50 protein-coding genes and 1 pseudogene (1 of these 51 running past the window's edge) are annotated in these 57,671 nt (G+C 48.6%); 32 read left to right on the top strand and 19 right to left on the bottom strand.

Features of this window, described 5'->3' with window-relative positions; genetic code table 11:
* The 4 genes in view from ytpR to pseC are tightly spaced (at most 19 nt apart) and all read left to right on the top strand, a layout consistent with a single transcriptional unit that may run on beyond the window.
* A protein-coding gene (gene ytpR, locus EAO38_RS02730) for a YtpR family tRNA-binding protein (protein WP_205588328.1) crosses the window boundary here: on the top strand, positions 1–1,655 show its 3' portion. It extends 646 nt beyond the left edge of the window; 1,655 of the gene's 2,301 nt are visible here — the last part of the coding sequence; its start codon lies off the left edge, out of view; it ends in the stop codon at positions 1,653–1,655.
* Positions 1,655–2,977: a 3-phosphoshikimate 1-carboxyvinyltransferase gene (aroA, locus tag EAO38_RS02725; protein WP_121020877.1), complete on the top strand. Its 1,323-nt coding sequence runs from the start codon at positions 1,655–1,657 to the stop codon at positions 2,975–2,977. The genes ytpR and aroA overlap by 1 nt, the downstream gene beginning before the upstream one ends.
* Complete coding sequence (locus EAO38_RS02720) at positions 2,958–3,782, top strand: 4-hydroxy-3-methylbut-2-enyl diphosphate reductase (RefSeq protein WP_121020875.1); 825 nt, start codon at positions 2,958–2,960, stop codon at positions 3,780–3,782. The genes aroA and EAO38_RS02720 overlap by 20 nt, the downstream gene beginning before the upstream one ends.
* Before the next feature lie 19 nt (positions 3,783–3,801).
* Positions 3,802–4,929 (top strand): UDP-4-amino-4,6-dideoxy-N-acetyl-beta-L-altrosamine transaminase, encoded by a 1,128-nt coding sequence (gene pseC, locus EAO38_RS02715; RefSeq protein ID WP_121020873.1) that lies wholly within the window; start codon positions 3,802–3,804, stop codon positions 4,927–4,929.
* A gap of 1 nt (position 4,930) precedes the next feature.
* On the opposite strand, the gene EAO38_RS02710 is transcribed toward pseC, so the two are convergent.
* The 7 genes from EAO38_RS02710 to EAO38_RS02685 form a co-directional block, all read right to left on the bottom strand.
* Entirely contained in the window at positions 4,931–5,437 is a 507-nt protein-coding gene (locus EAO38_RS02710; protein WP_121020871.1) for an isochorismatase family protein, read from the bottom strand.
* Positions 5,438–5,461: 24 nt separating this feature from the next.
* On the bottom strand, positions 5,462–7,189 hold the full coding sequence (locus EAO38_RS02705; protein ID WP_407927409.1) for an OmpP1/FadL family transporter: 1,728 nt from the start codon (positions 7,187–7,189) through the stop codon (positions 5,462–5,464).
* A 7-nt stretch (positions 7,190–7,196) separates the two neighbouring features.
* Positions 7,197–7,766: an HP0838 family lipoprotein gene (locus EAO38_RS02700; RefSeq protein ID WP_121020932.1), complete on the bottom strand. Its 570-nt coding sequence runs from the start codon at positions 7,764–7,766 to the stop codon at positions 7,197–7,199.
* A gap of 66 nt (positions 7,767–7,832) precedes the next feature.
* Positions 7,833–8,492, bottom strand: a complete 660-nt coding sequence (locus EAO38_RS02695) for an LPP20 family lipoprotein (RefSeq protein ID WP_121020869.1) — start codon at positions 8,490–8,492, stop codon at positions 7,833–7,835.
* A gap of 52 nt (positions 8,493–8,544) precedes the next feature.
* A complete protein-coding gene (locus EAO38_RS02690; RefSeq protein WP_121020867.1) occupies positions 8,545–9,912 on the bottom strand; it encodes a Na+/H+ antiporter NhaC family protein in 1,368 nt (455 codons plus the stop codon).
* 215 nt (positions 9,913–10,127) lie between these two features.
* On the bottom strand, positions 10,128–10,265 hold the full coding sequence (locus tag EAO38_RS08850; RefSeq protein WP_162982661.1) for a hypothetical protein: 138 nt from the start codon (positions 10,263–10,265) through the stop codon (positions 10,128–10,130).
* Between the two features lie 64 nt (positions 10,266–10,329).
* A complete protein-coding gene (locus EAO38_RS02685) occupies positions 10,330–10,878 on the bottom strand; it encodes a phosphorylase family protein (RefSeq protein ID WP_121020865.1) in 549 nt (182 codons plus the stop codon).
* A gap of 76 nt (positions 10,879–10,954) precedes the next feature.
* Between EAO38_RS02685 and EAO38_RS02680 the strand changes: the two genes are divergently transcribed.
* The 8 genes from EAO38_RS02680 to EAO38_RS02645 all read left to right on the top strand — a co-directional run bounded on the left by EAO38_RS02680 (position 10,955) and on the right by EAO38_RS02645 (position 19,586).
* Positions 10,955–12,568: an inorganic phosphate transporter gene (locus tag EAO38_RS02680; RefSeq protein ID WP_121020863.1), complete on the top strand. Its 1,614-nt coding sequence runs from the start codon at positions 10,955–10,957 to the stop codon at positions 12,566–12,568.
* Positions 12,569–12,636: 68 nt separating this feature from the next.
* Positions 12,637–13,926: a hemolysin family protein gene (locus EAO38_RS02675; RefSeq protein WP_121020861.1), complete on the top strand. Its 1,290-nt coding sequence runs from the start codon at positions 12,637–12,639 to the stop codon at positions 13,924–13,926.
* 11 nt (positions 13,927–13,937) lie between these two features.
* Positions 13,938–15,419 carry a TolC family protein gene (locus tag EAO38_RS02670; protein WP_121020859.1) on the top strand — a complete coding sequence of 494 codons (1,482 nt, stop codon included), beginning with the start codon at positions 13,938–13,940 and terminating at the stop codon, positions 15,417–15,419.
* 8 nt (positions 15,420–15,427) lie between these two features.
* Entirely contained in the window at positions 15,428–16,420 is a 993-nt protein-coding gene (locus tag EAO38_RS02665; RefSeq protein ID WP_121020857.1) for an HlyD family secretion protein, read from the top strand.
* Positions 16,420–17,478 carry an ABC transporter permease gene (locus EAO38_RS02660; protein WP_121020855.1) on the top strand — a complete coding sequence of 353 codons (1,059 nt, stop codon included), beginning with the start codon at positions 16,420–16,422 and terminating at the stop codon, positions 17,476–17,478. Before EAO38_RS02665 ends, EAO38_RS02660 begins: the two co-directional genes overlap by 1 nt.
* Complete coding sequence (locus EAO38_RS02655) at positions 17,475–18,578, top strand: ABC transporter permease (protein WP_121020853.1); 1,104 nt, start codon at positions 17,475–17,477, stop codon at positions 18,576–18,578. Before EAO38_RS02660 ends, EAO38_RS02655 begins: the two co-directional genes overlap by 4 nt.
* On the top strand, positions 18,571–19,248 hold the full coding sequence (locus EAO38_RS02650) for an AzlC family ABC transporter permease (protein WP_121020851.1): 678 nt from the start codon (positions 18,571–18,573) through the stop codon (positions 19,246–19,248). Before EAO38_RS02655 ends, EAO38_RS02650 begins: the two co-directional genes overlap by 8 nt.
* A complete protein-coding gene (locus EAO38_RS02645; protein ID WP_121020849.1) occupies positions 19,245–19,586 on the top strand; it encodes a branched-chain amino acid transporter permease in 342 nt (113 codons plus the stop codon). The genes EAO38_RS02650 and EAO38_RS02645 overlap by 4 nt, the downstream gene beginning before the upstream one ends.
* Here the strand turns inward: EAO38_RS02645 and EAO38_RS02640 are convergent.
* Positions 19,583–20,245: an outer membrane beta-barrel protein gene (locus EAO38_RS02640; RefSeq protein ID WP_235852479.1), complete on the bottom strand. Its 663-nt coding sequence runs from the start codon at positions 20,243–20,245 to the stop codon at positions 19,583–19,585. The two genes, EAO38_RS02645 and EAO38_RS02640, sit on opposite strands and share 4 nt — an antisense overlap.
* A gap of 89 nt (positions 20,246–20,334) precedes the next feature.
* On the opposite strand from EAO38_RS02640, the gene EAO38_RS02635 reads away from it, so the two are divergent.
* From EAO38_RS02635 to EAO38_RS02615, 6 genes are read left to right on the top strand one after another with little or no spacing between them, the layout of a single operon-like run.
* The gene (locus EAO38_RS02635) at positions 20,335–21,450 is read left to right on the top strand and encodes an MlaE family lipid ABC transporter permease subunit (protein ID WP_121020847.1); all 1,116 of its coding nucleotides are present in this window, start codon (positions 20,335–20,337) and stop codon (positions 21,448–21,450) included.
* 7 nt (positions 21,451–21,457) lie between these two features.
* The gene (locus EAO38_RS02630; RefSeq protein WP_121020845.1) at positions 21,458–22,240 is read left to right on the top strand and encodes an ABC transporter ATP-binding protein; all 783 of its coding nucleotides are present in this window, start codon (positions 21,458–21,460) and stop codon (positions 22,238–22,240) included.
* A complete protein-coding gene (locus tag EAO38_RS09450) occupies positions 22,225–22,641 on the top strand; it encodes an MlaD family protein (RefSeq protein ID WP_407927408.1) in 417 nt (138 codons plus the stop codon). Before EAO38_RS02630 ends, EAO38_RS09450 begins: the two co-directional genes overlap by 16 nt.
* Complete coding sequence (locus tag EAO38_RS09445) at positions 22,617–23,099, top strand: MlaD family protein (RefSeq protein ID WP_407927407.1); 483 nt, start codon at positions 22,617–22,619, stop codon at positions 23,097–23,099. Before EAO38_RS09450 ends, EAO38_RS09445 begins: the two co-directional genes overlap by 25 nt.
* Positions 23,096–23,674, top strand: coding sequence for a hypothetical protein (locus EAO38_RS02620; RefSeq protein WP_121020843.1), 579 nt, complete (start codon positions 23,096–23,098; stop codon positions 23,672–23,674). The genes EAO38_RS09445 and EAO38_RS02620 overlap by 4 nt, the downstream gene beginning before the upstream one ends.
* A gap of 8 nt (positions 23,675–23,682) precedes the next feature.
* Positions 23,683–25,374 carry an SEL1-like repeat protein gene (locus tag EAO38_RS02615; protein WP_121020841.1) on the top strand — a complete coding sequence of 564 codons (1,692 nt, stop codon included), beginning with the start codon at positions 23,683–23,685 and terminating at the stop codon, positions 25,372–25,374.
* Here the strand turns inward: EAO38_RS02615 and waaF are convergent.
* The gene (gene waaF / locus EAO38_RS02610; RefSeq protein ID WP_121020839.1) at positions 25,363–26,358 is read right to left on the bottom strand and encodes a lipopolysaccharide heptosyltransferase II; all 996 of its coding nucleotides are present in this window, start codon (positions 26,356–26,358) and stop codon (positions 25,363–25,365) included. The two genes, EAO38_RS02615 and waaF, sit on opposite strands and share 12 nt — an antisense overlap.
* Positions 26,359–26,513: 155 nt before the next feature.
* Between waaF and EAO38_RS02605 the strand changes: the two genes are divergently transcribed.
* The 13 genes from EAO38_RS02605 to EAO38_RS02545 all read left to right on the top strand — a co-directional run bounded on the left by EAO38_RS02605 (position 26,514) and on the right by EAO38_RS02545 (position 42,849).
* Positions 26,514–28,049, top strand: coding sequence for a methyl-accepting chemotaxis protein (locus EAO38_RS02605; protein WP_235852486.1), 1,536 nt, complete (start codon positions 26,514–26,516; stop codon positions 28,047–28,049).
* Between the two features lie 54 nt (positions 28,050–28,103).
* The gene (gene dnaE / locus EAO38_RS02600) at positions 28,104–31,676 is read left to right on the top strand and encodes a DNA polymerase III subunit alpha (RefSeq protein ID WP_121020835.1); all 3,573 of its coding nucleotides are present in this window, start codon (positions 28,104–28,106) and stop codon (positions 31,674–31,676) included.
* Positions 31,676–32,428, top strand: coding sequence for a pseudouridine synthase (locus EAO38_RS02595; RefSeq protein ID WP_121020833.1), 753 nt, complete (start codon positions 31,676–31,678; stop codon positions 32,426–32,428). The genes dnaE and EAO38_RS02595 overlap by 1 nt, the downstream gene beginning before the upstream one ends.
* A gap of 11 nt (positions 32,429–32,439) precedes the next feature.
* Positions 32,440–33,660 carry a restriction endonuclease subunit S gene (locus EAO38_RS02590; RefSeq protein WP_121020831.1) on the top strand — a complete coding sequence of 407 codons (1,221 nt, stop codon included), beginning with the start codon at positions 32,440–32,442 and terminating at the stop codon, positions 33,658–33,660.
* 117 nt (positions 33,661–33,777) lie between these two features.
* Entirely contained in the window at positions 33,778–34,851 is a 1,074-nt protein-coding gene (locus tag EAO38_RS02585) for a DNA-methyltransferase (protein WP_121020829.1), read from the top strand.
* Positions 34,852–34,910: 59 nt separating this feature from the next.
* Positions 34,911–36,515 (top strand): SLC13 family permease, encoded by a 1,605-nt coding sequence (locus EAO38_RS02580; protein WP_121020827.1) that lies wholly within the window; start codon positions 34,911–34,913, stop codon positions 36,513–36,515.
* A gap of 2 nt (positions 36,516–36,517) precedes the next feature.
* Entirely contained in the window at positions 36,518–37,303 is a 786-nt protein-coding gene (locus EAO38_RS02575; RefSeq protein WP_121020825.1) for a phosphatidate cytidylyltransferase, read from the top strand.
* A 4-nt stretch (positions 37,304–37,307) separates the two neighbouring features.
* Complete coding sequence (gene dxr / locus EAO38_RS02570; RefSeq protein WP_205588329.1) at positions 37,308–38,459, top strand: 1-deoxy-D-xylulose-5-phosphate reductoisomerase; 1,152 nt, start codon at positions 37,308–37,310, stop codon at positions 38,457–38,459.
* A 12-nt stretch (positions 38,460–38,471) separates the two neighbouring features.
* The gene (locus tag EAO38_RS02565) at positions 38,472–38,972 is read left to right on the top strand and encodes a ferritin (protein WP_121020823.1); all 501 of its coding nucleotides are present in this window, start codon (positions 38,472–38,474) and stop codon (positions 38,970–38,972) included.
* A 106-nt stretch (positions 38,973–39,078) separates the two neighbouring features.
* On the top strand, positions 39,079–41,046 hold the full coding sequence (locus EAO38_RS02560; RefSeq protein ID WP_328588086.1) for a methyl-accepting chemotaxis protein: 1,968 nt from the start codon (positions 39,079–39,081) through the stop codon (positions 41,044–41,046).
* 69 nt (positions 41,047–41,115) lie between these two features.
* The gene (locus EAO38_RS02555) at positions 41,116–41,568 is read left to right on the top strand and encodes a hypothetical protein (protein ID WP_121020821.1); all 453 of its coding nucleotides are present in this window, start codon (positions 41,116–41,118) and stop codon (positions 41,566–41,568) included.
* A gap of 220 nt (positions 41,569–41,788) precedes the next feature.
* Positions 41,789–42,394: a nitrate reductase cytochrome c-type subunit gene (locus EAO38_RS02550; RefSeq protein ID WP_121020819.1), complete on the top strand. Its 606-nt coding sequence runs from the start codon at positions 41,789–41,791 to the stop codon at positions 42,392–42,394.
* Entirely contained in the window at positions 42,391–42,849 is a 459-nt protein-coding gene (locus EAO38_RS02545; RefSeq protein ID WP_121020817.1) for a U1 small nuclear ribonucleoprotein, read from the top strand. The genes EAO38_RS02550 and EAO38_RS02545 overlap by 4 nt, the downstream gene beginning before the upstream one ends.
* Here the strand turns inward: EAO38_RS02545 and EAO38_RS02540 are convergent, their stop codons facing one another.
* Genes EAO38_RS02540 through hemH form a run of 8 tightly spaced genes read right to left on the bottom strand, consistent with a single transcriptional unit; the run spans position 42,850 to position 53,759 of the window.
* Positions 42,850–43,263 carry a hypothetical protein gene (locus tag EAO38_RS02540; protein WP_121020815.1) on the bottom strand — a complete coding sequence of 138 codons (414 nt, stop codon included), beginning with the start codon at positions 43,261–43,263 and terminating at the stop codon, positions 42,850–42,852.
* A gap of 58 nt (positions 43,264–43,321) precedes the next feature.
* Complete coding sequence (locus EAO38_RS02535) at positions 43,322–45,904, bottom strand: DNA polymerase (protein WP_121020813.1); 2,583 nt, start codon at positions 45,902–45,904, stop codon at positions 43,322–43,324.
* Positions 45,883–46,512: an FAD-dependent thymidylate synthase gene (gene thyX / locus EAO38_RS02530; RefSeq protein ID WP_104752363.1), complete on the bottom strand. Its 630-nt coding sequence runs from the start codon at positions 46,510–46,512 to the stop codon at positions 45,883–45,885. The genes EAO38_RS02535 and thyX overlap by 22 nt, the downstream gene beginning before the upstream one ends.
* A gap of 9 nt (positions 46,513–46,521) precedes the next feature.
* Positions 46,522–47,823, bottom strand: a complete 1,302-nt coding sequence (locus EAO38_RS02525; protein WP_205588326.1) for a type 1 periplasmic-binding domain-containing protein — start codon at positions 47,821–47,823, stop codon at positions 46,522–46,524.
* A 2-nt stretch (positions 47,824–47,825) separates the two neighbouring features.
* Positions 47,826–49,238, bottom strand: a complete 1,413-nt coding sequence (aspA, locus tag EAO38_RS02520) for an aspartate ammonia-lyase (RefSeq protein WP_121020811.1) — start codon at positions 49,236–49,238, stop codon at positions 47,826–47,828.
* Positions 49,239–49,297: 59 nt separating this feature from the next.
* Positions 49,298–52,120 (bottom strand): cytochrome c biogenesis protein CcsA, encoded by a 2,823-nt coding sequence (gene ccsA, locus EAO38_RS02515; protein WP_121020809.1) that lies wholly within the window; start codon positions 52,118–52,120, stop codon positions 49,298–49,300.
* Positions 52,110–52,736 (bottom strand): SoxW family protein, encoded by a 627-nt coding sequence (locus tag EAO38_RS02510; protein WP_121020807.1) that lies wholly within the window; start codon positions 52,734–52,736, stop codon positions 52,110–52,112. Before EAO38_RS02510 ends, ccsA begins: the two co-directional genes overlap by 11 nt.
* A 51-nt stretch (positions 52,737–52,787) precedes the next feature.
* Entirely contained in the window at positions 52,788–53,759 is a 972-nt protein-coding gene (gene hemH / locus EAO38_RS02505) for a ferrochelatase (RefSeq protein WP_121020805.1), read from the bottom strand.
* 63 nt (positions 53,760–53,822) lie between these two features.
* Here hemH and EAO38_RS02500 point away from each other — a divergent pair, with 63 nt between their 5' ends.
* Positions 53,823–54,518: an RsmE family RNA methyltransferase gene (locus EAO38_RS02500; RefSeq protein ID WP_121020803.1), complete on the top strand. Its 696-nt coding sequence runs from the start codon at positions 53,823–53,825 to the stop codon at positions 54,516–54,518.
* Here EAO38_RS02500 and EAO38_RS02495 read toward each other — a convergent pair.
* Positions 54,508–56,472: an FUSC family protein gene (locus tag EAO38_RS02495; RefSeq protein ID WP_121020801.1), complete on the bottom strand. Its 1,965-nt coding sequence runs from the start codon at positions 56,470–56,472 to the stop codon at positions 54,508–54,510. The genes EAO38_RS02500 and EAO38_RS02495 overlap by 11 nt on opposite strands.
* 4 nt (positions 56,473–56,476) lie before the next feature.
* Positions 56,477–57,580 (bottom strand): annotated as a pseudogene (locus tag EAO38_RS02490) (Mrp/NBP35 family ATP-binding protein); the annotation flags it as partial.
* Positions 57,581–57,671: the final 91 nt, after the last annotated feature.

Below are 57,671 nucleotides of genomic sequence, written 5' to 3'. Positions count from 1 at the left end.
GCGCGCTAAGTTATGCCCTGCTAGATGGGGACACCCCGGTTACGCCCCTTGAGATCGCCCTTACTCTAGCTTGGCAGCATAGTTTGCACCCTAGCCCGCTGGAGAATCTCTTAGAATACGCCGCCTATCTTAGCGGTGTGATCTTACACGCCTATCCTTTTGGGCCCTTAGAAGTGGGTGTCAGCACGGAGGGCTTTTTGCACGCCAAACAGGCTTCTCAAACTCTGGCAAATATCGGGGTAACCCCCCCCAAACCCCCTCGCACAAGCCCATGCCTGATAGAAGCCAGTTTCATAGACCCAGCCTATCTATGCCGCTGCCTGCACAAACACCCCCAAGAACACGCCTCTTTAAGCCTGACTTATAAAACCAAGCGCGGGAGTCATCCAAAGGTACAGGAGGGCTTGGCGTGGCTTGCTGCGTTGCTGGCGCGTTTTTATCCTAATGCCACCCTACAACTGGGTCCATCTAGCCACTCTTTAAACCCCATACGCATAACTCTAGACATAGAAGACATCGCCCAAATTCTGGGCTTGCATGTGGATGGCGCGCGTGTCCAAGAGATTTTAACGCGCTTGGGTTTTGGGGTGTGGGCGCAGGGGGCGCGCTTGGAGATCCAAGTGCCTTCACACCGCCACGACATCGCCACAATTCAAGATGTCGCCGAAGAGGTGTTGCGCTTTGTGGGTTTAGAACACATCCCCAAGCAGACCCTCGCCCTTAGCGAACTGAGCGACACCAACCCCCATTACACCCGCTACAAATTTGAGCGGGCTTTAATCAGCCGTGCTCTAGCCCTACAATTCAAAGAAGTGGTACACTATCTCTTTGCCAAGAAGGCGTTTTTACACGGCCTGGGTTACCCCACCTTGCCCCAAGAACTAGACCTGCTCAACCCTATCAATAACGATCTCAACACCCTGCGCACCTCTTTAATCCCGGGTCTCTTGCAGGCCTGCGCGCGCAATAAAAATTTGGGCTTTAAAAGCATCGCTTTATTAGAGTTGGGCAGTGTGTACACCCCCCAGCGAGAAGAGCGATCCACTCTAGCCCTTTTGGCCAGCGGGCTTAAAAGCCTGCCCCACTACCCCCACCCCAAGGGGCAGGCGTGGGATTTTTACGCCTTTGCGCGCGCGATCTCTAGTGTGATCGGGGCTTTTGATCTAGAGCCTATCACCCAAGAGCACGCCCAAGAAAATCCCTATTTGAACACCACCTACCACCCCTACCAAAGCGCGTGGATGGTGCAAGAGGGGCAAAAAATCGGGGTTTTAGGCGCGCTCAACCCGCTGTTGGTACAAAAAGAAGATCTGCTAGAGGGCTTTATTGCCGAGATTGATTGTACGCATTTACACCCAAAGCCCTATAAAGCCCAAGAGTTTTCTAAACTCCCCACCAGTTTTAGGGATTTAACCCTTCTTATTGATAACAATCACCCCTTTAGCGCGCTGAAAACAAGCCTGCTAAAAGCCCAGATCCCCCATTTAAAAGAAGTCTTCCCCCTAGACATCTATACAGAGAACGCCGATCAGATCGCGCTGAGTGTGCGCTTGAAAATCCAATCTGAGGAGTCTTTGACAGATGCGCAATTACAAAGCGTCACGCAGCAGGCCCTAAGCGTGCTCGAGCGCGATTTCAACGCCAAACTCAAGTAATGCTACACATTGCCCCCGCTTCTAAATTTGATCTTGTCCTAGATCATCTGCCTGCGGACAAATCTTTGAGTCATCGCGCGCTCCTCTTTGCACTCTTATGCCAACAGCCCTGTTTGGTACAAAATTTGCTCACAGGGCAGGATTGCTTGAGTACTCTTCATATCGCTAAGGCGTTGGGTTTAAAGGTACAAAAACACACCCCCAACACCCTTAAGCTCACCCCTCCTAAACAATTTTTACACTTCAGCGAGCCTGCAAAGCCTTTAAATTGCCACAATTCGGGCACGACCATGCGTCTTTTGAGCGGACTGCTCAGTAGTAGCCAAAGCCAAAAAAACCACTACATTTTAGTGGGCGATTCTTCTTTGAGTCGACGGCCTATGGGGCGCGTGATCGCCCCCCTAGTACAAATGGGTGCGCAAATTTGCGCGCGGGCTCAAAATACCCTAGCCCCTTTGAGTATTGTAAGCACACCTTTAAAGGGGGTTGTTTACAATAGCCCCATCGCCTCCGCACAAGTGAAAAGCGCGCTGCTACTAGCCACTTTGCAGGCCAAAGACCCCCTCATCTTTAGCGAGCCCTCTTTGAGCCGCGATCACACCGAGCGCATGCTAGCCGCCCTAGGGGCCAATATCCACACAACTCCCCAAGGCATCACTCTAGAACCCTTGAGCAAGCCCCTAGAGTCCTTTTCTTGGACGATCCCAGCGGATCCTTCTAGCGCCTTTTACTTTGCCCTCGCCGTGGTACTTGTGCCCCAAAGTGCGGTGTTGCTCAAAAATGTCTTGCTCAACCCCACGCGCACAGAGGCCTTTAGAGTCTTAGAAAAAATGGGCGCGCATGTGGAATTGCACCCGCGCGCTCAAGAAATCGAACCTGTGGGGGATATTTATGTAGAACACCGCCCCCTCAAAGCCATCGCCCTTCAAGCAAACATCGCCTCTTTGATCGACGAATTGCCCGCCCTAGCTGTGGCAATGAGTGTGGCCCAGGGGGTGAGCGTGGTAAAAAATGCCAAAGAGTTGCGCGTGAAAGAGAGCGATCGCATCGCCACCACTTTAGCTAATTTAGCCAAAATGGGCGTAGAATGTGTGGGCTTTGAAGATGGTTTTCAAATTAAAGGGGGCTGTCTTAAACGCCCCAAAGAACCCCTAGAGAGTTTTAACGATCATCGCATCGCCTTGAGTTTTGCGAGCGCGCTTTTAGCTTGCGGGGGGACTCTCAAGAACGCCGCATGTATGGATGTCTCCTTCCCCCAATTTCAAGAGATTTTAGGGCGTATCGCCCGTATTAAGGACACAAATGCAAGTGAAAATGGCTAAGAACTACGGCTTTTGCTTTGGGGTCAAGCGCGCCATTGAGATCGCCCAAAAGAATAAAGATAGTCTGACTTTGGGCTCTTTGATCCACAACCCTAAAGAAATTGAACGCCTAGAGCGCGATTTTAATGTCAGAGTGCAAGACGATGTGGGGGCTATTGAGTCGCATAGCAGTGTGATCATCCGCACGCATGGCATCCCTAAAAATGATTTGGCTTTGCTTAAAGAAAAAGGGGCGCATATTATTGATGCCACCTGTCCCTATGTGATCAAGCCCCAACAAATTGTAGAAAAGATGAGCGCTAAAGGCTATCAAATCGTGCTATTTGGGGATGCTAACCACCCAGAGGTCAAGGGGGTGATTAGCTACTCTAGCACCCCTCCCCTAGTGGTCAACTCCCTAGAAGAATTGCAGGGTAAAAAGCTGGGCAAAAAAGTAACCCTAGTGTCTCAGACCACCAAGCAAACCCCCAAACTCTTAGAGATCGCTAACTTCTTGATCACTCGCTGTGCGGAGGTGCGCATTTTCAACACCATCTGTAATGCCACCTTTGACAACCAAGAGGCGGTTAGAGAACTCAGTCAAGAGGTGGATGTGATGATCATCGTGGGGGGTAGAACTTCTTCTAACACCAAACAGCTTTTTCACATCGCCAAGGAGTTTTGTACAGATAGCTACTTGGTGGAGGATTTTAACGATCTGGACCCGGCGTGGTTTAGGGGCAAACGACTCTGTGGAATCAGCGCGGGGGCCTCTACTCCAGATTGGATCATTGAGGGAGTGAGAGAACAGATTGCAGGGTTTTGAATGCGTATTAGGAGATTGAGTGAACCCCTATAGTACCCAATGCATTGATCAAGACGACATTGATTCAGTTGTGCGCGCGTTGCAGGGCGCGCATCTAGCGCAAGGGCCTTTATTAGAGGCGTTTGAAAACGCCCTAGCCGCTTATCTGGGTGTCAAGCATGTCATTGCCTGCAATAGCGCCACTTCTGCACTGCTGATGACTTATCAAGCCCTAGGGTTGGCAGAACAAATTGCCATCACCACCCCCATTAGCTTTGTGGCGACGGCAAACATGCTCTTAGCATGCCAAGCCACCCCGCTATTTTGCGATATTGGCGCAGATGGCAATCTAGACCCCGCGCGCTTAGAGGAGGTGTATCACACATGCGCACACCCCCAGCGCATTAAAGCATTGGTAAGCGTGGATTATGGGGGGCGGAGTGTGGAAGTAGAAGCTCTGCGCGCATTTTGTACGCGCCACCAACTCTATTTTATCTCAGATAGCTCCCATGCGCTAGGGGGGAGTTATAGAGGGCAAAAGATTGGCGCGCTAGCCGATGCCACGATTTTTAGCCTGCACGCTATCAAACCCATCACCACCGCAGAAGGGGGGCTCATTGCCACGCATAGTACAGAACTCTACCACCAACTCAAACTCTTGCGCGCCCATGGGGTAGAAAACCAAGGCTTTCATGTAGAAGTGTCCGGTTATGGTTATAATTTTAGAATGAATGAATTGCAAGCGGCTTTGGGATTGAGCCAACTCCCCAAATTGGACCGCTTCATCGCGGTGCGCGAAGAGATCGCATGTTTTTACGATCGTCTCTTTACCGATAATCCCTATTTCACGCCCTTACACGCCTCTTTGCCCGCGCACATCACCAGTTCGAATCATCTCTATGCGATTCTGTTAAACTCCAATCTGTGGGAGAAAAAAAACGCGTTGTTGCAGGCTTTATTGGACGCACAAATAGGCGTACAGGTGCACTACAAACCCATCCACACCTTTAAACTCTATCAAGAACGCTTAGGGCTTTTGCACTTGCCCAAAGCCCAAGATTTCTACCAAGCCACACTCTCTCTCCCCTGTCATCAAAAGATGACCCTAGCCCTTGCTCAGTACAGCGCGGACACCCTTTTAGCATTGTGCGCGCAACTTTCTGGCTAGGCTATTTGATCAGCTTGGAGATGGCCCTAAAACTAGGGTGCGTGTAGGTTTGCATGCACTCAAAGGCAACGATTTCGTTGCTTAAAATGTGCGCCCCATAGTGTTGCAAGTCGGCTAGGGCGCGCGCTTTGTTGCGCATATCTCTAGAGCTCGTACAATCCTCTAGGATGGTTACCTCAAAACCTGCGCGCAAGAAATCCTTGGCGCTTTGATAAACACAGACATGCGCCTCAATGCCTAGCAAGATCAAATGCGCCTTAGCGGGCAAGAGGGGAGTGAGCACGGGGGCAGCGCTGAAGTGTTCCTTGGTGTGGGGCGTGCCTAAAAAAGCCTGTAAGGGCGCGACACTGGGCCCTAATTTACTAGGGTTTTGTTCGCTTGCTAAGATTTCAAGCTTTAACTCTTGGGCAATCTGTAAAAATTGGATGCAATTGGCCAAGAGCGCGTCCGCTTCTGCCATCACTCCAAGCAATTTCTCTTGAATATCAATGACAATAACATGGGGCATAAAAATCCTTTTTTATAGATTATCTTACCACCGATACCCCAAAGATGCCGAAAAAATGCGCAGCTGGCCAATATCTTTAGACTGGTAGTAACTATCCCGATTGCTTTTGAAGGTGAAGGTACCCCCCCAACCAATATCAAACCCTCTAAAATTGTATTTGGCACCAAAGGCGATGGAATAGCCATTCGAATCGGGTATCCCAATAGCGTCTTGGGGGCTGGGGGCCTGATCGTAACTCAACGCGCCCATCAAGCGCAGATTTCTGCCCATATAGGTCGTGCCAAGCCTAAAGGTGTTGGTGTCGCGCCAACCCGCTCCCATGTTCATCACCCCACTAAAATCTGCCAAACCCACCATGTTTTTAAGAGTCGCCGCGCTCAAGAACTGCACCGTGCCCCCAATACCCTGATAAGACGCGTTGGCGAAATCTGGAGTCACTAAAAACTTATTGCCCTGACTCCAAAAAGTGCGCTCGTACACCCCCTCCACGCGCAAGTGGTGTTTGAAAAACTCGTGAGCGTAAGCGATGTTGATCACTTGGGGTAAAGAAACATTGATATTTAAATGCCCTCTTGTGAGTACATTCCCTAAACTAGGGCCTAATTTAGTGAGCGCAGTCAGTCCTCCCCGCATGTTAAAAGTTACACTGCTGTTATAGACCACAGAGAACATGCCATTTTCAAAAACCCGCATACTCGCCCCGATTTTATAACCCCCCCCCCATGAGCTCCCATTACTCTGTTGGACGACCTGAGAAGTGCCATAGAGATCAGAGATGGCCTCTTGCAAGCCGCTATAGCGCATAATTTGTTTGAGACCATTGTAATAAGTTTCACACACGGGGCTATTTTGATTCATCTCTGCAGTGCATTGCATTGCGGGGCGATAGCCTATACTAGCTAGTTGGGCGCGCATCGAACTGGGTACTTGCTGGCTAAAGACATTATTGGGCAAACCCACAATTTGACTCCCGCTCAACACCGATGCGCCGTGCAAAGGCACATAAACGGTGTTGTCAAATTTGCCTGTTGCGTAGAGTCCACGCCCACTCACCCCCACAGAGAAACGATCCCCAATGGTATAGCTCACGCTGGGGGCAAGCTCAACCATCATGATAAAGACATTTTGCAAGAATTCCCCACCCTGACCATTCCATTTCATGCCTAAGCCAGAGGGCGCGGTAAAACTCCCCCCAAAGGTAAAGCCATTGTGATTGCGTGTTTTGTAAAAGAACTTAGGCAGTACAAAATTAGTCGTGCCGGTCCAACCGCTCACCACTTGCGCGCTGGGCAGAGAGGCCACTGTTGTAACCTTTTGGCTAGTGAGACCCTGCAAGTTGTTAATGAGCTGCTTGAGCGCAGGAATACCCCCATCGATGAGTTTTTGGGCTGCAGAAGTGGCCACACCTCCCAGACCCAAAATATTGATGATGGCCGCGTTGTTAGCATCACTAGGGTTCATCACTAAACTCGTTTCAGAATAAAGCCCCTGATTAGTGCCAGGTACCATGAATTTAAAAGCGGGGATATTGATCACCGTGCTGGTGATCTCAAATTCGCTTTCATTCTCCCCCCAGTCGTTGTTAAAACCCATATTGGCCGGGTTGTAATAGCTCGCGTCCGCACCCCGCGCCCCGGCAATATAGGCAGAATTGAGCGCGGTCCCATTCAAGCTTTGTTCAGAAATTTTAAACCCATTGGCCTGCCCCAACATGGGTACCAACACCACACATGATCGCCACCACCAATGCACACAGACCTCACTTAGGGGGGTGGTATTGTTGGATCACAATGGCTGTACCCGTGCTCATGTTTTGGAAAAGGATTTTATCTGGTTTGCGTTCGTAGTAGATCACTTCCCCGCCTTGTACAAAACGCTGTACCACCTCTCCATTGGGCTCTATGCGCTTGCCAATCCCATTAAAAATATCATGCCCTAATACGATGTCATCAAAGAGATCCCCATAGCTCACCTTGCCAAAGAGATCCCTAGCCGCGCTCCATTTGGCCGAACAAATGCCAGAAAAACACAGATAGTTTTTCTTGATCACAATCTCCCCGGCCTTTTTGCTGAGTTGGTAGAGCTCGATCTGCAAATCGCCCTCTTTATTGCGCTCGATCGTGCCGTAATCATAAAAACGCAACACGGGCGTGTAAATGTAGATGAGTTTGAAGCGTTCTAGGGCTTTTATCCGCGCGATTTCCGCCTCTTGCTTGCGTTGCGCAGCACTCTTTTTAATGAAAAGCTTTTTATGTGCCTTGTGTGCCTTGTGAGTTGACTTGGGTTTGGGGGGCTTTTTGTGCCCGCAAGAAACCAGAAAAGTCCCCAAGAAAACCACCCCTAAAAGCTGTAAAACGCGCCGCCACTTAGCTAATGAGGCCACCACGCAACAAGACTACCCTCTTGCCTGATTGAAGACATTGTACCAAATGCGCCCATCTAACTTGAGCTCCATACTCACTTGGCACAAGCCATCTTTATAGATGGTCTCGGTGATCTCGGCGTTGCGGATCAAAGCGTTGACCTTAGTTTTAATCACGGAGTTTTGCAAGATCATGTCTTTGACTGTGTCAGTAGCGTTCACTCTAATCCCATACATTTTCTCGCCCAATTGGCGATACCCATCCACAATGGCCGCGCGCTTGGCTAGGGCTAGGGCTTGAGAGGGGGAGATCGTGGACTCTGGGGCAACCCCCATGCCCACCGCGCTCAATTCGATCACATTGGTGGGGGTGAGAATGGGCGTGTTGGGCACCATTGCTGGCGCGCCCCCTCCACTAGAGAGATTGCCCTGTGAAGAATTGTCAAAACGGGTCTCAATCTGGGGTTGAGACTTGGGGAAATTGGGCATGGGCGGCTTGCTTGTGCTATTGAAAGTGGTGGGAGGATAAATGGGGGCTTGTAAACCTGTCGCTGAGGGGGGGATGAGCTGCGTTGCCCCCGCGCGCTTGAACATGCCACAACCGCCCACAACTAAGGCCAAACCCACGTAAGCGCACAAGGGCACCAAGCCCCGTGCTCTAGTGCTACCCCCCACGCATGCCTTTTGCTCCATCTTACTACCTTTGAGTCATTTAGATCGCATTATAGCACAAAAAACCCTAAAACTATGCCTGAGCACCGGTGGTTTTAGGCGTTAAACTCTTGAGCACCCACGCGCTGTAAGCACTCCAAAAGATATACAACAAGGTCAAAAGCCCCAAGAGTCCTTGATACCACAGCAAAGGCAACACAGACAGGAAGTCCACGCTTCCCTTAGCGAAACCAAGTAAAATGAGCATTTGCGCACCATAGGGGATCAACCCTTGAAAGATACAAGAGAAGATGTCTAAGATCACTGCGCTCTCACGCCGATCCACGCCAAATTTTACGCTAATTTTCTTGGTGATCTCTCCCACGATCACGATGGCCACTGTGTTATTAGCTACGGCCAAATCCACCACACTCACCAAAGCGGCGATTCCTACCTTAGCGCTTTTAGGACCTACAATGAGCTTTTCGATCTTGGAGATGACCCACGCCACCCCGCCCTCGCGCGTAACCATGAAAGCAATCCCCCCTGTGAGCAAAGAGAGCAAGAAGATTTCTTGCATATTGCTAAAGCCATTATAAATTTCTTTGCCAAAACTGAGCAGAGTGAAATTACCATAATACAAGCCGATCCCCCCAGAAAGCACCACCCCCACAAACAACACTAAAAAGACATTCAAGCCCAAGAGGGCTAAGATCAAGACCAAGAGATAGGGAAGAGTCTTGAGGACTTGGAAATCATGTACGCTCAAGGGTACCACACTCTCAGGCCGCCCAAAGATCAAGAGCAACACCACGGTGAGCAAGCTCGCAGGCAGGGCGATGTAGAGATTGATTTTGAACTTGTCATTCATCGCCACATCTTGGGTACGCGTGCTTGCGATCGTGGTGTCTGAGATGATGGAGAGATTGTCTCCAAACATTGCCCCTCCTAGTAACGCCGCTAAGATCAAGGGCATGGACAATCCGCTTTGCTGGGCCAAACCCACCGCAATGGGACCTAAGGCCACAATCGCGCCCACACTCGTACCAATGGCTGTAGAAATAAAAGCGGCGATCACAAACACCCCCGCAGCCAAGTACTCCACAGGGATATAGGTTAGCCCCAGATTGACCGTAGAATCCACTCCGCCCATCGCCTTGCTCACCACGGCAAAAGCTCCGGCTAGAAGATAGATCACACACATAGTCATGATGTTCTTATCTCCACAGCCGGCCAAGAAATCGTTAAATTTTTGGTTGAGATCGCTTTTAAAGAGCAAAAACGCGCTAGCCACCCCCACACTAGCTGCCACAGGCCCGGGCAATTGGTAAAAACCCATTTTTACCCCGACCAATTCTAGATAAATCCCCGTGCCTAAGTAAGTAACAATGAAAACAAAAAAAGGAACTAGCCCTAGCGCGCTAGGCTGGGCGTGATAAGTGTCTTGTCTAAACTCCTGCATGCACGTCCTTTGTGTGTGAAATGGGTGTGTGATAAAAGGCCACCCATGCACATCAGATCGCTAAGGTGTAAAGAAAAACGCCTAGCTCTCTGTGCCACAACAAAAGACAGCATGAAAACCCTTTCTCAAAAATAGAATGCGGGTAGCCTAACACAAAAAACTTTAAAGAAGCTTGATAGTGTAGAACACCCCCGCTCAAAACGGGGGAACAACCCTTAGTCTTGGTTGTTGCTGTTTTGGCTATTATTGCTGTTTTGGCTGTTGTTAGCACTACCACAACCACAGCTATTGTTGCTGTTTTGGCTATTATTGCTGTTTTGGCTGTTGCAACTGTTGTTACTGTTGTTACTCATAGCGTTCTCCTTTATCGTATTTGGAAACTCAACGCCTCCATGCCCGCATGGTAGCCCATGTTCCTTAACGTTTTGCAAACGCTCCCATCCACGCCTCTAAACGGGCTTTAGCCCGATCATGATTATCTAAGAACTCTTGGTGGGCGTGGGGAGTGATGTAATTAGTGATACAAAATACACCCACACTCGGGATATTAAAACTCTGTGCCACACTCAATAACGCGAAAAACTCCATGTTTTCTAAGGCGATGCCCGCATTGTGCATTTGGCATGCAAAGTTAGGGTTTGTGTGGATGTAGTTGCTAGAGTTGACTTGCACATCGGGCAAACGGATTTGATCCAAGAGCGCGCTGTGTACTTCTAAATGGTTATCTAGGGGGGTGTAACTTTGCGCTTGGGTAAAACTTTGCTCGATTTGGTAACCCCGTGCGCTTTTACACAAAGATAACAAGGGCAGGTTAGGATCATAACTCCCTGCGCTGCCTACAAAGATCAACTCCGTAGGGTTTTCCAACAAGCACAGGCGTGTGAGGCAAATTGTGCTCTGTATGAGCCCCACCCCCACCCCCTTAGCCATCTTAAAATTCTCTGAATATCCCGCGCATACAAACATAACAACCCTTTTCTTCTACCCTAACGCTTTTTCTTTAAGCAGTTCTTAGAGTATTTTATACTAGAGTGCGCCCACAATGAAAGCTAAAGACGCTTCCCCTTTTAAGAAAGCCCTTAAGGAACTCCAAAGGGATAATGTCAAGATCACCCTAGCGGTTGTGTTTGTAGTTTGTATTGCTGGCATGGCGTTGGTCTTGGGGCATGTCCCCATCCACTTTCCTCTGCTGGCTTTGGCCACAGTCATAGGGGGGTATATGGCCATGAATATCGGTGCCAACGATGTGGCAAACAATGTGGGGCCTTTGGTGGGCTCACAGGCGATCACATTGGGCATGGCGATCCTATTAGCCGCTATTTGTGAGGTTTTGGGTGCGGTGTTGGCGGGGGCAGATGTGGTACAAAGCATCAAGGGCAAGATTATCAACCCGGCGCACATAGAGAGTACAGCGGTATTTGTGGGCATGATGTTGTCAGCCTTGCTCTCTGGGGCGTTGTGGCTACACTTGGCGACAGCCATTGGTGCGCCCGTTTCCACCACACACTCTATTGTGGGGGGGGTCTTGGGAGCGGGGCTGATGGCCGGGGGACTGGGGGCTGTGGAGTGGCATTTTCTAGGGGGGATTGTGGCAAGTTGGGTGATCTCTCCGGTGATGGGAGGGGGGATTGCTATGGGTTTATTGGCCATCATCAAAAATGTCTTGAGCGATAAAGAAAATAAGAAGCAAGCCGCGTTGGGGGTGATGCCTATTTTAGTGGGCATTATGGGGGCGGCTTTCACGTGGTATATGTTCGCTAAGGTGTTAGGGAAAAAATTACCCCTTTCTTTGCAATGGTGGCAAGAGGTTGGCCTGAGCCTTGTGGTGGGTTTGGGAGTTTATATTCTGTTTAAATCCTATGTTTCTAAGAGACTAGCACTACTAGAAAACACCAAAGAGAGCGTACATACTCTCTTTACCTATCCCCTGATCTTTGGGGCGGCCTTGTTGAGTTTTGCGCACGGGGCCAATGATGTAGCCAATGCAGTAGGGCCTTTGGCAGCCATTGTACAGAGTTTGCAGGAGTGGGGCAACCACGCCATCCCCACTAAGGCTTATGCGCCCTTGTGGATCATGTTCATTGGAGGAATGGGGATTGCGTTGGGTTTGAGCTTGTATGGCCCCAAGCTTATTAAAACCGTGGGGAGCGAGATCACAGAATTAGACAAAATGCAGGCCTTTTGCATCGCAATGGCCACGGTGATCACCGTGTTATTTGCCTCCAAATTGGGTTTGCCCGTGAGCTCGACGCATATCACTATTGGCGCGGTCTTTGGCGTGGGCTTTTTACGCGAACTCCTACAAAGACGCACTTTAGAGATCAAGCAGATGATCTTAGACGCGCACGCGGGCGAGGACGCTAGCGTGATCAAGAATTTCTTAGAACGCTTTGAAAAAGCCAGCCCCAAACAGAAAAAAGAGATGTTAGCCTATCTCAAAGCTTTAAAGAAGAACAACAACACTTTAGAATACTCTATTGGATTGAGCAAGAAAGAACGCAAAACACTTAAGAAGGCTTATAAAAGCGAGTTAGTTCAGCGTTCTGTAATCAAAAAGATCATCACCGCTTGGATGGTAACCGTGCCTATTTCCGCCTTGTTGGGCGCGTTAGGTTATTATCTAATCGCCATGTTTGATATTGTAGGGCGGCTGTAGATGGCTTGTTTGCCCGCTGTAGCTTACCTTTTTTAAGGAGACCCTTGGGGTTTTACGAGCCGATTTTAATGTTTGGATTAGCCTTGTTGTTGGTGTTGCTCAACGCCTTTTTTGTGCTGTCCGAATTTGCCATTGTTAAGGTGCGCCGCTCTAAGCTAGAGGAGCTCAGCTTGCACAATAACCAAAACGCCACCTTAGCTCTCAAAATTAACGCGTCCATCAACACCTATTTGAGCGCAACCCAGCTAGGGGTTACTTTGTCTTCTCTGGGCTTGGGCTGGCTTGGGGAGCCAGCCATCGCACATTTCATCACTCTATTGTTGAAAAAATGGTTGCATTTTGAAAGCCTGTATATTTTTGCGCACAGTTTGAGCGTAGCAATCTCCTTTAGCTTCATCACACTCTTGCACGTGATCTTGGGTGAGATCGTGCCTAAGTCCATCGCCATCGTGCGCTCAGAGAGTGTAGTATTATGGATCGCGCGCCCCTTGCACGCCTTTTGGCTCATCTCCTATCCCATTGTCAATCTCTTTGATTTCTTGGCTAAGATCGTACTAAAAGTTTTTGGGATCGAACCCCAGCATGACAGCACCCACTCAGAAGAGGAATTGAAGATTATCGTGGGCGAGAGCTTGAAAGGAGGGGTGATTGACTTTGTAGAAGAAGAGATCATTAAAAACGCGGTGGATTTTTCAGACACCAGCGCGCGCGAAGTAATGACTCCTAGAAAGGACATGGTGTGTTTGGATTTACAACGCCCCTATAAAGACAATATCCAAACCATGTTAAAAAACCCCTTCACGCGCTACCCATGTTGTGATGGCAATAAGGACAATATCTTGGGTCTGATCCATATTAAGGATGTGCTCTCGGCCTCCTTACTGGACACGAAAGAAGCCCAGAATTTCCGATATCTGCTAAAAGACATGCTCATTGTGCCAGAAAGCGCGTCTATCTCGCAAATTTTGCTCAAAATGAACAACAAGCGGGTTTATAGTGCCTTAGTGGTGGATGAATATGGGGGCACTTCTGGCTTGCTAACAATGGACGACATCATTAAGGAGATCATGGGTAATATTTCGGACGCACATGATTTGAGTAAGGAAGGTATCAAGCGTTTAGATGAAAATACCTTTGAGTGTGATGGCATGGTAGATTTAGAAAACATGGCAGAATTGCTCAAGATCAAATTTGACCCAGATTACGAACAGGTAACTTTGGGGGGGTATGTCTTTAGCTTGTTGGAGCGCTTGCCAGAGGTGGGCGATGTGGTGGGGGACGCGCATTGTATCTTTGAAGTGTTAGATATGGACAAAGCTCGAATCAAGAAGCTCAAACTCATGAAAAAGAATCTCTAAAAGGGGTACTCATGAAACTTAAATTAGCTAAAACTTTAGGTGTGTGTTGTGTCGTGGGGGGCTTGCAAGCCCAAAGTGCGTTTTTACAGGCCCCGCCACAGAGCACCACAGAGCACCCTTCCATGCTCTCTCTCAAACAGGCATGGACGATTGTCCTAGCTAATTACGATGGGATCAAAGCCCAAGACTATGCGCAACAAAAAGCCAAAAAGCTCAGTACAGCGGCCAAACTCTCTTTTCTACCCCAAATTGACTTGAGTGCCTTTTATGTCCATTTGGCCAAGCCTATCACTGTTTCTCCCTTCAAGGGCAACCAAGCCAAGATTCAAGAATTTGCCGGGGGCATGGAACGCTTTTTGAGCCAACCCGCGCTGGCGCACTTGGGCGGGGCGGCCATAGCCCAAGGCATTGGTGGGATGATGGGCATGTTAAGCCAACCTTTCCTATTCTCTAAAGAAAATGTAGTGTTGGGGGCCTTGAGCATTATCTATCCCCTTTACATGGGCGGAGCGCGCTTTTATATGAGTAAACTCGCGTCTTTAGCCCATAGGGAATCCATGGAAGTTTCGCGCCTGAAGCGACTCTCCACTTTCCAAGAATTGGTCAAAATTTACTATGGTTTGGTGCTAGATAGAGAGGTGCTAGCCGTGCTCCAAGATGTAGAAAAGGGGCATTTAAAACATTATCAAAATGCTCTGAAACGCCAAAAAGCTGGGCAGATCGCGCGCGTGGAAGCCTTGAGCGCATCGGTGGCTTATGAAAAGAGCAAGATCAAAACCATGCAAGCTGCAGACGCTCTAGAAGTCGCCACCTTAGCTTTTAACACCATTCTCTCTAAAGAAAATGCAGCAAGCCACTTTGCCCCCAGTGCGAATTTAGACATTCACCCCAAACATTTGCCTAATTTAAACTTCTTTGTCCAAGAGACCTTGAGTTCTTACCCCGTGCTCAAAAGCTTGGCCATCAAACGCAAGAGCGCGCACGAAATGGTAAAATTAGAGGCCTCCAAATTTCTACCCCATTTTAATTTCTTTGGGGCCTACATCATGAAAGAAAATAATTCCACTTTCATGGACATGGTGCCCCAGTGGTTTGTGGGTGTGGGGGCACGCCTGCCCATCCTGACCCCCACAGGGCGGATCATGCACTACCAAGCGGCTAGAATCGATGAGTTGCAAACCAGCGCGCTACAAAGCCAAGCTAAGAAAGACATGGAATTGCTGGTGCATAAAACTTACTTGCAATGCCAATCTTATTTAAAAGAGTACCAAAGTCTCAACACTAGCATTGAGCTGGCTAAAGAAAATTTAAAATTACAAGAAGAGGCCTTTAATCAGGGCATGGGGACAAACTCCTTAGTCGTGGACGCACGCAACTCACTTTCGGGCATTTTGGTAGAACAAAAGACGAGTGCGTTCAAATACATCAGCGCGCTTGTGGATTTGATGGCTCTTGGGGATCACATCGATCTCTTTTATGATTACGCGCACTAGGATAAGACATGGCTAGCACAGCAGATAAAAAACCCTTAGTTCTTATTTTAACGATCTTGATCGCCCTAGGGATTTTGGGGTGGCTTGGCAAGCTCTATTACCAAGCCTATAGCCACAAGGTAGAACGGCTACAAGGCTTTATAGAAGCTAGGGAGTATAGCGTGAGCTCCAAGTTGGCCGGACGCATCGAAAGCGTGGTGGTTAAAAAAGGCGATCAGATCAAAAAAGGCGCATTAGTTTTTACCATCCATAGCCCCGAGGCCGAAGCCAAGCTATTACAAGCGAGCTCGAGCCACAAAGCCGCAGTCGCTTTGCGCGATGAAGTGTTAAAGGGAAGTCGCAACCAAACTATCAAAAGTGCCAAAGATGTCTACCAAGCCGCCAAAGCCCGCAGCGATCTAGCCCAGGAAACCTATAAGCGTGTGCAAGAGCTCTATGATAAAGGCGTGGCGAGTTTACAAAAACGCGATGAGGCCTATGCAGCCTTCCAAAGTGCCAATTACAATAAAGAGGCCGCTTTCCAACAATACCAGCTAGCGCGCGAGGGGGCTAGTCAAGAGAGCAAAATCGCGGCTAAAGAAAAAGCCCAAGCCGCCTTAGGGCAGCTCAATGAAGTGCAGGTTTTCCTGCGTGATAAGAATGCTTATAGCCCCATTGATGGGGAGGTGAGCAATGTCTTACTCTATAGCGGGGAGTTGAGCCCTAAGGGGTTTCCAGTCGTCTTAGTAACAGACACCGCACATGCGTGGTTGAATTTGAGTGTGCCGGAGAAATACCTAAAACAATTCAATGTGGGGTCTGTTTTTAAGGGCTATGTACCCGCCTTGGATCAAACTCTAGAGTTCAAAGTTACCTATGTGAGCGTGATGGGAGATTTTGCTACATGGAAAAGCACGAGTAGTAGCAAGAGTTATGACATGCGCTCTTTTAGCATTGAGGCTACCCCTTTGAGTGAGATGGCGCGCTTGCGGGTGGGCATGAGTGTCTTGGTTAACCCTTGATGTGGTCTAGAATCAAGCAGGATACCTATGGTCTCACGCTGTGCTTGGGCGTGCCTTTGTTATTATGGGCGTTGTTGACTGGCATCTTCTACAAAGAGCTCCCCACCAAACTCCCCATTGGGATCGTGGATTTAGATCACAGCCACCTAAGTCAAGAGATCACCAGTGCTTTAAACGCCAATAGTTATCTTTTTTTGAAACATTTTTACCCTTCTTTGAGCGATGCCAAAGCAGATTTGGATAGCAAAAAAATTTATGGGGCGGTGGTGCTCAATAAGGATTTAGAACGCCATGTCAAGTTAGGAATCAAAACCCCCGTGGTACTTTACTACGATGCCGAATTTGTCCTAGTGGGCAAGGCGATTTTGAGCGCTTTTACCCAAACCTTGATGACCTTGAATGTGAAAAATGATGTCGCTAGAAACTTAGGCACACAGGGCGATTTTAACACCGCTAAAGCCCTAGCCTTCCCCTTGCATGCCAACATCCATGCCCTTTACAACCAGAACAATAACTACGCACAATTCCTATTGGGGGTGATCCTGCCCTGTATGTGGCAAATTCTCATCGCCTTAGGCATGCTGAATTTCTTACAACACAGCACCACCACCTTACAAGCCTTTGGCGCGTTATGGCTCAATACCTGCATTTTTAGCCTATGGGGAATTCTCATGTTAGGGTTTTTAAAGCCTTATTACGCACATTTGTGGTTGCTTTTAGGTGGGGTGGTGTTGATGGTGCTGAGTATTTCTAGCGTGGTTTTAGCCCTGCACGCTCTATTAGGCGATCCTATTAGAAGTACTTCGGTGGTTGCTGCGTATACCGCCCCCTCTTTGGCCTTTGTGGGAGTTACCTATCCGGTGAACAACATGAATGCGTTGGGCGAGTTTTGGGGGTCTTTATTGCCCGTGAGTTACTTTATTAAGGCCTTGATCGCCTTGGCACATTATAGCGATGGGGTGGTTTTGGCTTGGCAATCCCTGTTAAAAATGGGGCTGTTCATGCTATTTTTGCCCCTTGGGTTGTGCTTGTGGTATTTGAAAGAGAAAAAGACATGAGAGTATTTTTAAACGAGTTTAAGGCCATTTTTACACATGCTGGGGTGCGCTTTATTATCATCGTAGGTCCCTTGTTTTATGCTTTTCTCTACCCCTTGCCCTATAAAAACGACATTGTAACGGGCCAACCAATCGTACTAGTAGACTTGGATCAAAGCACACTTTCTAGGCGGCTCATGCGCATGTTAGAAAGCACGCCCAGTATCCACATCACGCATTTTTCCCAATCTCCCCAAGAAGCCAAGAGATTGCTAGAAACTGAACAAGTCTATGGGATCGTATTGATCCCTAAGTTCTTTGAGCGCGCCATTTACACCAGTACCCCCGCGCGTGTGGAGCTCTACACCAATGCGAACTATTTTTTGATCTACAGCGCAATTGCCAACGCAGTGGTGGACGTGTTGGATACCCTAAGCGATGCCATTAAAACCCACAAAAGCTTGTTTGAAAGTGAGATCGCCAAAGAACATAATCTCCTTTCCTTGCAAACCATTCCCCTTTATAACCCTTCTGTGGGCTATCTCAATTACGCAATTGCCAATGTCTTTATTTTTATTTTACACCAAACTTTGCTCATGGGCACTAGCATGCTCACCTGTGCGCAGGGGCGCGTTGTCTCCCATTTTTCAAGCGCTCTGCGTTTAATGTGGGTACGCTGTGTGTGTTTTAGCGTGATCTACGCCTTTTTAGCCCTCCTGTACTTGGGGGTGTTGTTTCCCTATTATGGGATTCACATCCATGCTAACCCCTCTGTCTTGTTGGGTTTCATGCTGGTGTTTTTAATGAGCACGGCGAGCTGTGGGGTGGTGTTGGGTACTTTTGTGCGTAAGGGCACACAGGCCGCCCAGATTGTGCTGATCTCTTCCTTACCCCTAGTCTTTATGATGGGCTTTATTTGGCCTTTAGAACTGATGCCTCGCTTTTTGCGCCTGCTTTTGCAAATTGTACCCGCCTACCATGGCATTTCCTCTATGGTGATGTTAAACCAACTAGGCGCGCCCTTGAGCGCGGCTTTTTCCCATGTAATCTATTTAGTGGGGATTCTTGGGCTGGCCTTATGCGTGGGGGCGTGGCGGCTCTCAAGAAAAACCCATGCCTAGCTCTTTAGCCTTTAAAGAAGCGTTTCCCCACACCATCCCTCTACTGGTAGGCTTTATTCTAGTAGGCGCAACCTTTGGAGTGTTGGTGCAACAGGCGGGGTATGGGTTTTGGGTGGCGGTTTTTATGAGTGTATTCATCTACGCGGGGGCGGTGCAATTTTTAGTGGTGGGTTTGTTGAGCGCGCATGCGGACATGCTCAATATCTTTCTCTTGGTGGCCCTGCTCAACGCGCGTCAAATCTGCTATGCCATCGCGATGCTAGAGCCCTTTAACAAGACGCGCGGGCGCATCTACTACTTAGCACACACCCTCACAGATGAAAGCTTTTCGCTATTGGCCTTGGTCAAGCCCAAGCAGAGCGATCCTCAAGACTTCATGTTGGCGATTTCTATGCTCAATCAAATTTATTGGGTGGTGGGAACGGCCTTAGGGGCGCTCTTGGGGGAAGGGTTTACCCTGAATGTGGAGGGCATTTCTTTCATCGTAACCGGGACTTTTTTGGTGATCTTTATGGAGCAATGGAAGGCAACGCAACGCCATGCCCCCGCACTCATTGGGCTTTTGAGCGCGCTGGGCTGTTTTCTTCTCTTTGGCAAAGTCCATTTTCTCTTGCCCACCTTGTTGGTGATGGTTTGTATTCTCATTTTCTTTAAAAGGCGTTTGGAATGAGCGATCTCTATGTGTGGTCTGTCCTCATCATCACAGTCGCCACCACCTATTTTATCCGCATCTTCCCCTTTTTGCTCTTTAATGCCAAACGCCCCGCGCCCAAAATATTGCTCTATCTGGGGCGGGTTTTGAGTTTGGGCGTGGTGGGCATGCTCATTGTCTACAGCCTTAAGGATACGCCCTTTTCTAGCCCCCCTTATGGGCTTAATGAAGTGCTGGCAGTGGGCTGTGTGGTGCTCTTGCATGTGTTTTTGCGTGTCTTCGCCTTGAGCGTCATCGGGGGTACTGCGCTTTACATGTGGTTGGTACAAAGCGCGATCCTCGCGCAATTCTTTTAGAATTTGTAAAGGTACATGCAATTGAACATCAAGGAGGTTTCAAAGCGCTTGGAGGCGAGTAAAGTTTTATTAGTCGGCAAGAGTTTTACGCCGATTTCAATGCGGTGTCTGGTGTAAAGGGTGAGGGCAATCCCTCCCTGCACAATGAGTCCAGCCGTGTAGATGACATGCTTGTTTTTAAAACTAAAATCCGCGTCGTCGGTGTAGATCACCGCCCCCAAACCCGCCCCCCCATAGAGCCCTAGAAAATGCTGGTAAGAGCGGGTCAAAGGGATTTCTAAAGGGATTTCTAAGCCCACACTGGCCACGCCATAAAAAGAGTTAGAGGGGTTGTACTTGGAACGCCAATTCACGCTAGAAGTGGCCAAGTCCAACGCGATAAACCCGCGCAACCCGATGTAATTTTTAAAGAAAGTCTGCAGCCCTCCCTTGAAACTCAAAATGGCCGGGAAGCTCTTTAATTTGGTGTTTTTATAATCCTTTTTGATATTGATCATCCCAAAGCCCATGCCAAAATACCCGCCATTTTTCAATTTGAGTTGTTTGTGTTGGTTATACAGACGGGTGTAGGTGTCCTGTTCTTTGAGCCACATCTTTTCTTGCGCACCCAAGGCAATTTGCAAACCCCAACCCAACAAGACAATCTGCGCACGCTTCAAATCTACTACCCATTGTGCTTTTCTTTTATTGTATAATAGCACAAGCTCCCATGATTTAAATGTGGATCACTTTTGCGTTAAGGGACCTTGTGATTGCAACAGCGCCTGTAGGTTATGTGAAATCGGACACGCTTTTTTTGCGCGGATATTGGAATTTTAAGACCCCCGCAAGCGCGCTCAAACAGCTAGAACGCGTGATTAAAGCCGCCCCCCCAATCAGAGCCATTGATTTTAAAGAAGTGGAGGGTTTGGATTTTGTCTTTTTGATGTTGCTCTATGACCTCTTGGGGCGCAAAAAACCCGCCTTCTTAAACGCCAATATCTACAATGGGCGCGTGTTGGAGGTGGTGGAGAGCTGGGTAAAAGAAGACCCCAGCATTTTATATCAAGAACACGCAAGCCGCCCCAAGCGCAACCCTTTAGAGAAGTTGGGTAAGAGCGTGGCCTGCTTTTTCAACACCGTGCTCAACACCTTTAACTTTTGTGGCATGGTGCTTTACTTCTTAGGGCGCGCTTTGATCAAACCCAAAACCCTATGCCTGACCCCTTTGATTCACCACATTCACGAAAGTGGGTTTAAGGTTTTGCCTGTGAGCATTTTGACCGTCTTTGTGGTGGGCTTTGCGATCGCCTTGCAGGGGGCGATCCAATTGCAAGATTTGGGCTTTCCCTTGATGAGTATTGAGATGACGGCCAAGCTAGCCCTAAGAGAGATGGGGCCTTTTATTTTAACCTTAGTGGTGGCCGGGCGCAGCGCCTCTAGTTTTACCGCCCAAATTGGGGTGATGAAGATCACCGAAGAATTAGACGCCATGCACACTATGGGGCTTAACCCCTTTGCATGGTTGGTTCTACCTAGGGTGTTGGCCTTGGTGATTGTGATGCCCTTGATGGTCTTTATTGCCGATGCCTTTGCGCTCTTGGGGGCGATGGTGGCCATTAAATACCAACTAGGCATCACCTTTAGCCACTATGTGGCGCGCTTGCATGAAAATGTGGGCTTGAGCCATTTTTTTGTGGGGCTCATCAAGGCCCCCTTTTGGGGGTTTGCCATCGCGCTAGTGGGGTGCATGCGTGGGTTTGAGGTGAAGGGAGACACCGAGTCCATAGGCACGCTCACCACCATTAGCGTGGTGAACGCGCTCTTTTGGATCATCTTCTTAAACGCCCTTTTTTCTGTCATCTTTAGTAAACTCAATATGTAGGCATGGCATGGTAGACAATTTACCCCGTTTGATTGAAGTGCAGGATCTATACACCGCCTATGGCGATCATGTCATTCATAGAGGTGTGAGTTTCTCGGTTTACCAAGGGGAGGTTTTGGCGATTTTGGGGGGGAGTGGGAGCGGGAAGAGCACCCTTTTAAGGAGTATGATCTTGCTCAACAAGCCCATCAAGGGTACTATCCGCATTTTTGGCATGGACATTTGGAAACTCAAGGATTCAGAACGCTACAAATTTTTTCATCGGATTGGGATGTTGTTTCAATTTGGCGCGCTTTATAGCTCTTTGAGCGTACTAGAAAATGTGGGGATCATGCTCGAAGAGCACAGTGCCTATCCTAAGAACAATATTGTAGAAATCTCTAAAATGTGGTTGGATCGCGTGGGATTGAGCAAACAGGTTTACCACCTCTACCCCTATGAGCTCAGTGGGGGGATGAAAAAGCGCGTGGGGCTAGCAAGGGCGATGGCGACCAATCCGGATATTTTGTTCTTGGATGAACCCACCAGCGGGCTAGACCCCTACTCCGCGGATAAATTTGACGCGTTGATTCTCTCGCTCAAAGAGGCTTTAAAGCTCACCGTGGTGATGATCACCCATGATCTAGACTCCATTAAAAACGCCGTGGATCGTTTTATCATGCTCAAGGACGGCTTGATTAGTTTTGATGGCAATTTGGCAGAGTTTGTGCAACACACCAAAGAAGTACCCCTAGAAGAGGGCAATTTATTCAATTCTACACGAGGAGAGAAATTTTGGAAAGGCATGTAAATTACACGCTCATTGGGGGGATTTTTTTAGCCTGCATCGCCTCTATGGTGGTTTTTATCCTATGGTTGGGGCATGTCAATTTTGAAGAAGAGGATTACTTGCGCTATGTGGTTTACACGGACAAGGATTTAGGCGGGATAGGGGCCAACACGCCCATCAATTACAAGGGGATTCAAATTGGTGTGATCAGGAGTGTGGGTTTTGACCCCCAACGCTTAGGGGTGGTCAAACTCGTCATTGACATTAAAAGCAAAGTCCCCGTTAGTAAAGACGCGATGCTCAAAGTGGATTCACAGGGTTTGGTGGGCATGAAGTATTTGAGTCTCATTCAGGGCAGCTCAAAAGAATTCTATAGCAAAAAGGACTCTGAGCGGATTTGCATTATGAGCAGAGCTTTTTAGAAAAACTCAGCAATAGCGCGGGGCATATCTCCAATGAAGTACTAGATATTATCAAAAACATCGATCGCATCCTAAGCCCTGAGAATATTGAAAATATCCACAAGATCATCGCATCCATACAACAGACCACACAGGGGCTAGACACCACAAGGGCTAATTTAGATCGCCTGCTCATTGAGGCGCGCGCGACTCTGCAAAAAGGCGATGCGCTTTTTGCCAAGGGAGATATCCTCTTTGCCAAGGGCAACACGCTCTTACAGCACAGCGATCAGTTGATCCTAGATGTGGATCAAAAGGTCCAAAAGGGGCAATTTGACCTGAAAACCATGTTAACGCCCTTGCTGATGCAGGCAGAATTGAGTTTGCGCAATGTGGATCAATTCGTGCAGAAAGGCTCTTTAATCATGGACAAATTTGAGGCCAATCCCTATAAGACACTCTTTGGAGAGCACAAATGAGGCTGTGGTTTTGGACACTCTTAGCGCCCTTGCTTACCGGGTGCTTGAATCTCAATCTCAAGCAGGCCCTGCCTGAAATTAGTTATTACGATCTCAATGTGCAAAAAACGCCCCCCATGTGCGCCAAGCCTAAAAATGTGGCTTTAGTGGGGGTGTTGGGCGCGGATCTCATCAACACCAAGGACATTTTACTCAAACACGCCAATGGGCGAATCGAACGCAGTGTGCGCGAAAAATTCGCAGACCTGCCCATCAATATGCTCAAAAATATGCTCATCTTAGAAGCGGTACGCCAATGCATTATGGTGAGTGTGCCCCCTAGTAGTGCCCATGTGGGCTTGAAACTCCATGTGCTTTGGCTAGGGTTTGTTCAAGATAAGGGCATCTATCGCGCCCAGATCGTGCTCTCTGCAGACACGGGGGTGCAAAGCTTTATGGCCCTTAAAAGCCAAGAGGTGGCCTTAAAGTTTGAGGGCAAAGAGTTGGCCATTCCCACACAAGCCATTCTAGCGCTCCAGCAGGTCAGCGCGCAGGCCATCGCGCAGATCCTCGCCCAAGTCAAAGCCAGTTTATAAGGAAATGCATGCAAAAACGCGAACAAATCACCCACGCAGAAGACGCTTTTGAGCAGGCCTTACAAGAGGATTTAGAATCCAAAGACGAGGAAAGCCAGCCTAGTCTCTATAAAGATTTTTTAACAATGGCCCATCAGGCCTATAGAGCGCGCCATTACGAAGAAGCGCTAGCCAGTTACCAGCACGCCGCTGGACTTGGGAGCTCTAGGGCTTTGATCTATTTGGGGGTGATGTATGCCAATGGGAGGGGAGTGGCCCAAGACAACGCCAAGGCGCTAGATTATTTCCAACAAGCGGCTAATTTGGGCGACAGCCAGGGTTTTGTCAATTTGGGAGTGATGTATAACTTGGGTAAGGGCGTTAAAAAAGATTATCAAAAAGCCCTAGACTATTTTAAGCATGGGGCGAGTTTAGAGGATGTAAACGCTTTAAATTACATGGGTTTGATGTATCGCACGGGCAATGGGGTAGGGGTGGATTATGCCAAGGCCTTAGAATTCTACCAAGAGGCTGCAGAGCGCGGGAGTACCAAGGCCTTGGTGAGCTTGGGGAGTATGTACTATGCCGGGCAGGGGGTGGCTAAAGACTATGCCCGTGCGCTGGAGTATTTCCAACAGGCGGCCGATTTGGGCGATGCGCGCGCGTCCTATAATCTAGCGATCATGTATGAGAATGGGGAGGGAGTGGAAAAAAACATAGAAAAATCCCTAGAGCTTTTTAAGGAATCAGCTCAATCCGGCTTTGCTAAAGCCACTTGTACCTTAGCTAGCATGTATGAAAGAGGAGAGGGAGTACAAAAAGATATGGACAAGGCGATCGCGCTGTACCAAGAAGCCGGAGAGATGGGCGATGCGGACGCGCTGTCTAGCTTGGCCACTTTATACCGCACGGGTAAGGGCGTGGAGCAGGATAAATACACAGCCATTGCTTATTACAAAGAGGCGGCCGATTTGGGCGATGCGCAGGCTTTTGCCAATTTGAGCGCGATGAACACACAGGTGAGCGATCAGAAGGCGCAAACACTTTACAATCTAGGCGTGGTCTATGCTAATGGGCAGGGCATGCCCAAAGACGAGGCTAAGGCTTTGGATTATTTTCAACAAGCAGCCAAACTTGGGCATGCTAAGGCCAACTACAATTTAGGCGTGATTTATAATAAAGGGCTGGGCGTGGACAAGGACACGATTCAAGCCTTTTCTTACTTTCAAGAGGCCGCCAAATTGGGCGATGACAAGGCCTACTATAACCTGGGGGTGATGTGCGAATATGGCAAGGGCACTAATCAGGATATTCCCCAGGCTATTCTCTATTTTGAAGAGGCGGCTAAAATGGATAACGCTAACGCCTTGCACCATTTGGGCTCTCTCTACCATGTGGGTAAGGGGGTGGAGAAAGATATCCCAAAAGCCTTTGGGTATTTTCATAAAGCCGCCCAACTAGGTTCGATCAAGGATTGTTACAATGTGGGAGTAATGTATAGCAAGGGCGAGGGGGTGGAGCGCGATATCCAACAAGCGATCACCTTTTTTCAAAAAGCCGCCGATGAGGGGAATTCTAACGCGATGTATAACATGGGCGTGATCTACTATCAGGGCGAGGGGGTGGATAAGGACTTGAACAAGGCTAAAGATTGTTTCAAACGCGCGAGCAAATTTGGCAATAAAAAGGCACAAGAAGTCCTAAAGACCCTAGAGGGGTAAGCCTAATAAAGCACGGGCTTGATCAATCACCTCCTCAGGGGTGATCTCTTGCATGCACGCATGGGGTTGTATAGCCCCCCCGCTTTTAAGAGGGCAGACGCGCTTTTTACAGGGCGCACAGGGCAGGTTTTTAGAAATGAGGCGCGCGCGTGGGTGGTGCCATGGGCTGGTCTCTTGCATGTCAGTAGGTCCAAAAAGGGCAATTAAGGGGGTTTGCAAAGCGGTGGCGATGTGCATCGGTCCGCTATCATTGGTGATAAAGAGATCAAGGGTGGCTAACATGGCAATGAGTTCTGGCAAAGTGGTTTGGTTGCAAAGATTGATGAGCTTAGGATCACTCCCAATGAGGCGCGCAATTGCGCCCACCACCTCTAAATCCCCCTGCGCGCCAAAGAGATAGACCTCATAGCCTTGATCTAGAAAATACGCCCCCACTTGGGCAAAAGACTCTACACTCCAACGCTTCGCGCTCCCATAAGCCGCCCCCGGATTGAGACCGATACGCTTAGAGGTTTTTGGAAGGGTTGGGGCAAGGAGTTTAAGCGCGGGGGGATTGGGATTTAAATGGGGGATACAAGTGCTTAAAAGGTGGTAATAACGCTCCACTTGGTGGGTGTTTAAAGGGGTTTTGAGCGCGTGGGTGAGTAAGGAGGTGCGCCCGAATTTGGCATAGCCTATGCGTGTGGGTGTTTTGGTAAGGTAGAGCAATAGCGCGCTGTAAAAGTGGTTGGTGAGCGTGATTGCCAAATCACAAGCCCCAATGCGTTGGGCTAGCCTGTAAGTGGCTAATAGGCGACTCTTGGCTTGCTTGGTGTTGTCTATAATAGGGGTGGTGTTAGGGTAGTCTTTAAAGAGCGCGCACACCACAGCAGAGCCCACCAGAATGAACGCGCTGTCTTGATAATGAGAGCGCAGAGTTTCAAGCATAGGGGTGGCCATCACCCCATCACCTAGCCAATTGGGCAAACGCAGTAGAATTTTCATGTCAAGTCTCTTTGAAGTTGTCCACGCCGCCCTGCATTAACGGCCTGTGCAAAATAATCCGTTATAATAGCCAAACTCACCTGACACGGATGGATGTATTGAAGAGCATAAAAACTAAAGCAACAATCTATGCCATAGCGGGGTTTTTGTTGGTCATGGGGGTGGTTTATGCGTCCTTACGCGTGGGTTATGAGAGGCTGGCCACCAAGCAGAGTGTAGAACTCATCCATGTCTTAAACCAAGCCTTGATGAATAGTGTAAAAGAAGCCGCTCTTACCGGGGACCCCGAGCAACTCAAGCGTACCATTCAAGATAGCACCAGCATTGAGGGGGCGCATGTGAGTTTTGTACCCTCTAAAGAAGTGATCGCCCTCTTTGGTTTGAACGAACCCTTTACCAATGATGCAGAGATGCAACAAATCTTCAAAAACAGAGACCCCCAAAGACGCACCCGTCTGATGTCTGAAGGGGGGCAACATTATATTTTGTTGCGCCAACCCTTTATCGCTGATAAACTTTGTTTGAGCTGCCATGTTAATTCCCAATTAGGCGATGTGATTGCGATCTTAAATGTCCAATTTGATCTAACCAAAACCTACGATCAGATCTTTAGCAACACTCTTAAAACACTGGCCTATATTTTAGGGGTTTTCTTAGGGATCAGTTTGATCATGTTTGTGGTAGTAGAAAAAGACCTTTTTAGACCTTTGGGGCGTTTAAGACGCATGGCAGGCAGGCTCACCCAGAGCAAGGAAGCCGATCTAACCCAACGCCTAGAAAGCAAGGTCTTAGATGAGGTGGGGAGCACTTCACACTTCTTCAATCTCTTTATCCAAAAGATCCAAGAGATCGTGCAGAGCGGGAAAAACATTCTCTCTTCTAATATCGCCATTAGCCACTCCATCAAAGAGACTTCTCAAAGTTTGCAGTCTAATGAGATTCATGAAACCACCAGCATTGAGACCATGCACCAACTCAGCCAAGAGGTGGAGAAAAACTCTAGCGCAGCCCTAGACTTGCTTGAGCGCGCCACGACCACGATTCAGAGCGCAGATCGCATGATGCAGGAGTTTAGCCAAAGCATGACCGGCTATGTGCAACTCTCCCTAGATGCCTCTAAAAACCAGATTGAGATCGCCAACGATTCCACAACCCTCATCACGCAAGCCAATGAGATCAAGGGAGTGTTGTCCATCATTGAGAGCATCGCCAACCAAACCAATTTATTAGCCCTGAACGCCGCCATTGAAGCCGCGCGCGCGGGCGAACATGGGCGCGGCTTTGCCGTGGTGGCTGATGAAGTGCGCAAATTAGCCGAGCAAACCCAAAAATCTTTGGCGCAAATTGCGAGCATGGTCAATTTTGTTACCCAAAGCATTGAGGACATGGGTAGTCGTGTCAAAAAGATCGCCCTAGAATCTGAGCAAATCTCTAGCGAGGCTTCTGGTTTGGTGGATCGAATCGATGGGGTAAAAGAGAGCCTGTCTATTTCTAAGCAAACCTCCCTAGAGGCGATTACAAGCAATCAAGAGATTTGCCACAAAATCCAAGAGATCGCCAAAGTTACCCAAGATTTAGTAGACATGTTCAAGGGCATGAAGAGCGAGCGCGCAAAGTTAGAGGGCAATGTTAAAGAAATGCTCAATAACAACGCCCAGCTAGATTCAGAGTTTTCTAAGTTCAAAGTGTGAGGCTTTTAAGAGGCTTTTTAGCCCCTCTGCTCTAGCATGTGGCAAAGGACGAACATGGAAAACTTCACCCATTTGCATTTGCACACCGAATACTCCCTACTAGATGGAGCTAATAAGATCAAAATCCTAGCCCAACGCATTAAAGAGCTGGGCATGACCAGTGTGAGCATGAGCGATCATGGCAATATGTTTGGCGCGATTGATTTTTACACCTGCATGAAAAAAGAGGGGATCAAGCCCATTATTGGCATTGAAACCTATTTGCACAACGCCCAAAATTTAGACGATAAACAATCCCGCCAACGCTTTCACCTCTGCCTCTATGCCAAAGATCAAGAAGGCTATGCCAACTTGATGTATTTGAGCTCGCAGGCGTTTCTCAAGGGTTTTTACTACTACCCTCGCATTAATAAAAAATTGCTCAAAGAACGCGCACAAGGTTTGATCTGCTCGAGCGCGTGTTTGCAAGGGGAGATCAATTGGCATCTCAACCTCAACAACCCCAAAAACAAACAATACGGCGCAAAGGGCTATGAAGAGGCTAAACGCGTGGCATGTGAGTATCAAGACATCTTTGGGGACGACTTCTACATGGAGATCATGCGCCATGGCATTGCCGATCAACTCTATATTGATGAACAACTCATCAGGCTTTCTTTAGAAACAGGGATCAAGCTCATCGCCACCAACGACACCCACTACACCAAACAAGAAGACGCGCGCGCCCAAGAGGTCGCCATGTGTGTGGCGATGAACAAAACACTAGGAGATAAAGATCGCTTAAAGCACTCCGTGCACGAGTTTTATATCAAATCCCCCGCGCAGATGGCACAACTCTTTGCCGACATCCCTGAGGCTTTAGAGCACACCCAAGAGATCGCGCGCAAATGCCAGCTAGAGCTAGACCTCAAAGACGACTCCAACCCCCCCACCCCGCCGCGTTTTAAATTCACCAAAGAATACGCCACTAAAGAGGGACTAGACTTTGAAGAAGACGCGCTTTATTTTGCCCATAAAGCCAGAGAGGGCTTAAAAAAACGCCTAGAAATCATTGATCCTAGCCAGCATGCCAGCTATCAAGAACGCCTAGAATACGAGATCAAAACCATTGTAGAGATGAAATTTGCCGGCTACATGCTCATTGTGTGGGATTTTATCCGCCATGCGCGCGAAAATAATATCCCCGTGGGGCCGGGGCGGGGCAGTGCAGCGGGGAGCTTGGTCGCCTTTTGTTTGCAAATTACCGATATTGACCCGCTCAAATACGATTTGCTCTTTGAGCGCTTTTTAAACCCCGAGAGGGTGAGCATGCCCGATATTGACACCGACTTTTGCCAAAGACGGCGGGGTGAAATGCTAGACTACATGGTCTCCAAATATGGGAAATACAATGTCGCCCAAGTGATCACCTTCAATAAAATGCTCGCTAAGGGAGTGATTCGCGATGTGGCGCGCGTGTTGGACATGCCCTATAAAGAAGCCGATGAAATGGCTAAACTCATCCCCAATCGTCTAGGAATCACCCTCAAAGAGGCTTACGAGTTAGAGCCCAAGATCGCCCTACTCATTGAGAGTAACCCTACCGCCAAACAGGTTTGGGAGTTTGCCCTAAGCTTGGAGAATTTGAATCGCTCGGCAGGCAAGCATGCGGCTGCGTTGGTGGTGGATAGTGAGCGCGAACTCTGGCACAAGACCCCACTATACACCAGCGAGCGCACGGGGGGCATTGTTACGCAATACTCTATGAAATACCTAGAAGCGGTGGATTTGATCAAATTTGACTTCTTGGGGCTTAAAACCTTGAGTGTGATTGACGATGCGCTCAAGCTCATTGAAAAATATGCCCATAAAAAGATTGACTTTTTGAGTGTGGACATGGACGACCCGGCGGTCTATCAGACCATTCAAGAGGGCAACACTATTGGGATCTTTCAAATTGAATCGGGCATGTTTCAAACCTTGAACAAACGCCTGCGCCCCTCTTGTTTTGAAGACATCATCGCTATCATCGCTTTGGGGCGCCCCGGTCCTATGGAGTCGGGGATGGTGGATGATTTTGTCAATCGCAAGCACGGGCTAGAGCCCATCACCTACGCCTTTGAGGCGCTAGAACCCATTTTGCGCCCCACTTATGGGACCATTGTCTACCAAGAGCAGGTGATGCAGATTGTGCAAACCATTGGGGGCTTTTCTTTGGGCGAGGCGGATTTGATTCGGCGCGCGATGGGCAAGAAGGACGCACAAATCATGGCAGACAACCGCGCCAAATTCATAGAGGGGGCGCGCAAAAAGGGCTATGAGGCTAACAAAGCGGGCGATCTCTTTGATTTGATCGTCAAATTTGCCGGCTATGGCTTTAACAAATCCCACTCAGCAGCTTATGCCATGCTCACCTTTCAAACCGCCTATCTCAAAACCCATTACAAGCACGAGTTTATGGCAGCCATGCTCAGTAGCGAATGCCGCCACATTGAAGAGGTCGCCCACTATGTGGAGGAGGCAAACTCTATGGGGATCAAAGTGCAACGCCCCCATGTGAATGTCTCTGATGTGCGCTTTGGGGTGCAAGAAAAGCAGGGCAGTAAAGAAATTATCTTTGGTTTGGAGGCGATCAAGGGGGCGGGGGAGGGACCTTTGGGCACTCTAGTAGAAATTCGTGAGAAACAGGGCGCGTTTAAGGATTTGCAGGATTTTATCAGCAAAATTGATTTTTCTAAGTTTAGCAAGCGCATTTTAGAGCCCTTGATCAAATCCGGGAGCTTGGACAACTTGGGTTACAATCGGCGCACCATGTTAGAGAACTTGGATACTATCTGTGAGGAGGGGCGCAGAAAGGACAAAACCAACGCCCAAATGCGTACCGGGTTGTTTGCAGACGCGCAGAGCGAGCGCGCTAATCTCAATCTAAAACTCTATGAGGAGTACGACAACAACACCCTATTGGATTTTGAATACGAATGCATGGGGATTTATTTTTCAGGACACCCCTTAAACGAGTTTAAGGATCAAATCAAGCCCCTGAAGAATATCCTCAAAAGCACGGACATTAAACGGGTGGAGATTGGGGCAAATGTCGTGTTAGTGGGCAAAATCTTAGAACTCAAGCGCAAGCTAGGCAAGAAGAGCAAAAAACCTTACGGCGAGGCGGTGATCGTGGATTTATCCGGGCGTTTTGAACTCATGCTTTTTGAAAAACAACTCAACGCCCTAGAACATTTAGACACCAATCTGCCCCTAGCCTTTAAATGCAAGGTGGAGGAGCAAGAGGAGGTCGCGCGCTTGCGCCTCTTAGAGATCAAGACCCTAGAGCAAATCAGCACAGAGAAGATCGCCAAAGTGCGCTACAAAGCAGAGGCACAGCCCAGCGACATAGAACCTTTGGATTTGCAAGCAGACTTCAACAAGGGCACTTCATGCTTGCAGGGGCAACCCTTGTGCCTTGTGGTGGATAGTAGCGTGCCTGTGGAGTTGTTTGCGCATTTAAAGGAGGCGGCAAATGCCAACAAGGGCGCGCGGGCGTTGTGTGTGGTGGTGCAAGAAAAGGACAAAAAGATCACCATCAGCACCCCCCTAAGAGTGAGCCCGCAGATCAAAGAGAGATTTAAAGATTACCAGTGGGTGGATTGATGCGTTTAAACCAGTTTGTCGCCCGTTATTTGCACTGCTCGCGCCGTCAAGCCGATGCCCTCATTGGCGCAGGTAAGGTTAAGATCAACCACCAGATCGCCACCTTTACCACGCCCTTTAACAAAGAAGATAAAATCTTTGTAGAGGGTAAATTGCTCAAAATCCCCAAAGCCCCCCGCTATAGCGTGGTGATCTACCACAAGCCTAAGGGGGAGTTAGTGGCGCGCAAGGACGATCGCGCCCGCCCTACTATTTTTGAGAGCTTGGATCGCAAATTCGCCCACTTCATCCCCGTGGGGCGTTTGGATTTTGCCTCTAGTGGGCTTTTGTTGTTGAGCGATCATAGCGGGGTGGTGAGCGCGCTCATGCACAGCGCGCTAGAGCGGGTGTATTTGCTTAAAATTGAGGGACCTATTACCCCAGAGATCCTAGAGGGCATGCAAACAGGCATCCACTCCCACAAGGGCGCACACCCCAAAAACCCCCAACAAAGCCTACAGCTCCCCCCCTTTGCGCGCTACGACATTATTAAAAATCACCCCCATTTTTCTAAGCTCAAAATCACCCTCACGGAGGGCAAGAATAGAGAATTGCGCCGCTTTTTTGCCCATTTTGATCGCGCGGTGTTGGATTTAAAACGGGTGTCTTATGGCTTTGCCCATCTTAACGCCCTCCCTGAAGGCAAAACGCGCTATTTAAACCCCAAAGAATACCAACACCTGTACGCCTTTCTCAAAGAGATAAAACTTTAAATGACTAACCCATGCCTAAACACCCTTTAGAAAAACTCTTACAAGAACATTGCCCGCAGGGGGTAGAGTTTTTACCCCTTAAAGAAGTGTGCGCCTTAAGAACGGGCGAGCGGATCACTACTAAAGAAATGCGTGCCAATGCGCCTTATCCCGTTTGGGGCGGGGGTGTCCAACCAACGGGACGCTACCACGCCTATAACTTTGAGGAGGCGATCACCATTGCACGGGCAGGTAGTGCGGGGCATGTGGGGTTTCAAGTGGGTAAATTTTGGGCGACTGATGTCTGTTTTGTGGCGAGTAAAAAGGAGGATATGCCCGCCCTAATCAAGTTTGTTTTTTATGTGTTGCAAAGCAACCAAAACAAGTTAAGGGCTAATTTGTATGGGGCAACCATGCCCAAACTAGATAAGGGGGTTTTGTATGATTTTCCCATCCCCCTCCCCCCGCTCATAGTGCAAGAGAAAATAGTAACCATTCTTGATTGCTTTACAGAGCTTACAGCAGAGCTTACAGCAAGAAAAAAACAATATTCTTATTATCTCAATGCCCTTTTAGACTTTGGGCGTGATCCCAGTGGGGGGGGGGGGGTAACCCGTGAGTCTTATGATTTTACCCATGCCCTTCTCAAAAAGTCGTTTAAGGTGGAGTGGGTGGAGTTAGGGGAGGCAACCCATAGGGTTGCCAATGTCAAATGGAAGGATAATAATAGCAATTATGCTTATATTGATTTAGCGAGCGTGGATAGAGAATTATCAAAAATCACGCAAACCACCCCCATTAACGCCAAAAACGCTCCATCCCGTGCCCGCTACATTGTGAAAACTAAAGATGTGTTGTTAGGCACAACGCGCCCTCTTTTAAAGAGATATACTCTTGTAGAGCCACAGCATAACGGGCAAATCTGTAGCACGGGTTTTTGTGTTTTGCGTGCAGACACAACTAAAGTCCTCCCCGAGTGGATTTTTTACAACATTGCAAGCCGGCGGTTTCTCAACCATGCCCAAGCGTGGCAAGAGGGCACAAGTTACCCCATGCTTGCAGATAAACATGTCATGTCCTTTACTATCCCCCTCCCCCCTCTTGTAGTGCAAGAAAAAATCATAGAAATTTTAGATCAATTCCACACCCTCACCACAGACCTACAGCAAGGGCTACCCGCTGAGATAGAGGCAAGAGAAAAACAATACACCCACTACCTCAATGCCTTGTTGAATTTTAGTACCACTTCTTAAGGGGTGTGCTCTTTTGTCTGTGTGATTGTGGCGGCACCACACCTTTTTGAACTAAGGGAGATTAAAAGCGGTATAATCGTGGTTTAACTTTGTTGGAGTTTGAGGAGCAGAGGCTAGATGTTAAAAATCGATCGCATTCTACAAGGGAATTGCCTAGAACTCTTGCCTACCCTGCCCTCTGAGAGCGTGGACTTGATCATCGCCGATCCGCCCTATTTTATGCAAACGCATGGGGAGTTGTTGCGTGATAATGGGGAGGTTTTTGAAGGCGTGTGCGCGCCATGGGATCGCTTTGAGAGTTTGCAGGCTTATGATGATTTTTGCCTAGCGTGGCTTAAGGAGTGTAGGCGCGTGTTAAAAGCGCATGGGAGTATTTGGGTGATGGGCTCGTTTCAAAATATTTACCGCTTGGGCTATTTGATGCAGAATTTGGGCTTTTGGATTCTCAATGATATTGTCTGGGCTAAACCCAATCCCGTGCCTAATTTCAGGGGTAGGCGCTTTTGCAACGCCCATGAAAGTTTATTATGGTGCGCTAAGGACAAACATGCCCGCTACACTTTTAATTACAAAACCATGAAAGCCCTCAACCACAACAAACAAGAGCGCAGTATATGGCAGATTGGGATTTGTATCGGCTCAGAGCGCCTGAAAGGCACCGATGGTAAAAAACTCCACCCCACCCAAAAACCCCAAGCCCTCTTAGAAAAGATCATTCTAGCCAGCAGTAAGCCCGGGGATTTGATCTTAGACCCCTTCTTTGGCACGGGCACCACGGGGGCGGTGGCTAAAAAATTTAAACGGCGCTTTTTAGGCATCGAACAAAACCCCCTCTTTGTGCAGGAAGCCACCCAGCGTATCGCTAAGATCACCCCTGTTACTAACCCTCTCATAGAAGCTAGTCTAGAGATCAAGCCTCCCAAAGTGAGCTTAAGAGAACTCACCCTAGCGGGCTTTCTACAAGAGAAACAAGAATTTTACGACAAGCAGAAAAATTACATCTGTTACTTGCTAGAGAATCGCTTGCATGATCATCAAGAGGCCTTGAGTATCCACCAAATGGCGGCTAAACACTTGGGCAAGAAAAACCACAATGGTTGGGCGTATTTCTATGTGTTTTGGGAGGGGGATTTTGTGAGTATAGATGTGTTGCGTTATGCTTATGCGCGCTCTTGTGCGCCCCATTCTTAAGATTTAAACAAAATGTTAAGCCTTCTAGCTTACACTCCAGTTTTGTAAAAGGATCGCTAATGAAGGGTTTTAAGATCAGTGTGCCATGGGTGGGTTTTTGGGGGGGGTTGCTTTTGGCTTTGGGGGTGTATTGCGCCCTTAGCGCGCATTTAGAGGTCATTAAAAGCATATTGAGCAAACCCGGGCTCAAATTGGATTCTTTGCCCATCGTGGCGGGGGTGGCGGTTTTAATGGGGGTGTGGTGGATGAGCGAGGCGATCGAATTAGTCGCCACCGCTCTCTTGCCTCTAGTGCTCTTTAGCGCGTTGGGGGTGGCAAGCTTTAAAGAGGTGGGCGCGTCCTATGGGAGTCCGATTATCTTTTTATTCATGGGCGGGTTTGTGCTGGCGATGGCGATGCAACGCTGGAATCTACATAGCCGTATCGCGCTCAGAATTATCCTCTTTGTGGGCACGAGTCCTAGGGCATTGGTGGGGGGCTTTATGCTCGCGACCGCCTTTTTGTCCATGTGGGTCTCTAACACCGCCACGGCAGTGATGATGATGCCCGTGGGTTTGAGTGTGCTAAATTTGGTGGCAAAATTGCTCCAAGGGCAAGAACCCTTAAGCAAACCCCAATCCCTAGACGATCCTCTCTCTTACAAGTCCACCCATGGCGGGGCATTGCACACCATTATGCATAAAACTAAAGAGGCGCTCCCCACTCCCACTCCGCGCACCAATTTTAGTATCTGTCTGATGTTGGGCATTGCTTATAGCGCCTCTATTGGCTCGCTAGCCACCCTCATAGGCACGCCCCCCAACGCCCTACTAGCTGGCTACATGCAAGAAGCCTTTCATCTTAAAATTGGCTTTGGGCAGTGGATGATCTTAGGCGTGCCCATCGCCTTACTCATGCTTATAGGGGCGTGGTTTTTGCTCACCTATGTGATCTTCCCCATTAAAATCAAAGAAATCCCCGGGGGTAAGGAGGTGATCGCTAAGGAGTTGCAAAAATTAGGACCGATGAGTCCCGGAGAGATTTGGGTGGCATGCTTGTTTGCGCTGGCGTGTTTGAGTTGGATTTTCTTAGGCACGCTTTTACACGTTATGGGGATCAAGATCGTCAATCTAGACTCCATCATCGCGATGGCAATCGCGCTCATCCTCTTTATCATCCCTGTCCAACAAACCCGCTTGATTGATTGGGACACCATGAAAAAACTCCCCTGGGATGTGCTTTTGCTCTTTGGGGGCGGGCTGGCTTTGAGCGCGCAATTTGGCAAAAGCGGGCTTTCTTTGTGGATCGGGCATCAAGTGGCGCATTTCTCCAATTTGCCCTTATTGCTCTTGATCGTGTTGGTGGCGGCGTTGGTGATCTTTTTAACGGAGGTCACTTCTAACACCGCCACAGCCGCCGCCTTTTTGCCCGTGATTGGGGGCGTGGCTTTGGGCTTGGGCTATGAGCACGCCCAAGCGTTATTTTTTACCATCCCTGTTGCCCTAGCGGCTACCTGCGCCTTTATGTTGCCCGTGGCTACCCCACCCAATGCGATCGCCTATGGTTCTGGCTATGTGCGCATTCAAGACATGATCAAAGCCGGGTTATGGCTCAATGTCTTAGGGATCGCACTCATCAGCGCGATCACCTATGCCCTAGTGGGGGCAATCTTTGTTAGGAGTTAAAAATGGACTTCTCTAAGTTGAAGGGGGAGAAAACGCGCTACATCACGGGGCTAGTTTTAGTTGTCTTGGTGGGAGTTGTGCTGGCTTTTAATGATGTGCGTCTAGTGTGGGCGGTGCTGGGCGTGGCGTATTTGCTAGGTTTTCATGAGGCTTTAAAACTCTATGAAAAAATCCATGCTCTCAGTTTTTCGTTTTGGCACTATGGATTGGCTTTAGTGGTGTGGGGGCTTGCTTACATTAGCCCGCGCCCCGTTGAAAGCGCGTTGTTTGTGGGGATGTTTTTTGCCGGGGTCTTAGCCTTCAGAGCAAAGAATATTGCGCAGGTCCTGCCCCTCATTTACCCCACTCTGCCCTTTGTGATCCTCTTGGCGCTGTTTAAGGATTTTGGCGTACGCGGGGTGGTGTGGCTGGTGGTGATCGTGGTGGTGGCTGATGTGGGGGCGTATTTTGGGGGGAGATTGGTGGGCAAAATCCCCCTAAGTCCCACTTCGCCCAAAAAAACCCTAGAGGGCTCTTTGATCGGTCTAGCCCTCTCTAGCCTGTTGGGGGGATTGGTGGGCATGTGGAGTGTGGGTTTTGTGTGGGCGTTGGGGGTGAGCGTGATTGTGGCGTTGAGCGCGATTTTAGGAGATTTGTATGAGAGTTATCTCAAGCGCAAAGCCGAAGTCAAAGACAGCGGGGCGTGCTTGCCCGGGCATGGGGGGATCTTGGATCGCCTAGATGCCATGTTGTTTGGGGGGGTGAGCTTGCACTTCTTGTTATTTTTTGGAGATGTCTTCTTTGTCTGAGGCGGTGGTGATTTTAGGGAGCACGGGCTCAATTGGGACTCAAGCCCTAGAAGTGGCGCAATTATTGGGGGTGCGCCTAGAAGCCTTGAGTGCCGGGCGCAATGAAGAGCTGCTATTGCAACAAATCCACGCCCACAAGCCCCAAAAAGTCTTTCTGCCCCAGCCTAGCCGTGCGTTCATGCAGGCTTTGCCTAAAGAGGTGGTGTTGTTTCAAGGCACACATGGGCTAGAGGAGATGTTGGGCGCTTGCTGTTCTCATCTAGTGCTCAATGCCTTAAGTGGGTTTGCCGGCTTGCAGCCCACCCTAAGCACCTTGCAACAAGGCAAAACCCTAGCCTTAGCAAATAAAGAATCCTTAGTCGTGGCGGGCTGGCTCTTGCCCACCCAGAACATGATCCCCATTGATAGCGAACACTTCGGGCTGTGGAGTTTGCTCAAACAACGCTCTATATCAGAGGTGCAAACTTTATATTTGGGCGCGAGTGGGGGCGCGTTGCGCGATCTAGACCCTGAGCAAATCCCCCATCAAAGCCTAGAAAAAGTCCTCAAACACCCTAATTGGAGCATGGGCATGCACATCACCATCAACGCGGCTAACATGCTCAATAAACTCTTTGAAGTGCTAGAAACGCGTTGGCTCTTTGGTATTAGCGCCATTGATGCCTATATTGAGCGCACTTCTAGCGTGCACGCCCTCGTGCGCTTTAAGGATCAAAGCCTGCACGCCCAGCTAGCCACCCCGGATATGAAGCTCCCCATCGCCCATGCCCTAGCCCCCAAGCTTGCCCCCAAGCTTGCCAGCATCGCCCCCCTAGATTTATGCGCCCTGCCCCCCTTGCGCTTTGAGCCCATAGACACGCGCAAATACCCCCTATGGGCTTTAAAGGACACGCTTTTGGAGAACCCAAAATTAGGTGTGGTGTTGAATGCGAGCGCGGAGGCAGCCTGCCAAGCCTTTATAGAGGGCAAAATTGCCTTTGGGCAGATTGTCCAAGTAGTAGAACAAAGCCTAGCGCGCTTTGAGAGCGCGTGTAGGGGGCTTTCTCATTTGGAGGATATTTATCACCTAGACGCGCAAGCGCGTGTTTTTGCAAAAAATGTACTAAAAACTCTTGACTTTGTTTCTCATTTATACTATAATAATGATACAAACTAAAAAGGAGTTTTCATGTTGCCTTCAGAAACAGCCAAGTTGCTAAACAGCCAAGTGATGGACGAGTTTTTCTCTGCCAATCTGTATATGAGCATGAGTTCATGGTGTTACACCCATAGTTTTGATGGGGCGGGCCTGTTCTTATTTGATCACGCCAGTGATGAGTACGCACATGCGACCAAGATCATCACCTATTTAAACGAGAACGAAGTGGGCGTGCAGCTCAAAGAGGTCAAGGCTCCCGAACACGCGTTCAAAAGCCTCGTAGAGATCTTCGAGAAAGCCTACAAGCACGAGCAACACATCACCCACTCTATTAACACATTGGTAGATCACATGTTAGCGCACAAAGATTATGCCACGTTCAATTTCCTACAATGGTATGTGGCTGAACAACACGAGGAAGAAGTGCTCTTCAAAAACATCTTAGATAAGATCAAATTGATGGGTGAGAGCGGGCATGGCTTGTATTTGGCCGATCAGTACATCCGCACCTTGGCCAAAGACAAAAGCTAGGTTTCTTAAGCCCCCTTTTGGGGGCTCTCTTGGTTTTCCTTAAGTTCATTATTTTAGCCCAGTGTGGCTTGTGTTAGAATAGATCATTCTTAATTTAAGGAAGCCCATGTTCTTCAAACGCGCCCAACCCACTTCTAAAGACATGCCCCCTAGTAGCACCAACTTGTTGGTGCCCCATAACCAATTAGAAAGCTTAGGCCGTCTAGGAGAGGGGGGAAGGGGGTCTTTGCTTCTAGCTTTTGTGCCCGCACACTTGCCCTTTGGCGATGTGGTGAAAACCTTAGAACGTCAATTTCCCCATGTGCAAGTGCGCTTGGCTCTCCAAACCGCTGGCCAACTAGGGGGTTCACAAAAAGATTTTTACAATCTCAATCGCACTAGCGATTTGCTCTTGCATTATTTTGGCCCCGGGCTCTTCGTACAATTGGAAGCTTTTATGGTAAACACCCTTTGTACAGATTTACAGCAAGGCCAAATTAGCATGGATTTGCAAACACGCCAGCAAAGGCTCCAAGAGGAAATCATGCGCCAAGTGCGCCCCACCATGCACGTGCGCCCCGCAGACACATTTGTGTTGACCTATTTCCCGGGCCTGACCTCTTCAGAGAGCTTCTTTTTAGAAGCGTTGGCGAAGTCTGAAATCCCCTTAAGCCACTTGGTAGGGGGGAGTGCGGGGGGAAAGCTGGATTTTAAAGAAGCCAATCTTGCCCTCAATGGAAAGATCAGCGCGCAAGAAGCGGTGTTGATCTATTGTAAATTACAGCCTAATTACCATTACGACATCTTCAGCACCCATAATTTTGAAAAAACCTCTGCATCCTTTTTGGTTGGGGAGTGTAGCCCTGAATTGCGCCAAGTGCGTTCTTTTCTCATCCAAAACGAGTTGGTCGGCGCGGTGGATGCCCTTTGTGCGCATTTTAACTGCGCTCCGGAAGGTTTGGATCAGGCCATGAAAGGGTATACCTTTGGCGTGGAGGTGGGGGGGCAACTCTTTATCCGTTCTGCAGGGGCTTTCAATGCAGATAAGAGTATCCATTTCTTTTGCGATCTCTACTTTGGTGAGACCTTATTCTTGGTCAAGGCGAAGAATTTTCTTCAAGATCTCCAGCGGGCTTATCAGAATTTCATGCAAGGTCGACACCCCTACACCATCTTGGCCAATGACTGCATTTTAAGACGCGCCAACAATCAAGAGAGCTTGTCCCAATTTGGCGCGTTTGACACCTGCCCTATTAGCGGGTTTTCCACTTTTGGGGAAGTTTCTCATAATCTACACCAAAACCAAACTCTCACCGCGCTTTGTATCTTTAAAGGTCCCCCTAGCAAAAACACGTACAAGGACTTTTTAACGCATTTCAAGCACACTCTACTCTATTACGATCAAATCCAAAAAAACCGCCTCCAAAAGACCATTGAGATTAAAGAAACCTTGTTAGAACAATACCGGGGCTATAACCAAATTGTCAATGCCAATAACGCCTATCTCCAAGAGATTGCCACGCGCGCAGCTTCTAATGATGGCTATGTCCATGCACTCAAAGACGAAGCCTTGAAATTGCAGAATTCTATGGCACTCCTAAGACAACTTTCGGACGCGTTGTTCCAAAGTGTGGGCACCATTGACAGCAGTATCATGGAAGTGGCACAAGCCTTACAAAAAATTGATCGTGTCTCCTACCAGACCAATTTATTAGCCCTCAACGCGGCTATTGAAGCGGCTCGAGCGGGCGCGCACGGGCGCGGCTTTGCTGTAGTGGCTGATGAAGTGGGCAAATTGGCCAGTGGGGTTAAGGCGCATTTAGAAGAAATTAGCGCCACTTTCAATGCCATGAAAACGGGAGTGAAAAACATTGAAAACTCTTCTGCAGCTGTTTTGGACTCCACGCACCAAAACAATGAAAGCCTAGATGCGCTCAATGGCGCGCTCACCAGCCTACAGAACCAATCCCATGAAATGGAACAGATCGCCCAAAAAAGTTTACAAGACATCGAGCGCATCCAAGATCAAATAGAAGGCATTAAAACCCATATTGCCAAGAATCAGGATCTTATTGAAAGATTGGGCGGTTTTTAGGGACCTTGTATTTAAATGAAATTGATGTGAAAAGTGGGTGAGATTGTTCAAAAAGACGTTTTTTTGCCGATGTTGGGAGTCTATTTTATTTCAAGGAGTTTTCATGGCTTTGCGTTCGCGTTTATTTGTGGGGGGGGGGGGGGGGTAGCCCTTGCTCTCTTGCTCACCGGTTGCACCACTAAATTGGCAGATATTAATCCTAACCAACCTATAAGCGGGGATGTCAAGCCCGTTTATGGGTCTGCTTGTAGCTACTTTACATGGCCCTATGGCAATGCTGATGATCTCAAACAAGAGGCGTTGCAACAAGCGCAGCAACAGGCAAACGCGTTTGCGCAATCTGACAAGATTGTCGCTCAAACTGTCGCAAGATCGTGGGGTAAGAACGCGGACAATATAAAGGCCAAGCAATGGGAGCTCATCAACACTAAGGTTACCAAAACGATTTGGCCATGGTTTTGGTGGCTCTTGGGTCAAAAGTGCGTGTATGTACGTGGCTACGCGCGCCCTGTTACCCATTAACCGGTCTTGACCCCCATCAAAAGTTTACCTTTTCTTCTCCTAGCTCTAGCTTCCCCTAGGGCGATCTAGAACTTGGGAGAGTTGACATACTCTGCATAGCTGGAGTTGAGGACTTAATGTTGTGCTTGCAAGTCATTTTGAACAGGTAGGCTAGCGCAATCCGTAATCTGATAAATGCTTTAAACTTGCTATAATTCCACAAACTAAGAAAAGGATGTATATGTGGCGTGAAATGCGTTTTGGAATTTTAGCGGGCGTGTTTGTGGCAGGGGGGCTTTGGGCGGCCAGCCAACACCACGAACACCTCCAGCAAAGTAAAGAGTCCGCAACAAAACAATCTCTCATAAGCGATACACAGATTGGGCTACGCAACACCCCCCTAGAAGATGAGAAAGATTTAAAGTTACGCGCATATGATTTCCATAAAAAACCCCCAGGGGAGAGCCAACGCTTCGAGCGCGCCTATGAAAACGCCCCTCCCATGATCCCCCATGACACAACCGGGCTTTTGCCCATTACTAAAGAGAATAACCAGTGTTTGGGTTGCCACATGCCCGATGTGGCTAGCAGTGTGGGCGCGACCCCTGTGCCTAAGTCCCATTTCTTTGATTTCCGCAACAACCGCCCCACTAAGGAGGGGAAAATCAGCGATGCGCGTTTCAACTGCACCCAGTGCCACGCCCCTCAAGCCAACGCACAGCCCCTAGTTAAGAACAATTTCAAACCCGTCTTTACCAATAAAGCCCTAGAGTTCCGCTCCGATTTTATGGATGTCGTGGATGTGGGGGTGAAGGGGGCTAATCCTAAGAATAAACCCAAGCCATGACGCGCGCGCGTAAATCATTACTGCCCTTTGGGGTGATCGCGCTTTTGGGGGGGTGCTGGGTAGGCGATCCTAGTGATGTGAACCCTAATCTGCCTGATGTGGACACGCTCAACGAGTGTGGGGAAATTAAAAACGAATGTGTGGGCAATAAGGACGGGGACATCCCTGATGAAAGCAAGCCCAAACGCTATGGTGCTTTCCACACCATTTCCCTAGCTGGAGTCAAGATGGCGCATGGGGGCAAGTTCGCCATCTCCCCCCTGCCTTCCTCTGGATGGGGCTACATGCCTTATTATCCGATGAATCCGATGATGTACCCGATGATGTCGCCCTATGGCATGTACCCAATGGGCATGGGGCCTATGGGGATGGGGATGTACCCTTATGGCATGTATCCCTATGGCATGTACCCAATGGCAACGGGCATGCCCATGATGTATGGGCCTTGGTGGTAGTTAGTAGAGCGTGATGTGCTCGGGTTTGCAAAAAAGCACTAGTTCTTTACCATTGTCTAGATGGTAGAGCTCAATCGAGCCTTGATCGAGCACAAAATCCACGCTGCAATCGTTCAAAGACACTTCAATGCGTTGCATGTCGGGCTCTTTGCGATCGGCTTTCATGCTTAGGATCACCCCGTTAAAGGCCATGGGGTCCAATTTCAAGCGTTGGCTAAAATTGGGAATTAAGACTTCTATGACTTTGAGGATGATGGTTACGTCATCATCTACCTTACAACTCTCTACTTCACTCTCAGAGCATTTGGCTTGCACAACGACCTGATGGGCCTCAAAGTGAACCCGATACCTTCCCTGCCCCCTTTCATGCAACGAAATCTTCCCACGGATGCGATTCTTAACATAGATGCTCATAACTCTCCTTATATGCGCCAAAAATCTAAAACGGATATTCTACCACAGAAAAGCCCCACTACAAACCCTTCAAATCCCCCCAATTAGGCGCGATGGCGGTGTGGCACTCTAGGGGGATTTTGAGAGGATAAATTGTCTCCATAAGGGTTTTGATCTCTGAGGCTAGGCGTGGGGCGTGCGCATGGGGGACTTCTAAGAGGATTTCATCATGGACTTGTACCAACATTTTAACTCTGGGATATGGGGCGATATGCGCGTGGATTTTGAGCATGGCTAATTTGACCAAATCGCTAGCACTCCCTTGAAAGAGGGTGTTGACTCCCTCACGCAAATACTCGGCTTGGAGTTTGGGATTGGCATGGGTGAAGTCAAAATGGCGTTGATGCCCTAAAAGCGTGGTGATCTGGTGTTCTTGTAGAATGCGCGCTTTGAGATTCTCTAAAAAATCCTTAATTGTGGGGAAGGTGTTGAAGTAGTGTTCAATATAGCTTTTAGCTTCTGCTTGGCTGATTTTAAGGGTTTGGGCTAAACGCTGGGGACCCATCCCATAGAGCAGGGCAAAATTAATGCTCTTAGCCGCATGGCGTTTGGAGGGGTCATTAAAGAGAGCTAGGGCGGTGTTAAGATGAATATCCTGACCTTGTAAAAAGGCTTGAATCAATTGCGCATCCCCGCTAAAATGCGCCAAGAGTCGGAGCTCAATTTGAGAATAATCCACCCCTAGCAAGAGCAGATCGGGCGCGCTGGGGATAAATCCATGGGCGATCTTCTTGCCTAAGGGGGTGCGTATGGGGATGTTTTGGAGATTAGGATGTGCAGAACTCAAGCGAGAGCTAGCTGTCGTGTTTTGGTAAAAAATGCTGTGAATCTTGCCATGTTGGTTTTGGGTGAGCAGGGGTTCAACATAGGTCGTTTGGAGTTTGAAAATTTCGCGATATTGCAAGAGAGCGTCCAACAGCGCACTGATCTGCACGCCTTGAATCACCGTATTTTGGTAGGTTTCCTGCAAGGCTTTCAAACTGGCTTCATCGGTAGAAAACCCGGTTTTGATCTTTTTAACCCCCTTAGCCTGTAGCCCCAAGTGTTGGTAGAGAAAATGCGCCCATTGCTTGGTAGAATTGACATTGAGCGGGGTGCGCGCGAGGGTGTGGATTGTGCTTTGCAACGCCTGCAAGCTCTCTTTGAACTCTTGTTGCAAGGCTTGAAAATACGCCAAATCCAACCTAAAGCCCTGTACCTGCAGGCGGTATAAAATTTCTAATAAGGGGTATTCTAGGGTGCGTCCTAACTCTAAGAGTGCCGGACTCAAGTGGTGTTGGTAATGCGCATAGGCAGCAGCGATCACCTGCGTGTTGCGCTCTAGGGCTAGCGCGTCTAAAGGGGCGTTAGGTTTGCTCTCAAAGGCTTCTAGCTCCAAGACTTTAGCTAGCGCGCTGATCTTAGGCTCTAAATTTGAATTGTGTAACCATGCCAATAGCGCGACATCTTCGTAATCTGGTGGCAAATCTAAAGAGCAGTGTTGATTGAGGGCTAGAAAAACTTCTTTGATCTGATAGCCGATGAGCTTACATCGGTAGAGGGCTTGCAAGCAAGCTTGAGCCTGCGCTTCATGCAGGTTTAAGAGGATAAAATCGCTAGGAGGCTCTAGCCCTAAAATGCCCAACAAGCCCTGGGGTTCTAAAGCGATCGCACAGACACGCAACGCCAAGAGGCGCGCTAGGATTTGTTGGGGAGCTTGGGGGGAGCTTGGGGAAATTTGGGGGGGGTTTTTGGGGGTGGGATTGATTTGCTTGAGCAGGGCGAACATTTCGTAATGTTGCAGAGCGTCTGTGATGCGCAATAGGGGGTTTTCTTGGGGGAAGGGTTGTAAGGTGGGGGGCTGGCTAAAAAGTGTGGTGTGCAAAGTGGCAAGCTGGCGGCTCAAAAACGCCTGCTCTTTATCCCTTAAAAGCGCGTGTTGCAATTTAGCAGGAAGTTTGGGCTGTGTGATCCCTTTGGTCTCTAGGGTGTGGTAGAGATTTTCTAAAGTCCCAAAGGCTTGGATGAGTTTAGCCCCATAGGTGGGTCCAATGCCCTCCACCCCCTTATAGCCATCGCTGCTATCCCCAATCAAGCCCTGATAGTCTACAAATTGGTGGGGATAAATGCCGTATTTTTCTAGACATTCTTCTACACCTTTAAGGGCATGGGTGCTTGGATCGCATAGAAAAACGCGCGGGCTGACTAATTGATAAAAATCCTTATCCGCGCTCAAAATCCGCACCTGTGCATGGGCAAAAACACTGCACAAGCTTGCAATCACATCATCGCTTTCATACCCTGCCACACTAAAGACATCTAGCCCCATTTTCTCCATCCACTCCAAAATAATGGGCAGCTGATCCTCTAATCCGGGGGGGGCGATGCGCTTTGCCTTATAGGTAGAACAGAGGCTTTTGCGCTTGTTCTCCTTGCTCTCTAGGGCAAAAACTACATGATCCCCTTTGAGCTTATAGACTTGTTGTACAACCCGTACAAAAGCGCTTAACCATGCCGTGTTTGTGCCCGCTGCAGTGCGTAAATCCTGCAGGTGGTAGTAAAACTTAAAGAGCAGACTAAAGGTGTCAACGAGGTATAGTTTCAGCGCGAATCCTTCAAGCACGCGTTGAAGAGATATTGGTGATCTTGGGGCAGAGCGTCATAGAGAGAAAAGGCAAGTTGGCGAATCTCCCAAAGGGCTTTAGAATCCGTGCGCAAAGAGAGAAAATTTTGCAGACTGCGCGCGTTCACGCTGAAGGCTAGAGAAGTTTTGTAGCTCTCAGGCATGGCAAATTTGGCGTAATCGTTTTTCACATGGCTACTCACTAACAAGCGCAAATTTTCTAAAGCCTGCACGCTGGCGTGATCGACCGCTTCTACTCCGGTGAAAACCAAAAACTTTTGGGCGCGCGCTAGATTGTTGGCATCTAGAGGTAAAAAGCTCGCCTCGCTTTTGAGTTCGCTCAAAGTGTAGCGGCTGGATTTGACTGAAAAGCTCGCCATTCTATGGCGCGCAAGTTCTTGCAAGCACGCCCGACTGATGCCTAGAATTTCAAAATTGTAAAACAAATGCTCTAGGGTAGAATTGTGGCGGTATTTGTTTGCCACGCGATCGATGAGCTCTAAATCCTTGCGTCCGCCCCCATCGCTGTAAGCAAAACTCTGGTAACAAGTGCGAATCGCTTCATAGCAACAACTCAATGGGGTGGCGTGTTTTAAATGTACTTGCACTGGTGTCCTTTATTCATTATTCCCCTGTTCTTCAAGCAAAACGGGGGAATTAGGCGGGCGCGTGGGCAAGGAGAGGGGCACAAAACCCAAACCTTCGGGGGTATAAATGGTGTTGGTGTAAATGATCTGCTTGTCTTGCAAGGGTTCGCTAAAATAGCGTTCTGCAATGTGGTAGGTGCTTACTAACATGTGTTCTAGGGAATTGACACTGGTATAACCCACCCAATCATAGGCCAGATTCACCCCCAAAATAGAAGCGTATTGTTCTAAATAAGGGTTGATTTTGCCAATCGCGCTGGTGAGATAGAAATGCTGGCGATCGCGCTCTTGAGTGAGCATGAACAAAGCCAAATTGAAATTGATTTGCGAGGAAAGTAACATTTGGGGGCGTTTGGCGCGCGCAAGCAGGCCGATTTGGGAGAGAAGCAAGCCTGTCTTAACAATGGGGGTGTTGAGTACGACAACGCCCTCTTTAAAATACTTAATCTGACTTCTGAGCTCGTGTGAAAAAGCGCTCGCTTTTTTAAAGGTGATGGTGTCTTGGTAGAGAATGGGCGCGCCCAAATCTTGAACACTCTTGCCCAACATCGCCCCTCTAAAGCTATCGTCATTGTAAAGCACCAAGGGTTTATGCTGACTCAAATCCACTAACATGGCCACCTGCTGGGCAAAATCAATCCCCCCAAAGATCAAAGTAGAGGGCAAATTTACCAATTTTTCTAGTTGATCCTTGTGCGCGCTGGGCACAATGGTGGGCAGACTTAAGGGAGTTTGGCTGATCAAATTCTGCACCCCATTTTGCGTGAGCAAGGCAATCACAAAGGGGAAATGTTCTTTGACAATCTCCTGATAGGTCTGTTTTAAACTCTGCGGATCTTCTTTTTTGCTATCAAAGACCCTAAAGATGAAATTTTGCTCTTTGAGCGCTAAATACGCCAAAATAGCATTAATAGCGGTATTGCTATACTTCCCTACCACCTCTTTGGGCACTAAGAGCGCTACCTTTTGTGTGGTGCTTTGTGTGGGCTGCGCCTCATTATCTGGCTTGGCGGCTATGGCTAGAGTGGGGTTGAGTAGATCGCTGATGATGGTATAGTCATCTTGCAATTGCGCGTCTTGACTAGGAGTATAGCGTGCCATGAAAGAAAAAATCTGCCCATCTGCATAGAGCTTTTTTAAACAATCATCATTACAGGGCTCTAGGGGCACGACAATTTGCTGGGCAGGGGGGATGGGGGATAGCATCCGCGGGCGCGCAGGGGTATGCGCGCCTAGGATGCTACCCAGTAAAAAGAGCAACGCCCATCTCAAGGCTAATCTTTATGCTTTTTGAAGGCATGGGGGCTTAACATGTTCTCAGGTTGGAAGATTTCAGCCAGTTGCTCTTTGGTGAGCAACTTGCGCTCTAGTACGATTTCATGCACAGATTTACCGGTGTCCAAGGCTTCCTTAGCGATGGAGGCGGATTTTTCATACCCGATATGGGGGTTGAGCGCGGTTACAATGCCAATACTATTGAAGACATAGTCATGGCAGATTTTCTCATTTGCCGTGATCCCATTGATGCATTTTTCTACCAAAGTGCGGATCGCGCGATTCAACATCACAAAAGAGTGGAAGAGTTTGTAAGCGATCACAGGTTCAAAGACATTGAGTTGCAACTGCCCCCCTTCAGCCGCCATCGCCACAGCCAAGTCATTGCCAATCACAGAAAAGCACACTTGGTTGACCACTTCTGGGATCACCGGGTTGACCTTGCCGGGCATAATCGAGCTTCCCGGTTGCATTTTAGGCAGATTGATTTCATTCAAGCCCGCCCTAGGTCCTGAACTCAACAAGCGTAGATCGTTGCAGATTTTAGAGAGTTTGATCGCCACGCGTTTGAGCGCGCCGCTCACTTGCACATAAGAACCCGTACTTTGGCTGGCTTCAATGAGATCATGGGCGATGGTGAAGGGCCTGCCGGTAACTTCTTGAATTTTCTTTTCTACAAGGCCTTTGTAATCGGGATGGGAATTAATGCCCGTACCAATGGCTGTCCCGCCCAAGTTGATCACGCGCGTCCAACTGCGCGCGTCCAAGATGTGTTGGATGTCCTTTTCTACCATAGAGACAAAGGTTTCAAATTCCTGCCCTAAAGTCATGGGCACAGCGTCTTGAAGTTGGGTGCGCCCCATTTTGAGTACATGAGAAAATTCCTTGGCTTTTTTGGCAAACGCGTCTTTTAAAATTTTGAGTACTTGGGTCATGTGATCTAGGCGTTCGTAGATGGCGATCTTGAGCGCACTGGGGTACACATCGTTTGTGGATTGAGAGCGGTTGACATGGTCATTGGGGTGGCAATATTGGTATTCGCCCTTTTTATGCCCTAGATATTCTAGCGCAACATTGGCGATCACTTCGTTCATGTTCATGTTCGTGCTTGTGCCCGCACCCCCTTGAATCATGTCTACCACGAATTGATCTTGATACTCCCCATCAATGATTTTATCGCAGGCATGACAAATCGCGTCCTTGATCTTAATATCAATGAGCCCTAATTCTGCATTGGTCAGAGCCGCGGCCTTTTTTACCTGCGCAAAAGAGCGGATAAAAATGGGGTAATTGAACAGGCGATCGTGGGTGATGTTGAAATTTTCCACCGCGCGCATGGTCTGGATGCCATAGTAGACGCTATCATCGATCTCCATCTCGCCAATAAAATCGTGTTCTTTTCGAGTCGCCATTAAATCTCCCTTAGAGTAAAATTGAAACGCGCTATTGTAGCCATTTAAGATTAATGAGCCTAGAGTTTAGGCATCACAAGCTGGCGTTTCCAGCCCGCTACCACGATAAGCAGGATCGTACCTGCCACAAAAAAGTAAAGAAAGGTAGGGATGGGCAGGGGGTCGCCCGCGGCGTAACTGTGCATGCCTGAGAGGTAGTAATTGACCCCAAAATAGGTCATCAAGATGGAGTAAAACCCTAGTACACTCGCGCTAGCAAAGACAAAGGGCATGAACTCAAAGCGCAAAAAGCGCAGGTGTAAGATCACCGCATAGACGGCAATAGAAATCAACGCCCATGTTTCTTTAGCGTCCCAACCCCAGTAACGCCCCCAAGATTCATTGGCCCACACACCCCCTAAGAAATTGCCCACACTCAACATCAAGAGCCCTAAGATCATGCCCATTTCGTTGATCGCGCTCAAAGAGCAGATAGTGCTATCAATATTGGGGCGTTTGGGACTTCTGAGCACAAAGAGCAAGAGAGTGAGAATCCCCAAGATAAAGCACAAGCCCAAAAAGCCATAACTGGCCGTGATAATAGAAACATGGATATTGAGCCAATAGGATTTGAGTACGGGCACTAGATTGCCAATTTGGGGGTCCATAAAGCCCAAATGCGCCACAAAGAGCGCGATCCCCCCCAAAAAACTAGAGGCGCAAAGGGCTAGATTGGAGCGCAAAATGAGCCCGGCGATAATGGCTGCCCATGCGATATAGAGCATGGATTCATAGGCGTTACTCCATGGTGAGTGCGCGCTCACATACCAGCGCAACAAGAGTCCGGTTGTGTGGGCTAAAGCCAAAAGGGCTAGCATACTATAAAACCCCCAATGCACCCAAGCCCTAGGGGGCTTGTTTTGAAAAGTGGCCACTAACACCACCCCTAGCAAGAGCAAGCCTAGCAGGATATAGGGCAAAGTGAGCATGTTAAAGAAATTGCTATGGTTTAAAAAGATCTCCGCGTTGACTTTGGAGGGGCTTAAAACCAAAGTACTATGGGCGCGCTGGTAAGCACCCAGCGCGTCTAAGGTTTGGTTGACTTGTGCCCACTGGTTAGAATCCACCCCTGCATCAAAGCCCACGAACAGCGCGCGCAAAAACTCCCTAGCTTCTTTGGCCAAAGAGGCATCGCTGCTCTTGATCGCATCGGCCGGGGAGAGCCAAGAGCTAGAGGTCTTTTCAGGAAAGATTTTCAAAATTGCCCCGCTAAAAATGGTGTACACCCAGTTGACGCGCTCATCAACTCTGAGCACATCTTTATCAAATTCATCGCGGTCTTTAGGGGCTTTTTGGTTGATCTCTTCGACATAGTTTTGGAGTTTATAGCCATGGGGGCCAAAAATATCCACAAAGGCCACGCGCGTTTGATTGGGGGGCACACCCAAGATTTGGCGCAATTTATGCGTGGAAGTGTAGATCATCTTGATGCTCTTGTAATCATCCGGATAGAGCATCATGCCTAGCATCACTTGGATATTGTCCATGCCCTTAAAGCCATCATGGTGGGTGATTTTGTGGATGAGATCCATGCTCAAAGTGTCTAAGGGCTTGATTCGCCCATCAAAGCCTTGCACTTGCAAGCGTTGGAACTTGCCCAATTTGCCCCTAGAATGCGCCTTGAGATTTTTCATGCGTTGGATAATCAGGGCATTGCGCGAGGCGATCTTTTCTTTCTCTAGGGTAACCTTGCCCATGTCATTTAAGGGAGTGGAGGCGCTTTTGCCCCCGTGCATGTCAATCTTGGCTGTTTCAGCGCGCAAATGCGCCCCCCCAAACCCCAGCGCGCAGGCGAGCAATAACCCAGCGATCTTTTGGGATTTAAGAAAGAGAGACAATCTTTGGAAGCGCCCACTTCTGCTAAACAAGAGCGCGATCGCCCCCAAGATCAGGCCGGCATAACCAATATAGGTGATGGATTTGCCCGGGTCCTTGTTGACAGAGAGAATAGTGCCCTTTTCATCGCGATCGTAAGAGGTTTGAAAAAAGCGATATCCCCCATAATCCAAGACATGATTCATAAAAATGCGATAGGGTTTGATGAGTTGTCCTTTAGTGTCTAAAATCTCCACCTCAGAGGCATAAGAAGAGGGGCTCATAGACCCCGGATAGCGTTCTAGCTCAAAGCGCTTGAGCTTGAGCATGAAGGGAAGTTTTTTAGTGGTAACTCCCCAATTAATGGCAATTTGTACATTTTGAAAATCTGCCTCCACATCTTGGCTTTCAATCCCGGGCCCGCCTGTGATGGCATAGGTGTGGCTCTGTCCTTCATAGGTAACTTTGAGAGTTAAAAGAGCGTGGTTATCCCTTTTATCAGCACTTTGTTTGCGCACGCTCAAGGGTTCTAAGATCAAGGGCTTGCCATAGACCTCGAGTTTTTCTATGGGCAAATGTCCAGAGAAGGGAGAGAGCGCGCTTTTGAGCGCGAAATGCAGGGGGGGAGTGTTGGGCTTGCGCACCTGAATATTGAGATAGGTGTCGCTGGTGGTGATGCTATTGCTGGTGGTGTTTTGACGAATGTGCATGGTCGCCTCAAAACCAAAGAAACGCGTTACCCCAGCCCCCACAATGATCAACACCAAGGAGAGATGGAAAAAGATACTCACCCAGCGCCTACGCTGGAAAGCCCTAGAACTAATGAGCGATCCCACAATGAGTACAAGCAAGTAAGCGTGCAAGGCGTTAAACCAAGCTGTGCGATAAACCACCGCTTGGGCTGCGGGCGTGCCATAGTCGTTTTCTACAAAGGTTGCTAGCGCGCAGGCGGTGGCATAGGTGATCATCACTGGGATCGCCACCCAAAATGAACCCAGAAAGAAATTTAAGAGTGCCCTAAGCCGCATTGAGCTCCCTAGTGCGCTTCAAGATATAGGCGCGCAGTTTTTGGATAAACTCTTTGTCGTCCTTGATGCCCTTGTGCAAGCCCTTGCCCACAAATTCTAGGACGGCTAGAAATTGCTTATAGGGCATGTAGCCGGGGAGCTCGTAGATGGTTTTGCCATCCGGGTTGGCAAAGACAATGGTGGGGGTGGAATTCACATCGTAGATAGAGGCTAGCTCAGAGGTGGGGAGCTTGAATTCTTTGTTTTTGTGCACCCCTCCCACCCTAAAGCTATGCATTTTGGAATAGCTAATATTGATGTAATAGGCGCTGTAATGGGTTTTGATGAAGTTCTTGAGCGTGTTGTGTTGCTTGATGTCCTGTTTGAGCAATTCGCAATAAGAGCAGCCATTTTTGCCAAAGATGAGGAGCATGTATTTCCCATTTGGGGCGATGGTCTTGGTGTCTAAGAACACATCTTCTAGTCCCGCATAACTCTGTTTGTCTAAATTATTGGCCTCTTCTAGGGCTTGTTTAGGACTATTGGTCCCTGCGCTGATCATGTCTTCATTGATCGCATCGTCATCTGCGTGGGCTAGGGTGAATAAAGCAAGCAAGCACAAAAAAAATCTACACATAGCAATCCTTTCAATTAAATAGGGCTTCCATTGTAGTCTTATAGAGTAAATCTAGCTTGGCTTAGCGTGTTGATTGTTTAAAACTTCTAAAATAGCTTTGGCAAAATCGGGGTGATCGTTCAAGCAAGGGCAGACCAAATATTCCAAGACCCCCAAACGCTTCGCGTCCAAGCGGTACTGGATTTGCAATTCATAGAGGGTTTCAGAATTGTCGATGCTAAAGGAGAGGGGGTAAATGATTAATTTGCTTTTACGGTAGTGTTCGATCAGCGCTTCCGTGCTGGGTTCTAGCCACTTCATAGGGCCCACTTTGGATTGGTAGGATAACTCTACACGCTTGAAAAATAAAGACGCACGCGTTAAAGCTTGCTTGAGTAAACTCACGTGGTGGATGCATTCGGCTTGGTAGGGATCGCCTTGTAATATCACGCGCTCGGGTAAGCCATGTACGCTAAAAATGAGCACAAACTCTTTAGGATCGCGCCCCTTTAAGGTGCTCATGATGCTTTGCACAATGGCTTGGTTATAGAGCGCATTGGTATAAAAGCGATCGATGGTGTTTAAAAACGGGGCATAGTTCAAAGTTTTCAGGGCGTTATGTACGTCTGTGAGCGAGGAGAGGGTGGTGGTGGTGGAGTACTGGGCGTACATGGAAAAGAGCGTGATATGTTTGATTCCACATTGCTGGAGTTGTTCCAACACTCCTAGGGCATACGGGGGGGTGTAGCGCATCGCATAGGTGTAATACCGGCTAGGATCCAGAGCGCATAATCGTTGGGCCAATTGCGCGCTCAAAGAGGCGATGGGGGATTTGCCCCCAATGCGTTCGTAAATAGCGCGCGACTTAGAGGCGCGGCTTTTGACGATGAATTTAGCCACTAATTGGCGTAAGCGGGCGTTTTTAATAGAGAGAATACAGGGGTCATTGAACATGTTATGCAAGAAAACTTCCACTTCTTGTAAGTGGTTGGGTCCGCCCATATTCAACAAGACCACCGCTTCTTGAGAAGGTGTAGGGTTCAAAAATCATCCATTGTTTTAAGCGTAATGTTATCATAAACCCACCCAAAAAGCAAAAGAGAGAAGATGCAATTTAGTTACCACCCCCAAGCAGGCCAGCATGAAATCACCCTAGAGGGAGAGCTTTACAGACATCTGTATTTAAGTCGACGCACCCAAGCTCAAGAAGTTTTGGCGTTTAGAAATCTTTTAGACGACACGCTGTACTTTTATGCCCAAGTTGGCGTGTACAAGAAACACGCGTGCTTGCGCTTATTAGAGAGTCGCTACACCCCCAAACGCCCCACACACCAAACCCATTTGATCTGGGCGTTGATCGCGCATAGGGAAATTGAGAAGGTGTTGCCCTATTTGAATCAAATGGGGGTGTGCAAAATTAGCTTTTTTTACGCGCAATACAGCCAAAGGGGGGATTTTGGAGTGCGCCAAATGCAACGCCTGGAGAGAATTTTGATCGCCTCCAACCAACAAAGTGGGCGGAGCGATTTGATGGCCTTAGAGGTACTCCAGAGCACTCAAGAAGCCCTGCAGGCCTACCCACATGCCAAAGTGCTAGATTGCAACGCGCAAGCAAGCACCGCCCCATTGCGCAATTTAGAACAAGGTGTATTCATAGGCCCTGAGGGGGGGTTTTGCGCCCAAGAACGCCAACTCTTTAGCCAGAGAGAGATTTACAGTTTGCCCAACCCCTTGATTTTGACCAGCGAAGGGGCGGCGTTGTGGCTGGGCGCGCTAGGGAGCTATGCCTTGCCTAGTATTTGAACACAGCTATAATCTCTCTAAACAATGCGTTTTGCGTGTTGAAGAGCGTGTCAAATAGCGAATCTAGATCCTTGTTGACACTGAGCAAACGCCCGGCTTCTTGGGGTTTGAAGAAATGGGGTTTGTTGTGGATGTAATTGAGCATTTGGGTGTAGCGGTTGAGAATAAGGCGGGTGTTATTGTGTACAAAGAGTTGGGTTTCTTCAGATAGGGGGGTGGAGTGGCAAAACTCATAGAGACGATAACTAGAGGTGTCTAGCACATCTAGGCATTTGAGGGCTCTAAAGAGCGCTTCAATCACTTTAAGATCAGCTGTTTCGCTGCGGGCGTTCTTCAAGCAGAGTCTAAAGTCGTTGAGCTGTTCTAAGAACACCTTTTGGGTGGCCAACATATGGGGGTTATTGGGTTGGAGGGTGAGACTTAAGAGATTTTTAAGAGTGCTCAAAACGCTTTGGGTGTGCTGGAGAAAGGCATCTTTATCATACTTAGGCCATAGAAAGAGAAAAACGGCATAAACAATGCCAATCCCAATCCCAATGTCCAGCAGGCGGGCGGTAACCAAATCTACAAATTGTTGCTTAAAGAGTGAAAAACAGAGCACAAAGGCAAACATCAACGCCGCCGCCCAAGTGGTGTAAGAATACACCTTCAGATAAATAAACAAAAAAATGGCGATCACAAGGCAGACATCAAAGAACCACGACCCTCCAAAGAGCCACACCACCAAGAGTCCGGGTACAAGACCAATACTGGTACCCTTGATAAATTCTACTTGTGTTTCTTTAATACTCCCCAAAGAGGAGCGCGACACCATCAAGGTCGCCATGGCAATCCACATGCCATGGTTAAAGCCAAAGTAGCGCGCGATGAAAACGGCGATCCCCATGGCCGTGGCGTATTTGAAGGCGTATTGAAAAATGGGGTTTTTCAAGCGCAGGGCATGCCAAATACTCTTGGGCGAGGGGAGGGGCGCGTTTTGGGGGTTGAGGGGCATTTCTCCCCCAATGAGAAAGGTGTGCATTTTATTGTAGATGATCTCTAAGGAGCGGCGCACCAGCTTATCCACATGGGGGTCTAGGTGTTCTAGGGCATCGGTGCGCAGGGGGAGATTTTTCTGGGCAAACACGCCCGCTAAAATCTTAAAATTTAACAAGAGTTCTTGACGCACCAACTCTAGAGCTTGGGCGTTGAAATGCCCATAGATAGAATGGATGGAGTGGTACATCTCTTCTAGGGCGTGGAGTTGAAAGAGGCTGCGTTGGAGGTTTTGGATGGTGTGGGGGTCTTTGATCTTGCTGGATTTGGAGCTCAAGATCATCTTGGTGTTTTGGATTTGTTGGAGCACTTGGGTTTGAATCATGGCGTAATCGCGCGGGCGGTTGGCGTATTGTAACATCAGCTCCATGTTGGAGAGCAGAATGCCAAAACGCTTTTTAGTGAAGGCGCTGTACTTGGAGACAAAGATGAAGTATTGCAAGAGAATGCTAAGAATGCCTAGCAGGCTCACCATGCCCAAACTCTGTTGCAAATCAATGGGCGCGTGCGCGTCCACAAATAGGCAGGTTACAAGGCCATTAGACAAAGCAGTGTTGCAGACCTTGTGCAGATCGGGGCTATAGGCTATGGACATGCCCACCAAGAAGGTAACTACAAACATGGGTGCGCACAGCCACACCCCAAAATGCGCGATGGGGTAGAAGAGCAAAATATTCGCACAACTCAGGGCGATAAAACCCAATAGATAGTAGATTTCGTGATCTTTATCGCTAATGAGCACACTTAAAAAATAAATGAAAATAGCCTGAAACCCTGCCCAGATGGTTACAAAGGGGCTAAAGAAAAACGCCCCCAACGCGGCGCATAGAAAGGTGGTAAAAGTCGCCTTGAGCGCGTAGATCAGGCTAAAATAGCCCGGATCGTGAAGATGGATGGCGCGTTTGAGCGTGTTGAGCACAGAATTAGCGGGTTGTGGGTTGAATCTCTTTATTGGTGGCCAGCTCTTCGCGCGCCACTTTGGCCAAAAACTCTAAAAGCTTGTCGCTGGCTTGTTGGTAGGCAAGGCTGACCGGGGATTTAGGATTGAGCACACTAATGGGTGTGCCCTTATCCCCCCCCTCTCTAACTTGCATTTCTAGCGGGATACGCGCAAGCAGATGGGTTTGATACGCCTCTAAGAGCGTGCTCAAGTTGTCTTTGCCAAAAATATCGCTAGTGTGCGCGCAATGGGGGCAAACAAACCCGCTCATATTCTCAATCACGCCCGCAATGGGGACATGCAATTTAGCAAACATGTCCAAAGAGCGCGCCGCGTCATCTAAGCTCACCAGTTGGGGCGTGGTTACACTAATGCCCGCACTAATGGGCACACCTTGGGCTAAAGTGAGCTGGGCATCCCCGGTGCCCGGGGGCATGTCCACGATGAGAATGTCTAGCTGTCCCCATAAAATGTCGGTAAGCATTTGTTCAATGGCGCGCATCAGCATAGGACCGCGCCAAATGAGACTCTGCCCCTCTTCATAGAGCAAACCCATGCTCATGGTTTTCACATTAAAAGCCTCTAGGGGGATGAGCTTTTTACCACTAGGATCGCTCATCGGATCCACGCCCACCAAGCCTAACATTCTAGGGATATTAGGACCATAAACATCGGCATCTAAAAGCCCAACTTTTTGTTGGCGTTGGGCTAGGGCGATGGCTAGATTAACGCTTGTGGTACTCTTGCCCACCCCGCCCTTGCCTGAGCTGACCATCACCACATGTTTGATATTGGGGGCTAGGTTTTTATTGCTGGTGGCTTGTTGGGGTTCTCTTTTTGGGGGGGTTTTGATGTCTAGCTGCAGGGCACTAATGCCTATTTCTTGCATTTTGGCACGCACCGCTTGCTCCAAGGTGGCTTTGACCTCAGAAGAGCTAGAGGGGATTTCTAAAAGCAGTCCTAGGCGATTCTCATGCAAGGTTACATTCTTGACAAAACCAAAACTCACAATATCGCGTTCAAAATTGGGGTAAATAATGGTTTTGAGCGCGTCTAACACTCGATCCTGTGTGATCATTTCTATCCTTTGGGGTGTGTTCTTAGTCTAACATGGCTTGTTTGCATTTCTCTTAATGCCTGCGCAGAGGTCTAGCAGGGGGGAGGGGTTTGGGGGGCGG

Source organism: Helicobacter vulpis, from assembly GCF_003660395.1.
Lineage (GTDB): Bacteria > Campylobacterota > Campylobacteria > Campylobacterales > Helicobacteraceae > Helicobacter > Helicobacter vulpis.
Note: the sequence above shows the minus strand (reverse complement) of the source record. Positions and strands in the feature narration are given on the sequence as shown.

Bases quoted from the DNA above. Each gene is read 5' to 3' on its own strand.
- aroA (WP_121020877.1), top strand. From the start codon at position 1,655: ATGCTACACATTGCCCCCGCTTCTAAATTTGATCTTGTCCTAGATCAT.
- EAO38_RS02720 (WP_121020875.1), top strand. From the start codon at position 2,958: ATGCAAGTGAAAATGGCTAAGAACTACGGCTTTTGCTTTGGGGTCAAG.
- EAO38_RS02710 (WP_121020871.1), bottom strand. From the start codon at position 5,437: ATGCCCCATGTTATTGTCATTGATATTCAAGAGAAATTGCTTGGAGTG.
- EAO38_RS02695 (WP_121020869.1), bottom strand. From the start codon at position 8,492: ATGGAGCAAAAGGCATGCGTGGGGGGTAGCACTAGAGCACGGGGCTTG.
- EAO38_RS02690 (WP_121020867.1), bottom strand. From the start codon at position 9,912: ATGCAGGAGTTTAGACAAGACACTTATCACGCCCAGCCTAGCGCGCTA.
- EAO38_RS08850 (WP_162982661.1), bottom strand. From the start codon at position 10,265: ATGAGTAACAACAGTAACAACAGTTGCAACAGCCAAAACAGCAATAAT.
- EAO38_RS02685 (WP_121020865.1), bottom strand. From the start codon at position 10,878: ATGTTTGTATGCGCGGGATATTCAGAGAATTTTAAGATGGCTAAGGGG.
- EAO38_RS02680 (WP_121020863.1), top strand. From the start codon at position 10,955: ATGAAAGCTAAAGACGCTTCCCCTTTTAAGAAAGCCCTTAAGGAACTC.
- EAO38_RS02675 (WP_121020861.1), top strand. From the start codon at position 12,637: ATGTTTGGATTAGCCTTGTTGTTGGTGTTGCTCAACGCCTTTTTTGTG.
- EAO38_RS02670 (WP_121020859.1), top strand. From the start codon at position 13,938: ATGAAACTTAAATTAGCTAAAACTTTAGGTGTGTGTTGTGTCGTGGGG.
- EAO38_RS02665 (WP_121020857.1), top strand. From the start codon at position 15,428: ATGGCTAGCACAGCAGATAAAAAACCCTTAGTTCTTATTTTAACGATC.
- EAO38_RS02660 (WP_121020855.1), top strand. From the start codon at position 16,420: ATGTGGTCTAGAATCAAGCAGGATACCTATGGTCTCACGCTGTGCTTG.
- EAO38_RS02655 (WP_121020853.1), top strand. From the start codon at position 17,475: ATGAGAGTATTTTTAAACGAGTTTAAGGCCATTTTTACACATGCTGGG.
- EAO38_RS02650 (WP_121020851.1), top strand. From the start codon at position 18,571: ATGCCTAGCTCTTTAGCCTTTAAAGAAGCGTTTCCCCACACCATCCCT.
- EAO38_RS02645 (WP_121020849.1), top strand. From the start codon at position 19,245: ATGAGCGATCTCTATGTGTGGTCTGTCCTCATCATCACAGTCGCCACC.
- EAO38_RS02630 (WP_121020845.1), top strand. From the start codon at position 21,458: ATGGTAGACAATTTACCCCGTTTGATTGAAGTGCAGGATCTATACACC.
- EAO38_RS02620 (WP_121020843.1), top strand. From the start codon at position 23,096: ATGAGGCTGTGGTTTTGGACACTCTTAGCGCCCTTGCTTACCGGGTGC.
- EAO38_RS02615 (WP_121020841.1), top strand. From the start codon at position 23,683: ATGCAAAAACGCGAACAAATCACCCACGCAGAAGACGCTTTTGAGCAG.
- waaF (WP_121020839.1), bottom strand. From the start codon at position 26,358: ATGAAAATTCTACTGCGTTTGCCCAATTGGCTAGGTGATGGGGTGATG.
- EAO38_RS02605 (WP_235852486.1), top strand. From the start codon at position 26,514: ATGGGGGTGGTTTATGCGTCCTTACGCGTGGGTTATGAGAGGCTGGCC.
- dnaE (WP_121020835.1), top strand. From the start codon at position 28,104: ATGGAAAACTTCACCCATTTGCATTTGCACACCGAATACTCCCTACTA.
- EAO38_RS02595 (WP_121020833.1), top strand. From the start codon at position 31,676: ATGCGTTTAAACCAGTTTGTCGCCCGTTATTTGCACTGCTCGCGCCGT.
- EAO38_RS02590 (WP_121020831.1), top strand. From the start codon at position 32,440: ATGCCTAAACACCCTTTAGAAAAACTCTTACAAGAACATTGCCCGCAG.
- EAO38_RS02585 (WP_121020829.1), top strand. From the start codon at position 33,778: ATGTTAAAAATCGATCGCATTCTACAAGGGAATTGCCTAGAACTCTTG.
- EAO38_RS02580 (WP_121020827.1), top strand. From the start codon at position 34,911: ATGAAGGGTTTTAAGATCAGTGTGCCATGGGTGGGTTTTTGGGGGGGG.
- EAO38_RS02575 (WP_121020825.1), top strand. From the start codon at position 36,518: ATGGACTTCTCTAAGTTGAAGGGGGAGAAAACGCGCTACATCACGGGG.
- EAO38_RS02565 (WP_121020823.1), top strand. From the start codon at position 38,472: ATGTTGCCTTCAGAAACAGCCAAGTTGCTAAACAGCCAAGTGATGGAC.
- EAO38_RS02560 (WP_328588086.1), top strand. From the start codon at position 39,079: ATGTTCTTCAAACGCGCCCAACCCACTTCTAAAGACATGCCCCCTAGT.
- EAO38_RS02555 (WP_121020821.1), top strand. From the start codon at position 41,116: ATGTTGGGAGTCTATTTTATTTCAAGGAGTTTTCATGGCTTTGCGTTC.
- EAO38_RS02550 (WP_121020819.1), top strand. From the start codon at position 41,789: ATGTGGCGTGAAATGCGTTTTGGAATTTTAGCGGGCGTGTTTGTGGCA.
- EAO38_RS02545 (WP_121020817.1), top strand. From the start codon at position 42,391: ATGACGCGCGCGCGTAAATCATTACTGCCCTTTGGGGTGATCGCGCTT.
- EAO38_RS02540 (WP_121020815.1), bottom strand. From the start codon at position 43,263: ATGAGCATCTATGTTAAGAATCGCATCCGTGGGAAGATTTCGTTGCAT.
- aspA (WP_121020811.1), bottom strand. From the start codon at position 49,238: ATGGCGACTCGAAAAGAACACGATTTTATTGGCGAGATGGAGATCGAT.
- ccsA (WP_121020809.1), bottom strand. From the start codon at position 52,120: ATGCGGCTTAGGGCACTCTTAAATTTCTTTCTGGGTTCATTTTGGGTG.
- EAO38_RS02510 (WP_121020807.1), bottom strand. From the start codon at position 52,736: ATGTGTAGATTTTTTTTGTGCTTGCTTGCTTTATTCACCCTAGCCCAC.
- EAO38_RS02500 (WP_121020803.1), top strand. From the start codon at position 53,823: ATGCAATTTAGTTACCACCCCCAAGCAGGCCAGCATGAAATCACCCTA.